This window comes from Roseomonas populi, from assembly GCF_024594815.1.
In the GTDB taxonomy this organism is placed as follows: Bacteria; Pseudomonadota; Alphaproteobacteria; order Acetobacterales; family Acetobacteraceae; genus Roseomonas; species Roseomonas populi.
The window spans coordinates 498,112-552,924 of record NZ_JANJOU010000001.1; the positions used below are offsets into that span (position 1 = coordinate 498,112).

At 72.4% G+C, this 54,813-nt stretch carries 53 protein-coding genes and 1 pseudogene (2 of these 54 cut by a window edge); 25 read left to right on the forward strand and 29 right to left on the reverse strand.

From position 1 onward, the window contains the following. The 7 genes from NRP21_RS02490 to NRP21_RS02520 all read right to left on the reverse strand — a co-directional run. A protein-coding gene (locus tag NRP21_RS02490) for a hypothetical protein (protein WP_257714573.1) crosses the window boundary here: on the reverse strand, window positions 1-14 show its 5' end (the start). Its footprint begins 1,171 nt before the window's first position; the window shows 14 of its 1,185 coding nt (coding positions 1-14); it begins with the start codon at window positions 12-14; its stop codon lies beyond the left edge, outside the window. Between the two features lie 43 nt (window positions 15-57). Further along, window positions 58-1,137 (reverse strand): NAD(P)/FAD-dependent oxidoreductase, encoded by a 1,080-nt coding sequence (locus tag NRP21_RS02495; RefSeq protein WP_257714574.1) that lies wholly within the window; start codon window positions 1,135-1,137, stop codon window positions 58-60. Next, a complete protein-coding gene (locus NRP21_RS02500; RefSeq protein WP_257714575.1) occupies window positions 1,134-1,829 on the reverse strand; it encodes a methyltransferase domain-containing protein in 696 nt (231 codons plus the stop codon). The genes NRP21_RS02495 and NRP21_RS02500 overlap by 4 nt, the downstream gene beginning before the upstream one ends. Then, window positions 1,829-2,881: a type III polyketide synthase gene (locus NRP21_RS02505; protein WP_257714576.1), complete on the reverse strand. Its 1,053-nt coding sequence runs from the start codon at window positions 2,879-2,881 to the stop codon at window positions 1,829-1,831. The genes NRP21_RS02500 and NRP21_RS02505 overlap by 1 nt, the downstream gene beginning before the upstream one ends. A 64-nt stretch (window positions 2,882-2,945) precedes the next feature. Further along, window positions 2,946-4,406 (reverse strand): replication initiation protein, encoded by a 1,461-nt coding sequence (locus tag NRP21_RS02510; RefSeq protein WP_257714577.1) that lies wholly within the window; start codon window positions 4,404-4,406, stop codon window positions 2,946-2,948. A 411-nt stretch (window positions 4,407-4,817) separates the two neighbouring features. Continuing rightward, complete coding sequence (locus NRP21_RS02515; protein WP_257714578.1) at window positions 4,818-5,186, reverse strand: HU family DNA-binding protein; 369 nt, start codon at window positions 5,184-5,186, stop codon at window positions 4,818-4,820. 127 nt (window positions 5,187-5,313) lie between these two features. Then, a complete protein-coding gene (locus NRP21_RS02520; protein WP_257714579.1) occupies window positions 5,314-7,350 on the reverse strand; it encodes an NAD(+) synthase in 2,037 nt (678 codons plus the stop codon). Window positions 7,351-7,548: 198 nt separating this feature from the next. Between NRP21_RS02520 and NRP21_RS02525 the strand changes: the two genes are divergently transcribed. The 4 genes from NRP21_RS02525 to NRP21_RS02540 are packed head-to-tail and all read left to right on the forward strand — an operon-like array spanning window position 7,549 to window position 11,008. Beyond that, complete coding sequence (locus NRP21_RS02525; protein WP_257714580.1) at window positions 7,549-9,063, forward strand: DHA2 family efflux MFS transporter permease subunit; 1,515 nt, start codon at window positions 7,549-7,551, stop codon at window positions 9,061-9,063. A 46-nt stretch (window positions 9,064-9,109) separates the two neighbouring features. After that, window positions 9,110-9,316, forward strand: a complete 207-nt coding sequence (locus tag NRP21_RS02530; protein WP_257714581.1) for a hypothetical protein — start codon at window positions 9,110-9,112, stop codon at window positions 9,314-9,316. A 48-nt stretch (window positions 9,317-9,364) separates the two neighbouring features. After that, window positions 9,365-10,495 (forward strand): glutamate 5-kinase, encoded by a 1,131-nt coding sequence (gene proB / locus NRP21_RS02535; RefSeq protein WP_257714582.1) that lies wholly within the window; start codon window positions 9,365-9,367, stop codon window positions 10,493-10,495. Window positions 10,496-10,555: 60 nt separating this feature from the next. Continuing rightward, window positions 10,556-11,008, forward strand: a complete 453-nt coding sequence (locus tag NRP21_RS02540; RefSeq protein ID WP_257714583.1) for a DUF4126 family protein — start codon at window positions 10,556-10,558, stop codon at window positions 11,006-11,008. Window positions 11,009-11,014: 6 nt separating this feature from the next. Here the strand turns inward: NRP21_RS02540 and NRP21_RS02545 are convergent, their stop codons facing one another. Then, the gene (locus NRP21_RS02545) at window positions 11,015-11,383 is read right to left on the reverse strand and encodes a VOC family protein (RefSeq protein WP_257714584.1); all 369 of its coding nucleotides are present in this window, start codon (window positions 11,381-11,383) and stop codon (window positions 11,015-11,017) included. Between the two features lie 151 nt (window positions 11,384-11,534). On the opposite strand from NRP21_RS02545, the gene NRP21_RS02550 reads away from it, so the two are divergent. The 7 genes and pseudogenes from NRP21_RS02550 (at window position 11,535) to NRP21_RS02580 (ending at window position 18,558) form a co-directional block, all read left to right on the forward strand. Then, window positions 11,535-12,809, forward strand: a complete 1,275-nt coding sequence (locus tag NRP21_RS02550; protein ID WP_257714585.1) for a glutamate-5-semialdehyde dehydrogenase — start codon at window positions 11,535-11,537, stop codon at window positions 12,807-12,809. 47 nt (window positions 12,810-12,856) lie between these two features. Next, window positions 12,857-13,729 carry a 2-keto-4-pentenoate hydratase gene (locus tag NRP21_RS02555; protein ID WP_257714586.1) on the forward strand — a complete coding sequence of 291 codons (873 nt, stop codon included), beginning with the start codon at window positions 12,857-12,859 and terminating at the stop codon, window positions 13,727-13,729. A 38-nt stretch (window positions 13,730-13,767) separates the two neighbouring features. Next, window positions 13,768-14,541, forward strand: coding sequence for a nicotinate-nucleotide adenylyltransferase (locus NRP21_RS02560; RefSeq protein WP_257714587.1), 774 nt, complete (start codon window positions 13,768-13,770; stop codon window positions 14,539-14,541). A gap of 971 nt (window positions 14,542-15,512) precedes the next feature. Continuing rightward, window positions 15,513-15,959: pseudogene (gene rsfS / locus NRP21_RS27985) on the forward strand (ribosome silencing factor); the annotation flags it as partial. 596 nt (window positions 15,960-16,555) lie between these two features. Continuing rightward, on the forward strand, window positions 16,556-16,999 hold the full coding sequence (locus NRP21_RS02570; protein WP_257714692.1) for a 23S rRNA (pseudouridine(1915)-N(3))-methyltransferase RlmH: 444 nt from the start codon (window positions 16,556-16,558) through the stop codon (window positions 16,997-16,999). A 62-nt stretch (window positions 17,000-17,061) separates the two neighbouring features. After that, entirely contained in the window at window positions 17,062-17,736 is a 675-nt protein-coding gene (locus NRP21_RS02575; RefSeq protein ID WP_257714588.1) for an NnrU family protein, read from the forward strand. Between the two features lie 63 nt (window positions 17,737-17,799). Further along, a complete protein-coding gene (locus NRP21_RS02580) occupies window positions 17,800-18,558 on the forward strand; it encodes a class I SAM-dependent methyltransferase (protein ID WP_257714589.1) in 759 nt (252 codons plus the stop codon). Here the strand turns inward: NRP21_RS02580 and NRP21_RS02585 are convergent. Continuing rightward, complete coding sequence (locus NRP21_RS02585; protein WP_257714590.1) at window positions 18,540-19,601, reverse strand: acyltransferase family protein; 1,062 nt, start codon at window positions 19,599-19,601, stop codon at window positions 18,540-18,542. The two genes, NRP21_RS02580 and NRP21_RS02585, sit on opposite strands and share 19 nt — an antisense overlap. Before the next feature lie 145 nt (window positions 19,602-19,746). Between NRP21_RS02585 and gpmI the strand changes: the two genes are divergently transcribed. The 5 genes from gpmI (at window position 19,747) to NRP21_RS02610 (ending at window position 25,878) form a co-directional block, all read left to right on the forward strand. Continuing rightward, window positions 19,747-21,279 carry a 2,3-bisphosphoglycerate-independent phosphoglycerate mutase gene (gene gpmI / locus NRP21_RS02590; protein ID WP_257714591.1) on the forward strand — a complete coding sequence of 511 codons (1,533 nt, stop codon included), beginning with the start codon at window positions 19,747-19,749 and terminating at the stop codon, window positions 21,277-21,279. Between the two features lie 7 nt (window positions 21,280-21,286). Then, window positions 21,287-22,621: a murein hydrolase activator EnvC family protein gene (locus tag NRP21_RS27860; RefSeq protein ID WP_308219862.1), complete on the forward strand. Its 1,335-nt coding sequence runs from the start codon at window positions 21,287-21,289 to the stop codon at window positions 22,619-22,621. A 92-nt stretch (window positions 22,622-22,713) separates the two neighbouring features. Then, window positions 22,714-24,171, forward strand: coding sequence for a S41 family peptidase (locus NRP21_RS02600; protein ID WP_257714592.1), 1,458 nt, complete (start codon window positions 22,714-22,716; stop codon window positions 24,169-24,171). A gap of 37 nt (window positions 24,172-24,208) precedes the next feature. Then, window positions 24,209-25,393 (forward strand): divergent polysaccharide deacetylase family protein, encoded by a 1,185-nt coding sequence (locus tag NRP21_RS02605; protein WP_257714593.1) that lies wholly within the window; start codon window positions 24,209-24,211, stop codon window positions 25,391-25,393. Beyond that, window positions 25,390-25,878 (forward strand): RNA pyrophosphohydrolase, encoded by a 489-nt coding sequence (locus NRP21_RS02610; protein ID WP_257714594.1) that lies wholly within the window; start codon window positions 25,390-25,392, stop codon window positions 25,876-25,878. The genes NRP21_RS02605 and NRP21_RS02610 overlap by 4 nt, the downstream gene beginning before the upstream one ends. Here the strand turns inward: NRP21_RS02610 and NRP21_RS02615 are convergent. Both NRP21_RS02615 and NRP21_RS02620 read right to left on the reverse strand, forming a co-directional pair. Continuing rightward, on the reverse strand, window positions 25,875-27,041 hold the full coding sequence (locus NRP21_RS02615; protein ID WP_257714595.1) for an endo-1,4-beta-xylanase: 1,167 nt from the start codon (window positions 27,039-27,041) through the stop codon (window positions 25,875-25,877). The genes NRP21_RS02610 and NRP21_RS02615 overlap by 4 nt on opposite strands. Further along, complete coding sequence (locus tag NRP21_RS02620) at window positions 27,038-27,895, reverse strand: ferritin-like domain-containing protein (protein ID WP_257714596.1); 858 nt, start codon at window positions 27,893-27,895, stop codon at window positions 27,038-27,040. Before NRP21_RS02620 ends, NRP21_RS02615 begins: the two co-directional genes overlap by 4 nt. Window positions 27,896-28,069: 174 nt before the next feature. On the opposite strand from NRP21_RS02620, the gene NRP21_RS02625 reads away from it, so the two are divergent. Continuing rightward, entirely contained in the window at window positions 28,070-28,996 is a 927-nt protein-coding gene (locus NRP21_RS02625) for an alpha/beta hydrolase (protein WP_257714597.1), read from the forward strand. Window positions 28,997-29,056: 60 nt separating this feature from the next. On the opposite strand, the gene atpC is transcribed toward NRP21_RS02625, so the two are convergent. From atpC to NRP21_RS02650, 5 genes are read right to left on the reverse strand one after another with little or no spacing between them, the layout of a single operon-like run. After that, window positions 29,057-29,467: an ATP synthase F1 subunit epsilon gene (gene atpC, locus NRP21_RS02630; RefSeq protein ID WP_257714598.1), complete on the reverse strand. Its 411-nt coding sequence runs from the start codon at window positions 29,465-29,467 to the stop codon at window positions 29,057-29,059. Window positions 29,468-29,470: 3 nt separating this feature from the next. Continuing rightward, entirely contained in the window at window positions 29,471-30,901 is a 1,431-nt protein-coding gene (gene atpD / locus NRP21_RS02635; RefSeq protein WP_257714599.1) for a F0F1 ATP synthase subunit beta, read from the reverse strand. 13 nt (window positions 30,902-30,914) lie between these two features. Then, on the reverse strand, window positions 30,915-31,799 hold the full coding sequence (locus NRP21_RS02640; RefSeq protein WP_257714600.1) for a F0F1 ATP synthase subunit gamma: 885 nt from the start codon (window positions 31,797-31,799) through the stop codon (window positions 30,915-30,917). A gap of 26 nt (window positions 31,800-31,825) precedes the next feature. After that, window positions 31,826-33,358, reverse strand: coding sequence for a F0F1 ATP synthase subunit alpha (atpA, locus tag NRP21_RS02645; RefSeq protein ID WP_257714601.1), 1,533 nt, complete (start codon window positions 33,356-33,358; stop codon window positions 31,826-31,828). Window positions 33,359-33,360: 2 nt separating this feature from the next. After that, window positions 33,361-33,972, reverse strand: a complete 612-nt coding sequence (locus NRP21_RS02650) for a F0F1 ATP synthase subunit delta (RefSeq protein WP_257714602.1) — start codon at window positions 33,970-33,972, stop codon at window positions 33,361-33,363. Between the two features lie 340 nt (window positions 33,973-34,312). Here NRP21_RS02650 and NRP21_RS02655 point away from each other — a divergent pair, with 340 nt between their 5' ends. Both NRP21_RS02655 and NRP21_RS02660 read left to right on the forward strand, forming a co-directional pair. Continuing rightward, window positions 34,313-34,555 carry a hypothetical protein gene (locus NRP21_RS02655; RefSeq protein ID WP_257714603.1) on the forward strand — a complete coding sequence of 81 codons (243 nt, stop codon included), beginning with the start codon at window positions 34,313-34,315 and terminating at the stop codon, window positions 34,553-34,555. Window positions 34,556-34,571: 16 nt separating this feature from the next. Then, window positions 34,572-34,871, forward strand: a complete 300-nt coding sequence (locus NRP21_RS02660) for a hypothetical protein (protein ID WP_257714604.1) — start codon at window positions 34,572-34,574, stop codon at window positions 34,869-34,871. Between the two features lie 12 nt (window positions 34,872-34,883). Here the strand turns inward: NRP21_RS02660 and NRP21_RS02665 are convergent, their stop codons facing one another. Continuing rightward, window positions 34,884-37,211, reverse strand: coding sequence for a primosomal protein N' (locus tag NRP21_RS02665; protein WP_257714605.1), 2,328 nt, complete (start codon window positions 37,209-37,211; stop codon window positions 34,884-34,886). Between the two features lie 39 nt (window positions 37,212-37,250). Here NRP21_RS02665 and fsa point away from each other — a divergent pair, with 39 nt between their 5' ends. Genes fsa through NRP21_RS02680 form a run of 3 tightly spaced genes read left to right on the forward strand, consistent with a single transcriptional unit; the run spans window position 37,251 to window position 39,036 of the window. Continuing rightward, window positions 37,251-37,907 carry a fructose-6-phosphate aldolase gene (gene fsa, locus NRP21_RS02670; protein WP_257714606.1) on the forward strand — a complete coding sequence of 219 codons (657 nt, stop codon included), beginning with the start codon at window positions 37,251-37,253 and terminating at the stop codon, window positions 37,905-37,907. After that, on the forward strand, window positions 37,907-38,146 hold the full coding sequence (locus NRP21_RS02675; RefSeq protein ID WP_257714607.1) for a hypothetical protein: 240 nt from the start codon (window positions 37,907-37,909) through the stop codon (window positions 38,144-38,146). The genes fsa and NRP21_RS02675 overlap by 1 nt, the downstream gene beginning before the upstream one ends. A 50-nt stretch (window positions 38,147-38,196) precedes the next feature. Continuing rightward, window positions 38,197-39,036, forward strand: a complete 840-nt coding sequence (locus NRP21_RS02680; protein WP_257714608.1) for a PhzF family phenazine biosynthesis protein — start codon at window positions 38,197-38,199, stop codon at window positions 39,034-39,036. A gap of 13 nt (window positions 39,037-39,049) precedes the next feature. Here the strand turns inward: NRP21_RS02680 and NRP21_RS02685 are convergent, their stop codons facing one another. From NRP21_RS02685 to NRP21_RS02700, 4 genes are read right to left on the reverse strand one after another with little or no spacing between them, the layout of a single operon-like run. Next, on the reverse strand, window positions 39,050-39,718 hold the full coding sequence (locus tag NRP21_RS02685) for an orotate phosphoribosyltransferase (RefSeq protein ID WP_257714609.1): 669 nt from the start codon (window positions 39,716-39,718) through the stop codon (window positions 39,050-39,052). Beyond that, window positions 39,715-40,986 carry a Zn-dependent hydrolase gene (locus tag NRP21_RS02690; protein WP_257714610.1) on the reverse strand — a complete coding sequence of 424 codons (1,272 nt, stop codon included), beginning with the start codon at window positions 40,984-40,986 and terminating at the stop codon, window positions 39,715-39,717. Before NRP21_RS02690 ends, NRP21_RS02685 begins: the two co-directional genes overlap by 4 nt. Further along, window positions 40,983-41,945 carry a dihydroorotate dehydrogenase gene (locus NRP21_RS02695; RefSeq protein ID WP_257714611.1) on the reverse strand — a complete coding sequence of 321 codons (963 nt, stop codon included), beginning with the start codon at window positions 41,943-41,945 and terminating at the stop codon, window positions 40,983-40,985. The genes NRP21_RS02690 and NRP21_RS02695 overlap by 4 nt, the downstream gene beginning before the upstream one ends. Beyond that, on the reverse strand, window positions 41,942-42,763 hold the full coding sequence (locus NRP21_RS02700; RefSeq protein WP_257714612.1) for a dihydroorotate dehydrogenase electron transfer subunit: 822 nt from the start codon (window positions 42,761-42,763) through the stop codon (window positions 41,942-41,944). The genes NRP21_RS02695 and NRP21_RS02700 overlap by 4 nt, the downstream gene beginning before the upstream one ends. An 84-nt stretch (window positions 42,764-42,847) precedes the next feature. Between NRP21_RS02700 and NRP21_RS02705 the strand changes: the two genes are divergently transcribed. From NRP21_RS02705 to NRP21_RS02715, 3 genes are read left to right on the forward strand one after another with little or no spacing between them, the layout of a single operon-like run. After that, window positions 42,848-43,777 carry a LysR family transcriptional regulator gene (locus NRP21_RS02705; RefSeq protein WP_257714613.1) on the forward strand — a complete coding sequence of 310 codons (930 nt, stop codon included), beginning with the start codon at window positions 42,848-42,850 and terminating at the stop codon, window positions 43,775-43,777. Between the two features lie 45 nt (window positions 43,778-43,822). After that, window positions 43,823-44,458 carry a hypothetical protein gene (locus tag NRP21_RS02710; protein ID WP_257714614.1) on the forward strand — a complete coding sequence of 212 codons (636 nt, stop codon included), beginning with the start codon at window positions 43,823-43,825 and terminating at the stop codon, window positions 44,456-44,458. Continuing rightward, window positions 44,458-45,351 carry a tyrosine recombinase XerC gene (locus tag NRP21_RS02715; protein WP_257714694.1) on the forward strand — a complete coding sequence of 298 codons (894 nt, stop codon included), beginning with the start codon at window positions 44,458-44,460 and terminating at the stop codon, window positions 45,349-45,351. The genes NRP21_RS02710 and NRP21_RS02715 overlap by 1 nt, the downstream gene beginning before the upstream one ends. A gap of 6 nt (window positions 45,352-45,357) precedes the next feature. Here NRP21_RS02715 and NRP21_RS02720 read toward each other — a convergent pair whose 3' ends face one another. The 8 genes from NRP21_RS02720 to NRP21_RS02755 form a co-directional block, all read right to left on the reverse strand. Beyond that, complete coding sequence (locus NRP21_RS02720; RefSeq protein WP_257714615.1) at window positions 45,358-45,873, reverse strand: GNAT family N-acetyltransferase; 516 nt, start codon at window positions 45,871-45,873, stop codon at window positions 45,358-45,360. A gap of 58 nt (window positions 45,874-45,931) precedes the next feature. Continuing rightward, complete coding sequence (gene rpoD, locus NRP21_RS02725) at window positions 45,932-47,869, reverse strand: RNA polymerase sigma factor RpoD (RefSeq protein ID WP_257714616.1); 1,938 nt, start codon at window positions 47,867-47,869, stop codon at window positions 45,932-45,934. Between the two features lie 71 nt (window positions 47,870-47,940). Continuing rightward, a complete protein-coding gene (dnaG, locus tag NRP21_RS02730; RefSeq protein WP_257714617.1) occupies window positions 47,941-49,821 on the reverse strand; it encodes a DNA primase in 1,881 nt (626 codons plus the stop codon). A 70-nt stretch (window positions 49,822-49,891) separates the two neighbouring features. Beyond that, window positions 49,892-51,073, reverse strand: a complete 1,182-nt coding sequence (locus NRP21_RS02735) for a CsgG/HfaB family protein (RefSeq protein ID WP_257714618.1) — start codon at window positions 51,071-51,073, stop codon at window positions 49,892-49,894. Window position 51,074: 1 nt separating this feature from the next. Beyond that, window positions 51,075-52,424 carry a DUF6844 domain-containing protein gene (locus NRP21_RS02740; protein ID WP_257714619.1) on the reverse strand — a complete coding sequence of 450 codons (1,350 nt, stop codon included), beginning with the start codon at window positions 52,422-52,424 and terminating at the stop codon, window positions 51,075-51,077. 11 nt (window positions 52,425-52,435) lie between these two features. Further along, window positions 52,436-53,059, reverse strand: a complete 624-nt coding sequence (gene lpoB / locus NRP21_RS02745; protein WP_257714620.1) for a penicillin-binding protein activator LpoB — start codon at window positions 53,057-53,059, stop codon at window positions 52,436-52,438. Window positions 53,060-53,070: 11 nt separating this feature from the next. After that, window positions 53,071-53,451, reverse strand: a complete 381-nt coding sequence (locus NRP21_RS02750; protein WP_257714621.1) for a putative periplasmic lipoprotein — start codon at window positions 53,449-53,451, stop codon at window positions 53,071-53,073. After that, window positions 53,448-54,813, reverse strand: partial view of a hypothetical protein gene (locus NRP21_RS02755; protein WP_257714622.1) — the 3' portion only. The gene runs 47 nt beyond the window's last position; the window shows 1,366 of its 1,413 coding nt (coding positions 48-1,413); its start codon lies beyond the right edge, outside the window; the stop codon is at window positions 53,448-53,450. The genes NRP21_RS02750 and NRP21_RS02755 overlap by 4 nt, the downstream gene beginning before the upstream one ends.

The following is a 54,813-nucleotide window of genomic DNA, read 5'->3' on the forward strand; positions in this document are numbered from 1 at the left end:
ACGTGGTCGGCCATTCTGGCCCTCCGCTGAAGCGCGGGGATGATGGCCGGGAAGGTGTTAAGCGGCGCTGAAGCCGGGAAGGCGCGTGCGGGCCGCCGCCAGGCGGGCCAGGGCGGGGGCGATCCTGGCGGCCAGGGCCAGGCTGCCCGGCGCCCGGTCCAGCCCCCGCGCGATCAGCCCGGCCCAGCGCATCGGGCGGTCCAGGCGGCGGTTCAATGCGGCATGGAACTCCCCAGCGGGCCGGCCAGAGAGGATGGCCCGCGCCACCTCCTCCCCGCCTGCCAGGGCCATGGCCACGCCGTCCCCAGCCAGGGAAGGCACCACGGCAAACTGGTCGCCCACCCGGTACAGGCCGGGTTCCGGCGCCGCACCGTCGCGGTGGCGGAAGCCGTATGGCACGCCCGCCACGGCCATCGGGCGCGGCAGCAGCGGCTCCGCGCCCCGTAGCAGCGCGCCGGCCCGATCTGAGCCGGCCGAAACCCGCGCCAGCAGCGACGGAGCATCCGCGGATTCCACCGCGTGCAGGGCGGCGCAGAGATTCGCCCCGCCCTCCGGCCGGGGCTGCAGCCCGGCATAGCCACCGTCGAAGGGCAGCAGCACCACTTCTGCCGGCATCGGCGCGGCCAGGCGGAGCGGCAGCTTCAGTCCCACTGATCCGCCGCGCTTCGCCCGCGCATGGCCGCGCAGCTCGTGCTTGCCGGTGGCGAGCACCAGCGCCGCGCCGTGCAGGGTCGTGCCGCCGGCCAGCCGGGCGCACCACTCCGCGCCCTCCCGCCCGGCAGCGAGCACCACGGCGCCGCGCAGCACGCGCGCCCCCGCCCCGGCGGCGAGGTCCAGCAGGGCCTCGTCCAGCACGGCGCGGGGCAGGCTCCAGGCGCCGAAAGGCAGTGCCCAGGCCGCCTCCCGCGCCCCGGATGCCAGGCGGGCCGCGCCGATCGGCACGGCGCCCAGGCACGGCAGGGATAGGCCGAGTCCCTCCAGCAACGCCGCCGCGTCGGGGCCCAGGAACTCGCCGCAGACCTTCTCCCGCGCCGCAGGCTCGCGCTCCACCAGGGTTACCTCCGCCCCGCCCTGCGCGAGGCGAAGCGCCGCCGCGGCCCCGGCAGGACCACCGCCCACCACAAGGACCTCCGTCACGCCGCCCCCGGGCCGGAGACGATCCAACGGAAGGGGAAAGCCCAGCGCAGCTCGGCCCGCACGCCCGCACGGTCAATCAACCCCTGCCAGTCCGCACGGGAGAAGCCGCGGGCGATGGAGACGGTGCTGTCATGCACCACCATCGGATCCATCCGCATCAGCCGCACGCCGGCCCAGACCGTGGCCCAGGGAACGGGATGGCGGTGCAGGTCGCTGACGAGCCAGCCCAGCCGCGCCCGCGCCTCCATCCAGCGCAGGAAGCGCACCAGCGCGGCATCGTCGAGGTGATGCGCGAAGAGGGAGCAGACCACGGCGTCGAACCGCTCCGATGGGTCCAGGGCGAAGAGGTCGGCGGTGATCCAGCGCATCTTCAGGCCGGGGTGCCGCGCCCGCGCATGGGCCTCCGCGTGCGGCGAGCGGTCCAGCGCCGCCAACTCCACCGCCACGCCCCGGCGGGCGCCCCATTCGGCCACCCGCGCCAGCATGTCCCCGCCGCCGGCGCCCACGTCCAGCACACTCAACTGGCGCGCCCCTTCGCGCCGCGCCAGCGCGTCCAGCCAGCGCAAGGTGGGGCGATAGGCCAGGCTCATGCGGTTGATGCGCTCCAGGTCCTTCAGCGCGCCGGAGAAGGCGGCGAAGTCCTGCGCCGAATCGTCCATGATCTCCGGCGCGTCGGAGCGGCTTCGCAGCATCACACCGTCTCGAAGCGCATCGTCTCGGCCGAAAGTCCGGGGCCGAAGGCCATGGCGATGCCGCGCCGCCCCCCCTCCCGCTCCTCCATCATCGCCCGCAGCACGAACATCACCGTGGGGGAGGACATGTTCCCGTGCCCTTCCAGCACGGCGCGAGAGGCGGCGAGCGCACCCTGCGGCGGGCGGCAGGCTTCCTCCACCGCGTCCAGCACGGAACGGCCGCCGGGATGGATAGCCCAGAGGTCGAACTCATCCGCCCCCGCCCCGTCCAGCAGCGCCGGAAGGCGCGGCGGCAGCGCGCGGGTGAGGCTCTTTGGCACCTCGCCGGAGAGCACCATGTCGAAGCCGTTGTCGCCCACGCGCCAGGCGATCTGCTCCTGCGCCTCCGGCATCAGGGCGCAGCGGAAGCCGTCCAGCCGCAATCCCTCGGGATCGGCGCTGACCAGCGCGGCGGAGCATCCGTCGCCGAAGAGGAGAAAGCAGAGGAGCTGCTCCACCTCCGGCCGCTCCTGCAGGTGCAGGGTGCAGAGCTCCAGGTTCACCACCAGCACCCGCGCGGCCGGGTCCGCGCGCACGGCATCATGCGCCGCCCGCAGCGCCACGATGGCGGCCTGGCAGCCCATGAAGCCGATATTCGTGCGGGCCACGCTCTCATCCAGCCCCAGCCGGGCGGCGATGGCGTGGTCCAGCCCAGGCGCGGCGAAACCGGTGCAGGAGGCGGTGATGAGATGGGTGATGCCCCGCACGGGCCCCAGCGCGTCCAGCGCGCGGAAGGCGAGTGCTGGTGCCTCTGCCTCCCACCGGGCCATGCGGGCGCGGGTGGAGGGGAAGCCGCCGGGGGCATAGAAGCCCTCCGCGTCCACCAGCCCGGGGCGGCCATCAGGCTCCAGCACACTCCAGCGGCGGACGATGCCGGCGCGGTCCGCCATGCGGGAGAAGAGGCGGCGTTCCCGCCCCTCGGGGATCAGCCCTTCCGCGAAGGCGCGGAAGGTGCCGTGCACCTCGTGGTCTGGGCAGGCCGTGCCGATGCGGTTCAGGAAGACGGGTGCCATCCCCCGGCAGATCGGGACGGCACCGCAAATTATCAGGGGTGCGGCGCGAACAAGGCCGCGCGCGTCAGCGCCAGGTTGGCCCCGGGGCCTTGCGGACGCGGCGGTTCACCTCCTCCGCGGAGACGATGCTGCCCTCCCAGAACTCATCGATCAGGTCGCGGTTCGCCATCACCCAGGCGGAAACCCGGTCGAAGTCGTTCTGGCCGAGGCCGCCGCTGACCTGCATCACAATGGGTTCAACCATCAGGATCGTCAGCCGGTCCGTGTCCATGCGCGTGCCGGGAGTGACGCCGACGAGGATGTTCTCATCCCCGTGCCCGCGCCGCAGCCAGACCACCTGCGGCAGGCCGGTGAGGTGCGAGCGCAGGCGGATCATGTCGTCCACGATCCCGTCCACGGGACCCTCCCCGCCTTCGTCACGGCGGTTACGGCGGTCGTCCCGGTTGCGGTCGTCCCGGATACGGTCTTCGCGGGGGCGATCATCCCGCGGCCGCTCATCGCGGGGACGATCCTCGCGCGGCCGGTCATCCCGCTGGCGCTCGTCGCGCTGCCTGTCCTCGCGGCGGCGCTCCTCCCTCGGGTGGATCTCCTCCGCCGCGGCGGGCGCCGGGCCGGTCGGGGCGGCGGGCGCCTCCGCAGGGGCAGGTACCGGCGCGGGGACGGAAGCCACGGGAGCCGGTGCGGGGACGGCCACGACAGGCGCCGGCGCGGGCTCGGGCGCGGCAGGAGCCGGCGCCGGGGCGGCCTCGGCGCCGGGCTGGGCACGGCGCACGCTCACCCCGTCATCGTCCACCGCCAGCTCGATCGACAGATCGGCCTCGAAGACGAGGCGGAGCGCGCCCTCGAAGGCCTCGCGGAAGGCTTCCGCCGTGGCGCCGGGCGCGCCGAAGCGGGCCTGCAGCTCCGGCCAGGGCGTCGTCACGGTCGCACCCTCGCCGGCGCGGGCCAGGGCCTCGCGCGTCCAGGCATGGGCGTCCATCGCCTCGGCGGAACCGGAAAGGGCGCGCTGGATGCCACGGTCCAGCGGCACGGCGTGAACTTCCAGGCTCGCTAGGAAGCGCGCGTTCAGGCGGATCTGCGCGGGCCAGCCACCGCCGCGCGGGCGGCTGCGGGCGTCCAGCACAGCCAGCTCCGGCCCGCTCTCGACGGAAACGGTGATGCGGGCGCCGAGCAGGCGGTCCAGCTGCTCTGCCAACGGGGCCGCGGCACCTTCGGAAAGGCCCATCCGGGCAGCAAGGGCTGCGGCATCGGCGCCCAGCGCCACGGTGGCGCTGCCGGCGCGCAGCGCGGAATCGCAGAGGAAGGCGAGCAGCAGGCGCAGGCCCGCCCCATCCGGCAGGGTCTCGCCCGCCGCGCCCGGCGCGATGCGGAGCGCGGCGTCCACGCCCTCACGCCGCCACGCCTCCGTGACCGGCTCCAACGGCAGGGCAAGGCGGCAGAAAGCCGCATGTTGCCAGAGGACGGATTCGGGCGCGGACGCGCGATCGGATTCCGCCGATACGGCTGGATCGGTACGGGACATCATGGACGGCAGATGTACTCGAGAGGAATGAGGACGGGGGCCGCGCGGCAACGCGCCAAAAGAGAGGCGGCCCGATGCAATGCCAGATAATGGCCGCGGGCCGCGGCGGCAAGCCCGGCCATGCCCTTGCAAGGGCCGCGTGGCCGTCTGAGCCCCTCTCTCCCGGGGAGAATCCTGACTTTACGCTGCGGCAGCACCGCTTCATGCGCGGCATCCCGCCGGCCCTGTCGCCATGGCGGCGCCGCGCGGGCGCGTCACCCCTGCCGGGGTGGCTGGACATCTGGGCTGGAACTCAAGCACCGGCCTTGCCGGGGGCACCCGCGTCCTGCGCGGGGCGGCGCCCCGGCTCCACGCGGGGCCGGACGCGCTGGCGTCCGGGCCAGGAAACCGGCCCGGACGTTCAGGAAGGTGCCGTCAGACGGCTTCCTTCAGCTCCTTGGCGGGGCGGAAGGCGATCTTCTTGGAGGCCGCGATCTGGATCTGCTCGCCCGTCGCGGGGTTGCGGCCCATGCGGGCGGGGCGGGACTTCACCTCGAGGATGCCAAGCCCGTTGATGCGGATCTTGGCGCCTTCCTTGAGGTGATCCGCCAGGGAGGCGACGAAGTCGTTGACCAGGGTCTCAGCCTGCTTCTTCGGCATCTCGTGGTTCTCCGCGAGGGAGGCCGCGAGCTGCTTCAGGCTCACCACCGCGGGGGCCGCGGGCTTCGCCGCCGCACCCTTCGCGGGGGCCTTCGCCGCCGGAGCCTTCGCCGCGGGCTTCTTGGGTGCCGCTGCCTTTGCCATGTGATCCGCCTAACTTCTGTTGCGCGTGGTGGGCGAAATCACCACGAAGCCGTTGGGCCAACAAGTGGGATGACGCTTAAACCCAATAGCGGCAGGCAAAATCGGCATTCCCGCCACAGTTCCGCGCCTACGACTCGGGCACGTTCCGCCGCAATTCGGCCAGCCAGGCCGCCGCGTTGCCGTCCGACGGAGCACGCCAGTCGCCGCGCGGGGAAAGGGAGCCGCCGGCCGCCACTTTCGGCCCATTTGGCAGGGCGGAACGCTTGAACTGGGCGAATCCGAAAAAGCGGCCGAGGAAGACCTCCAGCCAGCGGCGGATGGTCGGCAGGTCGTAGGCGCCGCGCCGCTCCTCCGGGAAGTGCGGCGGCCAAGCGCCGCGCGCGGCATCCCCCCAAGCCCGCAGCGCGAGGAACGCGACCTTCGACGGCCGAAAGCCGTAGCGCAGCGTGTAGAACAGGTTGAAGTCCTGCAGCGCGTAGGGGCCGATCTTCGACTCCGTGCTTTGGATGGCGCCGCCGGCATCGGCCGGCACCAGCTCCGGCGAGATCTCCGTGTTCAGTACGTCTTGCAGGATGGCGGAAACCTCGGCCTCGAAGATCCCCTCCTCCGCCACCCAGCGGATCAGGTGCTGGATCAGCGTCTTCGGCACGCCCGCATTGACGTTGTAGTGCGACATCTGGTCGCCCACGCCGTAGGTGCACCAGCCCAGCGCGAGCTCCGAGAGGTCGCCCGTGCCGAGGACGATGCCGTTCTCGTTGTTCGCGGCGCGGAACAGGTAGTCGGTGCGGAGCCCGGCCTGCACGTTCTCGAAGGTCACGTCGTACACGGGCTCGCCGCCCGCGAAGCGATGGCCGAGATCCTTCAGCATCTGCGTGGCGGAGGGGCGGATATCCAGCTCCCGCGCGTCGATCCCCAGCGCCGCCATCAGCCGGTGCGCGCTGCTCTTTGTGCCGGCACTGGTGCCGAAGCCCGGCATGGTGAAGCCGATGATGTCCGTGCGCGGGCGCTTCATCAGGTCCATCGCGCGTGCCGCGACGATCAGCGCCTGGGTGGAATCGAGCCCGCCGGAGACGCCGATGACGATCTTCGGGTTGCCGATGGCCGTCAGCCGCTGCACCAGGCCGGAGACCTGGATGGCATAGGCCTCGTAGCAGTCCTGGTTCAGCCGCGCGGGATCGGCGGGCACGAAGGGGAAGCGCTCCACCCGCCGCTGGAAGCCGATATCCTCCATCGGCGGATCGAGCCGGAACGTCGCCGTGCGGAAGGGGCGCGCGTGGATTCGGCGGTTGTCGTCGAAGGTGCCCTGCCGTGCCCGCTCCTGCCGGAGCATGTCCAGGTCCAGGTCGGCGAACACGGTCTGCCCCTCGGCGGGGAAGCGCTCGCTCTCGGCGAGTTTCGCGCCGTTCTCGAAGATCGAGACCTGCCCATCCCAGGCGAGGTCGGTGGTGGACTCCCCCGCCCCTGCCGCGGCGTAGATATAGGCGCCGATGCAGCGCGCGGATTGCGAGGCGCAGAGCAGCCTGCGCGTATCCGCCTTCCCCACTGTGATGTTGCTGGCTGAAAGGTTCGCCAGCACCACGGCCCCGGCCAGCGCGCCCGCGTTGCTCGGCGGGTCCGGCACCCAGAGGTCCTCGCAGATCTCGGTGTGGATCACGAGGCCGGGCAGGTCCTCGGCGGCGAAGATCTGGTCGGGGCCGAAAGGTGCCTCGTGGCCGCCGACGCGGATTGTCCCGCCCTCCGTCCCCGCGCCGGAGGCGAACCACCGCCGCTCGTAGAACTCGCGGTAGTTCGGCAGGTGGATCTTCGGCACCACGCCCAGCAGCCGTCCGCGATGGATCACCAGGGCGCAGTTGTAGATACGCCCCATGTACCGGAGCGGCGCGCCCACCATCAGCACGGGCAGCAGATCTGCCGATTCCGCGACCAGCCGAGCGGCGGCCTCCTCCACCGCGTCCAGCAGCACGTCCTGCAGGTGCAGGTCGTCGATGGCGTAGCCGGAAAGGCCGAGTTCCGGGAACACCGCCAGGGCCGCGCCGCGCGCGTGGCATTCCCGCGCGGCGGCCAGGATGGAGGTGGCGTTGGCGGCCGGATCGGCCAGACGGATTCGGGTTGTGCAGGCGGCGACCCGCGCGAAGCCGTGACGGTAGAGGGCGTGGAAGCTCATGGTGTCCGACTGAACGATCCCGGGCCGCCCGCGTTGGCGGCGTGGTGCAACTTCATCTGCCCGGCACGCGGGCGCAACCCGCGTTGCCGCGCCCGCCCCCTACGCCCCGCCTGAACGCGGGATGGTGATCCGCGCCCGGCTTCCGCGGCACGGCGATCCGTTCCATGCGATGCCGGGCCAGTACGGAACCGTCTGAGAATGCCCGATACGAGCGCGCCGGACGCCGCCACCGCCATCCCGCAGGCCCGTCCCCTCCCCCGCCGCACCGTCTTCGCGGGCGCGATGCTGGCCATGCTGCTGGCCGCGCTGGACCAGAACATTGTCAACACCGCCCTGCCGCGCATGGTGGCCGATCTCGGGGGGATGGCGCACCTCTCCTGGGTGGTCACGGCCTTCATGCTCTCCTCCACCGTCACCACCCCGCTCTACGGCAAGCTCTCCGACACCTATGGCCGCCGGACGCTTTTCCTGGTGGCGATCGGGCTGTTCCTGGCGGGCTCCTTCCTGTGCGGGGCAGCGGGGTCGATGACGCAGCTCATCCTCTACCGCGCGCTGCAGGGCCTCGGGGCGGGCGGGCTGCTAGTGCTGGCCCAGGCCTCGGTGGCCGACGTGATCCCGCCGCGGGAGAGGCCGCGCTACCAGGGGCTCTTCACCGGTGTCTTCGCCCTGGCCAGCGTGGCGGGGCCGCTGCTGGGGGGCTTCATCACCTCCGCCATCTCCTGGCGCTGGGTGTTCTACGTGAACCTGCCGCTGGGGGCGGTGGCGCTGCTGCTGATCGGGCTGGGGCTGCGCACCCCGCCCTCCGGAAAGCGGAAGCCGCTGGACCTGCCGGGGGTGCTGCTGATGGCGGGCTTCACGGCCATCCTTCTGCTCTACCTGGCCTGGGGTGGCACGGAGTTCCCCTGGGCCTCCCTTCCCAGCCTGGGGATGGCGGCGCTGGTGGTCCTCCTCTTCGCCGGCTTCCTCTGGCGGGAGAGCCGGGCGGAGGACCCGCTGGTCCGCCTCGGCCTGTTCCGCAATCCCGTCTTCTCCCGCGGCGTGGCGGTGGGGGGGATGATGGTCTTCGCCATGCTCGGCTCCACCGTTTTCCTGCCGCTCTACTTCCAGCTCGTCCTCGGCATGACCCCGGCGGGTGCGGGGGCGATGATGCTGCCGCAGGTGGCGGGGATGGTGCTCACCTCCATCCTCGGCGGCCGGGCGGCCGCGCGGATGGGCAAGAACAAGATCTTCCTCCTCTGGGGCATCGGGTTGGAAGCGGTGGCGCTCTGCGGCCTGGCCGCCTTCTCCTGGCTCGCCGCCCCGACCGCCGCCTTTCTCCTCGCCCTCGCAGCGCTCGGCCTTGGGATGGGGATGGGCATGCCGAACCTCACCACCGCCGTGCAGAATGCCGTGGCCTACAAGGAACTGGGTGCGGCGACGGGGGCAATGACCTTCCTGCGCTCCCTCGGCGGCGCGGTGGGGGTGGCGGCTTCCGGCGCCATCCTCGCCGCGCGGCTGGCGGGGCCGGTGGACGTGGAGGCGATCACCCGCGGGGGCGCCGCCGCCCTGTCGGCACTGACGCCGGAGCAGCACGCCGTGCTCTCCGAGGCCTACCGCACCGCCCTCGTCGGCTGCTTCACCCTCAGCGCCGCGGTGATGACGGCGGCCTTCTTCCTCGTCCTCGGTCTGCCCGAGCAGACGCTCCGTGCCTCCGTGGAGGAGCGCCCGGCCTGAACCCCCTCCCCCACCGGGCGTTCCTCTCCAAGAAGGAGACCTGGTCATGAGCGAGCGCGAGGAAAGCTTCGAGGAGCGGGTGCAGCGCCTGGAGCGCCGGCGCGTGGGCCCGGAGGACGGAGAGGTGCGCAAGCAGGGGGGCGAGGCCGAGGACCGGATGGAAACGGCCGAGGACGAGGCCGTGCAGCCCGGCGAGAGCACGCGCCCCGGACCGGCCCCGCAAGGTCCCGCATCCCCCTCGGGGCTGCCCTGAACCCTCCCCCTGTCGCGGGGGGCGCCCGCCCGTGGTAACGGCGCGGGCATGTCCACGCCGTCCCTTGCCCCCTCTCTCCGAACGGCCCGCCGCATCGTCGTGAAGATCGGGTCCGCCCTTGTGGTGGACCCGGCCACGGCGGCGCCGCGGGCGGAGTGGCTGGCCTCCGTCGCGGCCGACGTGGCACGGCTGCGGAAGCACGGGGCGGAGGTGGTTCTCGTCTCCTCCGGCTCCATCGCCCTGGCCCGGCACCAGCTGGGCCTGACCCGCCGCGCCCTGCGGCTGGAGGAGAAGCAGGCCGCCGCCGCCGTGGGCCAGATCCGCCTGGCCGGCGCCTGGGAGCACGCGCTCGGCGCCCATGGCATGACCGCCGCCCAGGTGCTGCTGACCCTGGAGGACAGCGAGGACCGCCGCCGCTACCTGAACGCGCGCGAGACGCTGAAGACCCTGCTGAACCTGGGCTGCGTGCCCGTGATCAACGAGAACGACACGGTCGCCACCGCCGAGATCCGCTTCGGCGACAACGACCGCCTGGCTGCCCGCGTGGCGGAGATGATCGAGGCGGATGCGCTGATCCTCCTCTCCGACATCGACGGCCTCTACACCGCCGATCCCCGCCGCGACCCCCATGCGCGCCACCTGCCCGTGGTGGAGCGGGTGACGGAGGAGATCATGGCCATGGGCGGGGATCCCCCGCCCGGCTACTCCTCCGGCGGGATGCGGACGAAGCTGATCGCGGCGCGGATCGCCACCGGCGCGGGCTGCGCCATGGCGATCGCGATCGGCAAGGAGAACAACCCCCTTTCCGCCATGCTGGACGGCGCCCGCTCCACCTGGTTCCTGCCGGCGCCGGAGGGGCGTTCCGCGCGCAAGAGCTGGATCGCGGGGTCGCTTGCCCCGCACGGGCGGCTGGTGGTGGATGACGGCGCCGCGAAGGCGCTGGCCGAGGGCAGCTCGCTCCTCCCCGCCGGGGTCCGGGACGTGCAGGGGGAGTTCGACCGCGGCGACGCCGTCTCCATCCGCGCCCTGGACGGGCGGGAGCTGGCCCGTGGCCTCTCCGCCTACGATGCCGAGAGCGCGCGCCGCATCGCCGGCCGCCGCAGCGCGGAGATCGAGGCCATTCTCGGCTGGCGCGGTCGGGATGTGATCATTCACCGGGACGACATGGTGCTCGTCTGAGCCAACCCGGGGCGGCCCGGGCCGTTGGGGCGGGAGGACGCCATCGCCCCGGAGACAGCCTTGATCCGTTCCCTGCTCATCGGCATCCCCGGCGGGATGCGGTCCATGACGCCGCTCGCCGCCGTCACCGTCGCGGCCCGGCGCGGCGCGCTGCCCCGCGGCAACGGCGCGCCGTCCATCCTCTCCCACCCCTGGGCGTCCTGGGCCACGGTCGCGCTCGCGATCGGGGAGCTGATCGGGGACAAGCTGCCCTCCGCGCCGGACCGGATCATCGCGCCGGGAATCGGGGCCCGGCTCGTCACCGGAGCGGTGGCGGGCATGGCGCTGGCACCGCGCGAGAAGCGCGGCACCGCCGCCCTGCTCGGCGCTGCGGGCGCGGTGGCCGCCTCCTACATCACCTTCGATGCCCGGATCCGCTCCATGCGGCGGCACGGGCAGGTCTCCACCGGGCTCGTCGAGGACGCGATCATGCTGGCCGCCACGCTCTGGATCGTGGGCGGTTCGCGCCGCTGAGGGCGCTCAGCCCATCTTGAAGGCGTTGAGCTTGTTGCCGTCCGGATCGCGGAAGTAGGCGGCGTAGAAGCCGGGCCAGCGCTCGCCCGGCGCGCCCTCGTCCGTGCCGCCGTTCTCCAGCGCGATCCGGTGCAGGCGGTCCACCTGCTCCCGGTCCTTCGCCTCCAGCGCCACCATCACGCCGTTGCCCACCGTGGCGGCCGCGCCGTCGAAAGGATGGGTCAGGCCGATTCCCGGGCCGCCGCCGGGCGAGCCCCAGGCGATGAACTGCTCGTTCTCCATCATCCGCCCGGCGCCGAAATCGGCCAGCAGGGCGTCGTAGAACCTCGCGCCCCTCTCGCGGTCATTGGTGCCGAGCGTCACGTAGCCGATCATCGCCGCCTCCCCGGATGGCGCGGCAGGCTCCCATGCCGGGGCCGCGGCAGGAAGCGCCGGCCCCACCCTTGCGCGGGACCGTGTTCTGCTCCGCGCGAAGGCAGGCCCGGCGGCGCTTCCCCTCGCCGCCGCGCGGGATTACCTGGGTATCATGAACGCGATCGTCGATCCCGCCGCCATCGCCCGCGCCGCGCTTGAGGAGGCCGCCAAGGCCGCCCGCGCCGCCGCCACGATCCTGGCGCGTGCCCCGCGACCGACGAAGGACGCGGCCCTGCTGGCCGCCGCCGCCGCGTTGCGCGCACGGCAGGACGAGATCCTGGCCGCGAACGAGGCCGACCTGGCCGGCGCGCCAGACCTCTCCCCCGCCTACAAGGACCGGCTCACCCTCAACCCCGCCCGGGTGGAGGCGATGGCGCGCGGGCTGGAGGAGGTGGCCGCCCTGCCCGACCCCGTGGGCCGCGTGCTGGCGGAGTGGACCCGCCCCAACGGCCTCGTCATCCGCCGCGTTGCCCAGCCCATCGGCGTGGTGGGCATGATCTACGAGAGCCGCCCCAATGTGGGCGCCGACGCCGCCGCCATCTGCCTGAAGGCCGGCAGCCCCGTGATCCTGCGCGGGGGCAAGGAGAGCCTGAACAGCGCCGCCGCCATCCACGCCTGCATCGTGGAAGGCCTGCGGGCCGCCGAGCTGCCGGAGGCCTGCGTGCAGGTGGCGCCGAACACGGACCGCGCCTTCGTCGGCGCCATGCTGGCGGCCGCCGGCCTGATCGACCTCATCATCCCCCGCGGCGGCAAGGGGCTGGTGACGCGGGTGATGGAGGAGGCGCGCGTGCCCGTCCTCGCCCATGCCGAGGGGTTGAACCACACCTATGTCCACGCGGCGGCCAATGCCGCCATGGCGCGTTCCGTGCTGGCGAACGCGAAGATGCGCCGCACCGGCGTCTGCGGCGCGACCGAGACGCTGCTGATCGACCGCGCCGTCGCTCCCTCGCTGCTGCCGCCGCTGGTGGAGGAGCTGCGTGCGCTGGGCTGCAGCTTCCGCGCGGACGGGGCCGCCCGCGCGATCGTGCCGGGGCTGGAGGCCGCGGGCGAGCAGGACTTCTTCACGGAGTGGCTGGACGCGGTACTCAATGTGGCCGTGGTGGACGGGGTGGAGGGCGCGCTGGAGCACATCCGCCTGCACGGCAGCGAGCACACCGACGCCATCATCACGGAGGACGCGGAGGCGGCGCAGGAATTCCTGAACGGCCTCTCCTCCGCGGTCGGGCTCTGGAACGCCTCCACCCAGTTCTGCGACGGCGGGGAGTTCGGCTTCGGCGCAGAGATTGGCATCGCCACCGGCCGGCTGCACGCGCGCGGCCCGGTCGGGTTGGAGCAGCTCTGCACCTGGCGCTACCATGTGATCGGGACCGGACAGGTTCGTCCCTGATCCGGCCAGCCACGGGAAGATCCCGGGCCCGGGAGGAGATCACACCCATGCGCCTGACCGCGCTGCTGGCCATCACGGCCCTTACCATCGGCACGGGCGCCGCGCGGGCAGCCTGCCCGTCCGATGCCGACGTGCAGCGCATGGCGGGCGACATCCTCGCCAACCGCCCGGCACAGGGCTACGGCCCAGGCCTGACGATGGAGGACACGGCCTGCGCGCGGGCGAAGATCGTCGCCATCATGGCGGAGCGGCTGGGCGCGCCGGTGGGCTACAAGGTGGGCCTCACCAACGCCGCCGCGCAGCAGCGCTTCGGCATCCCGCACCCCGTGCGCGGCACGATCTTCCAGGCGACCATCCGCGCCCATGGCACGCAGGGCAGCCCCGCCGAGGTCCCGGCCGCCTTCGGCGCCGTGCCGAACGTGGAGAGCGACCTCCTGGTGCGGGTGAAGGACGAAGGCATCAACGAGGCGGGGGCGGACCACGTCGCCATCCTCCGGCACCTCGACCAGGTGATCCCCTTCATCGAGATGCCGGACCTCGTCTTCGCGCCCGGGCAGATGAACGGGCCGGGGCTGGTCGCCATCAATGTCGGCGCCCGGCTGGGCGTGCTGGGCGATCCCATCCCCGTCCAGGCGACGCCGGACTTCGCGGCGCGGCTGGGGGGCATGACGGTGGTGCTGGCGAACGACCAGAAGGAGCTGTCCCGCGTTCCCGCCAGCGCGCTGCTGGGCCATCCGCTGAACGCGATCCCCTGGCTGGTCGAGGACCTGAAGGCCGAGGGGAAGCGGCTGCGCGCGGGGGACATCATCTCCCTCGGCGGCTTCTCCCCCGCCCTGGCGACGGAAGCGGGGCGCACCGTCACCGTCACCTATGAGGGGCTGGCGGAGCGCCCGGTGACCGTCTCGGTGCGAACGCCCTGAGACCGCGAATCGCCGGGCGCGGGGCCGCATAGGCGCCCATGCCGCCCCCCGTCCCGCCGGCCGGCCGCGAGAAAGCGCCGTCGCCCCGCCCCGCCCCCTCGCACCGCGAGCCCGGCCGCTATGGCGACGGGCGGCGCGTGCGGATCGGGCTGCTCGGCGGCTCCTTCAACCCCGCCCATCCCGGCCACCGGCACGTGGCGGAGATGGCGCTGCACGTCCTGCGCCTGGACGAGGTCTGGCTCCTCGTCTCCCCCGGCAACCCGTTGAAGCCGCGCGCGGGCATGGCGCCTTTCGAGGAACGGCTCGATTCGGCCCGCCGGATCGCCGATGGCCGCCGCGTGATCGCCGTGGACATCGAGGCGCGGCTTGGGCTGCGGGAAACGGAGCGCACCCTCTCCCGCCTGCGGCGCCTGTTCCCGCGCGCCGAATTCGTCTGGATCATGGGGGCGGACAACATGGTGCAGCTGCCGCGCTGGCGCCGCTGGCGGCGGCTGGCGCGCCGCACCCCCGTGGCGGTGCTGCCGCGCCCGGGCTACACCCGCCGCGCCATGCACGGCGCCGCCGCCGCCGCCCTGCGCCACCATCGCCGCCCCTGCGGCGCGCTGATGGCCGAGGCGGGGCGCGAACCCGGCGCCCCGGCACCACATCGCCCCCCTGCCAGGCACGCCCCCTGGTGCCTGGTGCCCGCGCGGGAGCATCCGGCGAGCGCGACGGCGATCCGGGCCTTGCGAGCCAACGCAACCACGGCCACTTCCGGCCCTTCTGAGGGAAGCGCCCCAGCGCCCCTTCCCGCGGCGGCCGGAGCGGATTGAACCCGGCGCAGTGCGGCGCCACGAAGCAGAGACGAAGAGAGGAGCGAGCTATGGCCCGCACCCCCAAAGAACCCACCGGCGGCACCACCCGCGGCCGGACCACGCGGGAGAAGGCCCCCGCGGCCGGCACGCGCAAGGCACCGGCAAGGCCGGCCGCCCGCCCCGCCAAGCCCGCGGCGGCGAAGCCTGCGGCGCGCGCGGCCAAGCCTGCCCCTGCCCGGGCGGCTGCCGCGAAGCCCGCCGCAAGCAGGGCGAAGGCCACGGCCGCCCCCGCGCGGGGCAAGGCGCCCGCCGCGAAGGCCCGCACCCCCGCCGCCGCGCCGGCGAGCCGCGCCCGGGCCACGGCCGCGCCCCCGAGCCGCGCGAAGGCTCCTGCCCCCAAGGCGGCCGCCTCCCGGACAACTGCCTCCAGGACGACCGCCGCCAAGGCGAACACCCGCGCCGCGAAGCCGGCCGCCAACCGCGCGAAGGCTCCGGCGCGCGCGGCCTCCGGTAGGGCGACCCCTGCCAAGGCGGCGCCTGCCCGGACCGCCCCGGCCAAGGCGGCACCCGCTCCTCGCGCCGCCGCGTCGAAGCCCGCTCCTCGCGCCGCCGCGTCGAAGGCGGCACCGGCTCGCACGGCTAAGGCCGCGCCGAAGGCTGCCGCACCTGCGCGTGGCAAGGCCGCGCCGAAAGCCGCCGCGAGCCCGGCGCCGCGCGCTGCCGCCAGGGCGGCAACCCCTGCTCGCGGGCGCGCCGCCACGTCCCGCGCCGCGCCGCGCCCGGCCGCCCGTGAGGAAGCCCCGAAGGCGCCGGCCCGTGCAGTCCAGGCCCGCCCTGCCGCGAAGACCCCAGCGGCCAAGGCCCCTGCTGCCCGCAAGTCACCCGCGAGAACCGCGGTCAGGACCGTGACCGAGGTCGCGGCGGCGTCCGCGAAGGCTCCTGCCCGTTCCCGGGCGGCGGAGGCCCTGCCGGACGACACCGCCGCCCGCATCGCGGAGCTGGAAGCGACCCCCGCCCCCACCTCCCGCAAGCGCGCCACCGTCGCCGGCCCGAAGAGGCGCGGCACCACCTTGCCCCGGCCCACCCCAAGCCCGGACCGGCTGGATGAGCTGGTGAAGGCGACCGTGGCCAGCCTGGAGGACGACAAGGCCGAGAACGTGGTGGTGCTGGACGTTGCCTCCCGCTCCGCCTTCGCGGACCGGATGGTGGTCGCCACCGGCCTGGCGGAGCGGCAGATCGAGGCCATGGCCCGCCACGTGGAGGAGGCCCTGGCGGAGCACGGCATCCGCCGCATCCGCACGGAGGCCTCGCCGGACTGGGTGCTGCTGGATGCCGGCGATCTGGTGATCCATCTCTTTAAGCCCGAGGCACGGCAGAACTACGCACTGGAGCGGATGTGGGGCCCGGATAGCCCGGCGGCCGAGGAAGCCACGATGCCGCCGCGCCCCTCCGGCGAGGCGGGCCAGGACATGGCCGCGAACGAGGATGGCGCCACGGGCGAGGGTGCCTCGGACGACGCGGACGACGACCTCCTCGACGACCTGGACGATGACGCGGACGCGGACGACGACCTCGCCGCCGACAACGATTCGGACGACGAGGATGAAGACGAGGACGAGGACGACGACCTCGATGACGAGGACCTCGACGACGACGGTGATGATGACTCTGATGAGGATGAGGACGACGACGTGACCGACGAGACCGAGGCGTCCGCGAACCCCGATCCGCGCAAGCCCATGGTGGACGGCGACTCCGATGACGCCCAGGCCGGCGACGCGCAGGACCGCCTCTACATCGGCGAGATCGGCGATGGCCGCCCCGGCGGCAGCGGCAACGGCGCCATCCTGCCCCCGGGCGAGGCGCTGGACGGCCCCGCCGGCTTCGCCTTCAACACGACCGGCGAGGACCTGCAGCCCAGCTTCCCGGACGAGGAGTCCGGTGGGGAATCGGGCGGCGCTGCCTCGCTGAGCGAGGGTGCCGACACCCGCAGGAAGGGCGGGGAGAGCTGAAGCCCCCACTTCTCCTCGCCATCGGCCGCGCCCGCGGCGGGCCGGAGGCGGCACTGTTCGAAGGGTACAACGCCCGTCTCCGCCCCGCCCTGCACCTGCGGGAGCTGGCGGAGGCGAAGGGCTCGCCGGCCGAGATGCGCCGGCGGGAGGGCGCTCTGCTCCTCGCGGCCCTTCCCGCCGAGGCGCTGGCGGTCGCGCTCGACCTCGGCGGCGAGATGCCGGACAGCGCGCGGCTGGCCACCCTGACGACAGGGTGGGCAGAGGCGGCCCGGCCGCTGGCCTTCATCATCGGCGGTGCGGAAGGGCTGGACGAGGCGGTGCTGGCCCGCGCCGACCACCGCCTCTCTTTGGGGCCGCTGACCTGGCCGCACATGCTGGTGCGCGGGCTGCTGGCCGAGGCGCTGTTCCGCGCCCAGTGCATCCGGACCAACCACCCCTACCACCGCGCCTGGCGGCCGGCCTGACGCTTCGAATCGTTCAGTCAACGAACATTGCGATCACGGGAAGGTGAGGATAGCGTCCTTCCATGGTCGCCCTCATCGTCGCCGCACTGATATGGATCGGGCTGCATGTCGGGATTGCCGGCACGCGGGCCCGGGCCGCCTGGGCGGCACGGCTGGGCGAGGGCGGGTTCCGTGCCACCTTTTCCGTCGCTTCCGCCCTGACCATCACCCTGCTCGTGCTGGCCTGGCGCAGCGCGCCCACATCCCCGCTCTGGGCCGTGCCGCGCCCGCTCGGATGGGTGCTGGTCGTGGCGATGCTGCTGGCCTTCATCCTCTTCGCCGGCAGCCTGCTCGCGCGGAATCCCACGGCCGTGGGCCAGGGCTCCGCGCTCTCGGCCGAGCCACGGGGAATGCTCCGGATCACCCGCCATCCCATGCTCTGGTCCTTCGCCATCTGGGCGGCTGTCCACATCATTGGGAACGGGGACGCCGCCTCGCTCGTCTTCTTCGGCGCCTTCCTGCTCACGGCCGCCCTCGGCATGCCCTCGCTGGACGCGAAGGTGGCGGCGCGGGACCCGGCGGGCTGGGCTGCCTTTTCCGCCAGCACCTCCGTCCTGCCTTTCGGCGCCTTGACCGCCGGGCGGAACCGGGTGGCCTGGCGGGAGATGGCCCTGCCGGTCCTGGTCGGGCTGCTGGCCTGGGCGGCGATGCTGCACCTGCACCCCCGGATCTTCGGGGTCTCCCCCCTTCCGTACTGATCCCTTGCATCGGGCGGCCGGGCGCGCGATCCCTGCGGCCCCATAGGCCAGGAAGGCGCCCGCATGACCCGGTCCGCGCAGGAGGGCTCCGGCATCGCCCCCCACCCCGTCCTTGCCCACCATTACGGCCGGGCGGAGGAGCGGGAGGGCTTCGTCCGCGCGCTCTTTGACGAGACGGCGCCGCATTACGACCGGATCGACCGGATCTTCTCCTTCGGCACCGGCCCGGGCTACCGCCGCCGCGCACTGCGCGATGCGGGGTTGCGGCCGGGGATGCGCGTGCTGGACGTGGCGGTGGGCACGGGCCTCGTCGCGCGGCAGGCGGTGGCCATCACCGGCGACCCGGCCCTCGTCACCGGCCTCGACCCGAGCGAGGGCATGCTGGCCGAGGCGCGGAAAGCCCTGCCCGGCGTCACCCTCGTCCAGGGGCGGGCGGAGCGGATCCCGCTGCCGGATGCCAGTGTCGATTTCCTCTCCATGGGCTACGCGCTGCGCCACGTGGCCGATCTCGGCGCCGCTTTCGCGGAGTACCGGCGCGTGCTGCGGCCCGGCGGCACGGTGCTGCTGCTTGAGATCGGGCGGCCGCACAGCCGCTTCGCCCGGCTGGTGGAGCGCTTCTACATGGGCGCCGTCATCCCCGCCCTGTGCCGCGTGGCCGCGCCCCGCCACCGCTCCGGCGAGCTGATGCGCTACTACTGGGAGACGATCGAGGCCTGCGTGCCGGCAGAGACGATCCTCGGCGCGCTCGGCGCCGCCGGCTTCCAGGGCGCCACCTGCGCGACGGAGCTCGAGGTGTTCCGGGCCTACACCGCCCGCGCCTGAGCCGCCGCCACCCGCGCGGCACGGCCCCGCATGGCACGCCGCAGCGGCAGCTCCACCAGCCAGTAGAGCACCAGCCCGGCCGCGATGCAGGCCACCACGGCCACGGCCAGGAACAAGGCCGTGCCTGCTGGCCCGCGCGGCATCGGCAGGCGGCGCCAGGCCTCCGTCAGTGCCGCGAGCAGGGTCACGTGGAAGAGGTAGAGGGCGTAGGAGGCGTCGCCGACCAGCAGGGGCGCGCGCCGCGCCGGCACCCGCCCGGCGGCTTCCAGGCCCAGCGCGCCCAGCACCACCAGCGCGGCGGGCGGGCCGAGGGCGAGGCCGCGCGAGAGGGGTTCCGACCACGCCCAGCCCAGGGGCAGCAGGGCGAAGCCCAGCACCACCAGCGCCGCCGAGGCCCCGGCGCCGGGCAGGCGCCCGGCCACGACCAGCCGCCCGAGGGCCAGGCCCATCCAGAATTCCAGCACCAGCGTGGCGCCGTAGAACTCCAGCGCGAAGCCCGGGCCGGGCAGGATCCGCGCGAGGGCCACGGGCAGGGCCAGCGCCGCCCCCATGGCCCAGAAGCGCGCCCGTTCCGGCATCAGCAGCGCAAGGCCGAAGACGAGGTAGAAGGCCATCTCGTAGTTCAGGGTCCAGCCGGGAATGAGGACCGGCAGCGGCAGGCCCATGGCGGGGTGCGGCCAGGGCAGGAAGAGGTAGGAGGCCAGGGTATGGCCGGGGTCGAAGCGCGCGGTCCGCAGCAGGCTCGGCGCGAGAAGGGAGACAGCCACCACCAGGGAGGTGAGGATCCAGTAGAGCGGCACGATCCGCACCACCCGCCGCCACAGGAAGGTCGCGGGCTCCACCGGCCGCACGGTGGTGGTCACCCACATGATCAGGCCGCTGATGACGAAGAAGATGTCCACGCCGCTGGCCAGCCAGTCCGTGCCGGCGAGCGGCAGGCCCAGCCGGTCCGTCTGCAGCCGGGCGTGGTAGATGACCACCATCAGGGCGGCCAGGGCCCGCAGGTACTGGATGGAGACGAGCTGGGGCATCCGGGCGGGCATGGCGGCCTCATGCCACGTTGCGGACCTGTGTTGGAGCCCGCGGGGAGGCCCGCGGGCGGGGCCGCTCTCCCGCCCGGGCCCTCTCTGGCCAAGCCCTGGCCCCGGCGCTATGGCAGACGCCGCCGCATCGCCCGAGGAATGCCCGATGGCCCGTCCGCAGCCCGTCATGCTCGTCATCCTGGATGGCTGGGGCTGGCGGGAGGAGCGGGCGGACAACGCCGTGCTCCAGGCGGACACGCCGAACTTCGACTCCCTCTGGGCCTCCTGCCCGCACGCCTTCCTGCGGACCTGCGGCCCCGATGTGGGCCTGCCGGAAGGGCAGATGGGCAATTCCGAGGTGGGGCACCTGAACATCGGCGCCGGCCGCGTGGTGATGCAGGACCTGCCCCGCATCGGCGCCGCCATCGCGGACGGTTCGCTGGCGAGGATGCCGCCCCTGGCCGCGCTGGGGCAGAAGCTTAAGGCCACGGGCGGCACGCTGCACCTCTGCGGCCTGCTCTCCCCCGGCGGCGTGCACGCGCACCAGGACCATGCGCTGGCGATCGCAAGGGTCATTGCGGCGCAGGGCATTCCCGTGGCCGTCCATGCCTGGACCGACGGGCGCGACATGGCGCCCCAGGCCGCCGAGACCACCCTGCCCGCCTTCCAGACCGCCTTGCCGGAGGGAGCGCGGATCGCGACCGTGACGGGCCGCTACTTCGCCATGGACCGCGACCACCGATGGGAGCGCGTCTCCCAGGCCTGGCGCGCCATGGTGCTGGCGGAGGGCGCGAGCGCCCCGACCGCGCTGGAGGCCGTGCGCGCCGCCCACGCGGCAGGAAAGACGGACGAGTTCGTCCCCGCCACGGTCCTGCCGGGCTACGCGGGAATGAGGGACGGGGACGCGATCCTCTGCTTCAACTTCCGCGCGGACCGGGTGCGCCAGATCCTTGCCGCCCTGCTGGACCCCACCTTCAGCGGCTTCGAGCGGCCGCGCGTGCCGAAGTTCTGCGCTGCCATCGGGATGACGGAGTACTCGGAGGCGCTGAACCCGTTCCTGGAGACGCTCTTCCCGCCGCAATCCATGGCGGACCTGCTGGGCCCCACCGTGGCCAAGGCCGGGCTGAAGCAGCTCCGCATGGCGGAAACGGAGAAGTACCCGCACGTCACCTACTTCCTGAACGGGGGGGAGGAGACGCCTTCCCCGGGCGAGGACCGGATCATGGTCGCCTCCCCCAAAGTGGCGACCTACGACCTGCAGCCCGAGATGTCGGAGCCGGAACTGGCGGAGAAGGCGGAGGCCGCCATCCGCTCCGGCACTTACGACATGATCATCCTGAACTTCGCGAATGCCGACATGGTCGGGCACACCGGCAGCTTGGCGGCCGCCATCAAGGCCTGCGAGGCGGCGGATGCCGGGCTGGGCCGGATCGCCGGGGCCATCCGTGACGCCGGCGGTGCCCTGCTGGTCACGGCGGACCACGGCAATGCGGAATTGATGCGGGACCCGGTCACGGGTGGCCCGCACACCGCCCACACGCTGAACCCCGTGCCCGTGCTGCTGATGGGCGGCCCGCTGGGCGCCGCGCTGCATGACGGGCGGCTGGCGGACCTGGCGCCCACTCTGCTGGCCCTGCTCGGCCTGCCCCAGCCGGAGGCGATGACCGGGCGCAGCCTTATCGGCACCCCGCCCGGGTGAGCATGACGTGACCTCGGGCGGCGGCCGCGCGCCCCACCCTTCGGTTCGGCGGGGCCTTCCCCTCCGCCTCGCCCTGCTGCTCGGGCTGATCCCCGCCCTCCTGCCGTCCCCGGTCTCCTCGCAGCCGAGCCGGCGGGCCCTGGAGGAGGTGGAGCGCGGCGCCCGCACGGCCCGGGACGAGGCCGCCGCCATTGCCCGCGACGCCCGGACCGCGGAGGCCGCCGAGCGGGCCCTGGCCGCGCGCCGGGCCGAGGCCGGCCGCCGGTCCGTAGCGGCCGAGGAAGCGGTCGCGGAGGCCGAGGCCCGGCTGGAGGAGGCCTCTGCCGCCCGCGACGCCGCCGAGGCCGACCTGACCCGCCGCGCCGAGGCGATGGCCCCGCTGATTCCCGCCATGCGCCGCCTGGGCCTGTGGCCGGCCGAGACGCTGCTGGTGATCCCCGCCCCGCCCGAGGAGGCGCTGCGCGGCGCCCTGGTGCTGCGCGGCGTGGCCCGCCGCCTGGCGCAGGAGGCCGCGGAGTACCGCGCCGCGAAGGAGGAGGCGGGCCGCCGGGCCGCGGCGCTGGACGCGGAGCGGGCCCGGCTGGTGGCCGCCCGCAACGCCGCGCGGGAGGCGGCGGAGGCAGTGGACGCCGCCCTATCCGAAGCCCGTTCCCGGCGGGAGAACGCGCGGGACGCGGAGGCCGCCGCAACCCGCCGCGCCGCCGAGGCCGCCGCCGGGGCGCGCGACCTGCGCGGGGCGGTGGAGCGGCTGGAGCGCGAGGCCCGCGCGCGGGAGGCGCGCGAGCGGGCCGAGGCGGAGCGGAGGGAGCGGGAGGCGGAGGCGAAGCAGCGCGAGGCGGCCGCACGCCGGCGGGAGGCCGAGACCCGCGCGCGGGAGAACGAGGCGCGGCAGGCAGCACGGGATGAGGACGACGCGCGGGAGAGCGCCGAGGCCGCGCGGGAGCGCCTGCGCGAGGCCGCGGCGCCGCCCCGCCCCAGTCGCGGGGCGCCCGTTGCGGGGTCGGTCCAGCGCGCCTTCGGCCAGGGGGGCGCCAATGGCCAGACCTGGGCCGCCCCGCCGGGGGCCCGGGTGGTCAGCCCCTGCGGCGGCCGGGTGGTCTTCTCCGGCCCGTTCCGATCCTACGGGCGGATGTTGATTGTGGATTGCGGCGGCGGATACCATTTCGTTCTAGCCGGCCTGGACCGGCTGGACGCGGAGCCCGGGCAGCGCGTTCTGGCCGGGGAGGCCGTGGGAACACTTGGTAACGCCGGGGTATCTGGCGGGGGCCGCGCGACGCTATACCTTGAGTTGCGCCGCGGCGGGCAACCCGTGGATCCTGCGGGCTGGACTTCGAGGGGCTGAATTGGGCTCCCTCCGGCTTAACCGCTGGGCAGGATGCCCCGCGGCAATATGAAAGCGCCGTGCCCCGCCACGGCGAGAGGGGTGTCTGACGGATGCGAGTTCCTGCTGAGCGTAGCCCGGCCGAGAGCAACGCGGCCGAGAACGGCGGAAAGACCCGCTTCCGCGCCCGCACCTTTGCCGCCGTGGCCGCCGCCTTCACGGCCGGCGCCATCGCCGGCCCCGTGGTGACCGCCTGGGCCCAGGAGGGATCGCGCGCCGAGACCTACCGGCTGCTGAACCTGTTCGGCGACGTGTTCGAGCGGGTGCGGGCCGAGTACGTGGAGCCCGTGAACGACCGCGAGGTGATCGAGAACGCGATCAACGGGATGTTGCAGGGGCTGGACCCGCACTCCTCCTACATGAACCTCCGCAACTTCCGCGACATGCAGGTGCAGACCCGCGGCGAGTTCGGCGGGCTGGGCATCGAGGTCTCGCAGGAGGCCGGCTACGTGAAGGTGATCTCCCCGATCGACGACACACCGGCCGCCCGCGCCGGGGTGAAGCCCGGGGACCTGATCACCCATATCAACGAGAAGACCACCCAGGGTCTGACCCTGCAGGAGGCGGTGGACCAGATGCGGGGCGAGCGGGGCAGCTCCATCCGCCTGACCATCCGGCGCGAGGGCACGGCCACCCCGGTGGAGCTGACCCTGACCCGCGACGTGATCCGCCCTCAGGTGGTGCGCGCGCGTCTGGAGCAGGGCGACATCGCCTATGTCCGCCTCACCTCCTTCAACGAGCAGACCGAGGTGGGCCTGCGCCGGGCGCTGCAGACCCTCCGCTCCCAGGCCGGGGGCAACCTGAAGGGCATGGTGCTGGACCTCCGGAACAACCCGGGCGGGCTGCTGGACCAGGCGATCCAGGTCTCGGACGACTTCCTGGACCAGGGTGAGATCGTCTCCACCCGCGCCCGCCGGGCTGAGGACGCGCAGCGCTGGAACGCGAAGTCCGGTGACATCACGAACGGCCTGCCCGTGGTGGTGCTGGTGAATGCCGGCTCGGCCTCGGCCAGCGAGATCGTGGCGGGCGCGCTGCAGGACCACCGCCGCGCGGTCGTCATGGGCGTGAAGAGCTTCGGCAAGGGCTCCGTGCAGACGGTGATGCCGCTGCCGGGGAATGGCGCCATCCGGCTGACCACGGCGCGCTACTACACGCCCTCCGGACGCTCCATCCAGGCCACGGGCATCCAGCCGGACATCGAGGTGCTGGCCCAGCGCGAGGACGCGCAGCAGAACCGCGAGCGCGACCGCGAGGCGGACCTGAACCGCGCCCTGCGGAACGACAGCAACCCGAGCCCGGGTACGGCCCAGGGCGCCAGCGCCCGCCCGCCCGCGCCGCTGCCGCCTCTGAACCTGCCGCAGGCGGCCGTTTCCGCCGTGCAGCGCATGCCGCCGGAGGGTGCACCCGCCTTCGACCCGACGAAGCCGGAGACGGACCACCAGCTTCAGCAGGCGATCGGGCTGCTGCACAGCATCGCGGCCAGCCCGCCGCAGCGCCGCGCCAGCCGCTGACCCTCCCTCTGGACTATCGGAGACGCCGAAGCCCGCGATGAAGGCCCTCGGCGTCTTCTGGTTGCTTCTCCTGGCCGCGCTCGGCATCGGGGCCTTCGCCCTGCACCGGGCGGGGCCGCCGGAGGGCGGAATTCCCGCCTCGCTGCGCCGCGGGGGCGTGATGCCGCCCGAGCGGGCCACCGACCAGGTGCCCGAACAGGCCCAAGTCGAGACAACCCCACAGGAACCGGCCCAGGGGCCCGCGACCGCCTCGCCCCCGAAGGAGGCAGCCGCTTCCCCGCCGGCCGAGGCGCCCCCCGAAGCGAGCACGCCCGCCCCACCGGCTGCCCCTGCGGAGGCGCCGCCCAGCGCGCCTGAGCCGCCGCCGCTGCCCGCCCCGGCCGCCCGGGCCGAGGCCCCGGCCGACCGCCCCATCCCTCCGCCTGATCCCGCCCTGCAGGAACCTTCCCCCCACGGCCCGCTGCCGCGCGCGGGCTCGGACGGGCGCACGCCGATCCGCGCCTATGGCCGGCCTTTCGACCGGGCGGAGGCGCGGCCGCGCATCGCGCTGGTGGTGGGCAATCTCGGCCTTTCGGCCGCGCTGTCGGACGAGGCGATCCGCCGCCTGCCGCCGGAAACGGGCCTCGCCTTTTCCCCTTACGCTTCGCGCCCGGCCCCGTTGCTGGAGCGCGCCCGGGCCCGCGGGATGGAGGTGCTGAGCGCCCTGCCGCTGGAGCCCGCCAACTACCCCGTGAACGATCCTGGCGATCGCGGCCTGCTGACCACCCTGCCCCTGGCGGAGAACGCGGACCGCCTCGCCTGGTCCCTTTCCCGCATTGCCGGGCAGGTCGGGGCGGTGGGCGCCCTCGGGCCCATGCGGGGGGAGCGTTTCGCGGCCCTGCCAGAACTCCTGGGCGGGCTGCAGGACGTGCTGCGCCAGCGCGGCCTGCTCTATGTCGATCCCCGCCCCGGCGCGCCCGCCCCTGCCCGCGCCTGGGGCCGCACCGTCGATCTCGTGGTGGACGAACCGGCCACGCGCGGCGAGATCGATCGCCGGCTGGCGGAGCTGGAGCGCATCGCGCGGGAGAAAGGTTCCGCCCTGGGGCTTGCGGGGGATGTCTCCCCCGTGCTGGTGGACCGCGTGGCCGCCTGGGCCGCCGGGTTGGCGGATCGGGGGCTGGTGATGGCTCCCGTCACCTCCCTGATCCGCCGCCCCGAGGACATTCCCCGGGAACCGAGATGACCCAACTTCCCTTGCGCCCGAATGTGGGCGCCTGCCTCTTCAACCGAGACGGCCTCGTCTTCATCGGCCGCCGCGCCGACCAGCCGGCTGGGGAAGCCACCTCCGGCGCCTGGCAGATGCCGCAAGGTGGGCTGGACGAGGGCGAGGATCCGGAGGTGGCGGTGCTGCGCGAGCTGTCCGAGGAGATCGGCACCCGCAACGCCCGCGTGATGGGCCGCATGCCGGAGTGGCTGGACTACGACCTGCCCGCCCATCTCGTCGGCAAGGCGCTGGGCGGCCGGTTTCGCGGCCAGACGCAGCTGTGGTTCGCCCTGCGCTTCCTGGGCGAGGACAGCGAGATCCGGCTGGACGCGGACAAGCACCAGGAGTTCGATGCCTGGCGCTGGGTGCCCCTGGCGGAGCTGCCCGCCATCGCCGTGCCCTTCCGCCGCCCGATCTACGAGCGGCTGGCCCAGGACTTCGGGCGCTACGCCGTTCCCGCCTAGGCCGCCGTCTGGAAGCTTCGGGCCATGGCCCGCCACATTTCCTTGCGGTTGTACTCCCAGTCCAGCGGCAGGGCGCGGTGCAGCTTGCCGTCCCGCCGGGCCACCGACGCCTCGATCACCGTCCAGGAGAAGCGGTCCACCAGGCCCCAGGTCAGGAAGGTCCTCACTCCTCCCTCGGCGGCTGCGGAGATGAAGGCAGAGACGCGCTCCGCCACCACCCGGTCCCGCGCCACGTAGTCGTCCGGCACGCTGTCGCCCTCCCGGATGTCCAGCTCCGTCACGAGCACGGAGAGCCCCTCCGCCCGGATGGCGCGGACGAAGTTGGCAAAGACGGCGGGGTTGAAGGCGTTCCGCATCTGCAGGTGCGCCTGGATGCCCACCGCGTCGAGCGGCACCTTCTTGCGGACGAGGTCGCGAACGAGGTTGAGAAGGCGCCGGCGCTTCTCCTCCGCCCAGGGCGTGTCCTCCTCCACCCCGTAGTCGTTCAGCACCAGGCGCAGCGTTGCGTCCTGCTCCCGCGCCATGCGGAGGGCGGTCTCAATGTAGCCCGGGCCCAGGGCGCGGAAGAACGGGGAGTTGCGAAGCTCTCCATCGGCCTGGGGCGTGTCGCTGCCCGGCGGGTCGGCGACGACCTCGTTCACCACGTCCCAGTCCCGGATGCGGAGCCGGGTGGTGCCGAGCACCTTGTTGATATGGGCAGCCATCACGGCGCGAGCACGCTGCTGGCTCTCGCCGATGGCGGCCAGGGCCCAGTCTGGGAAGGCCTCGTGCCAGATCAGGGCATGGCCGCGGATCGGGCGGCCACGGGCCTGGCCCCAGCTGATGATCGCGTCCAGCATGGAGAAGTCGAACTCCCCCTCTTTGGGCTGGAGGACCGACCACTTGCCCTCGAATTCCGGCACCAGCACCCCCGCCTCCCGCTCGTAGGCGGCGGCGTAGAGCGGGTCCGAGGCGAGCATGTTCGCCTGTACGGCGGCGCCGAAGGTGAAACCGCGGTCGCGCGCGATCTGCCACAGGCCGGGCGGCGGGTTCTTGTCCGGGCTGCCCTGCTGGTTGCTTCCCTGGGCGCGGGCGCAGCCGGCCACGGAGGCCAGCGCCATGCCCAGCGCAGTGCGGCGGGATGCCTCCCCCGCCGGGGGAGACGGGGGAAGCAGGTTCGTCATGCGGCGGCGCGGCCCGGCGCGTTCTCGTTCGCGGCGCGGGTCAGGGCCTGGCGGTACTTCTCCCGGCGCCACTGCAGCAGCTTCCACGCGCCTTTGGCCGCGAGATCCGACATGCGGCCGCGCGGCTCCAGCCCGATCGACTTGAAGACCATTCCCATTCCCCGCTCGATGTGGCGGAACCGGTAGAAGGACATGGCCCGGCCCATGTAGCCGGTGATGCAGCGGTCGTGGCTGTACGGGGTATCGGCGCTCTCGTTGCCGCAATGGTAGGCGAAGGCCAGCTCGTCGTCCTCGGACTCGCCGATGCGCCCGGCGGCGACCCGCAGCCGCTTGGGGAAGGAGAGCTTCTCCCGCGCCAGATAGCGCTTCATGTGGTCGTAGAAGAGCTTGAAGTGCCGGTACTCGTCCGCCGCGATCAGGCGGCAGACCTGCTTCAGCACCGGCTCCTCCGTGCTGTCACCCAGCGCCGTGTAGTAGGAGGAGGTGCCGGTTTCCACCATGCAGCGCGCGATCAGCTCGCCGGTGCGGGAGCCGCGGATCGAGGCATCGGCCTTCACGTCGATCTTGTAGCCGACACGGTAGCGGTCGAAGGCGTCGTCGAAGGACCAGCCGGGATCGGCCATCTCGCCCCAGCGGCCCAGCGCGTCGCCGTGCTGGACCTCCTCCACCGCCCAGTTGTCCGCGGCCTGGGAGAAGTCCGGATCGCCCACGAAGACGTTGTTCAGGTACACGGCGTAGTCCACGCCGTTCTTCTCCACCAGGGCGGCGGCCTTCACCAGGGGCACGATCTCGGGATCGACCTTCGAGGGATCGAACTTGTCCCAGGCGACCTGATCGAGCGTCCAGTGCTTCATCTATTCCGTCTTCCCACGGGGTGGCCGGAGAATGGGCCACGCTGAACCTGCATTTGCCGGCCCCGGGGTGATTCTTTCAAGTCCCAGCCTGTTGCAACGGGGAGTTGTGAACGGCCCGGACTTGTGGGCCAGGGGCGCGGCAGCCATCCTCGGCGCGCCGGAGGACCAACGCCCATGCCACGCGCCATCGCCCTGGCCGCCGCCCTTTTCGTCTCGTCCCCTCTCGCCGCACAGGCGCAGATTGAACGGCTGCCCGCGGAGATCGGCGCCCGGATCGCCGCCATGGGGCCGCGCTTCGACGCCGATGTCCTGCGCGAAACCGGTGCTCTCTTCGCCGCCCTTCCCGCGCCCTCGACGGACGGGCTGCGGGTTTCGGAGAACCAGTCCTACGGCCCCGATCCCCGGCACCGGCTGAGTGTCTACTCGCCGGCGCAGGAGGGTTCGTCCCGCCCGATCCTCGTCTTCGTGCATGGCGGCGGCTTCGTGCGAGGGGATATCGCGCCGAACGTGGCCGCCTATGCCGCGCGCAACGGGCTGGTGGGCATCGCGATGACCTACCGCCTCGCGCCGCAGAACCCCTGGCCCGCCGGGGCGCAGGATGTGGGCCGGGCCATTGCCTGGATTCGTGAGAACGCGGCCCGCCTTGGTGGTGATCCCGCCCGGATCATCCTCTTCGGGCACTCCGCCGGGGCCACCCACGCGGCGGGCTATGCCCTGGACCCCGCGCTTCATCCCGCTGGAGGGCCGGGTATCGCGGGCCTCATCCTCGGAAGCGGCTTCCTGAAGATGACGGAGGCGGACAAGGCGCCGAACAACCTGGCCTATTTCGGCACGGACCCGGCCACCTATGCCACCCGTTCCCCCATGACCCACCTCGCGCAGAGCCGGCTGCCGGTGCTGCTCTTCAACGCGCAGTACGACCCGGCCTTCCTCGGCGCGCCGACTCTGGAGATGGCGACCGGCATCTGCTGGCGGGACGGGCACTGCCCGCGCGTGGTCACGCTGCGCGGGCACAACCACGTCTCGGAACTCTACGCGGTCGGCACGGCGGATGACGAACTGGGCCAGGAGATCCTGCGCTTCGTGCGGGAAACCCGCTGAAACGACGAAGCGCCCGGAACCTCTCGGCCCCGGGCGCTTCGATGTTCCGTCAGGCCTGCCTTAGGCGGCCTGGGCGGCGTCCTGCATGGCGCGGGCGGCCTGGAGGCGGTCCGCGGCGCGGTCCCGGATCTCAGGCGCGTCCCCGGCTGCGGCGGCCAGGGCGGCCTCGGCCTCCGTCACGCGCTGCGCGGCGGCGGCGCGGGAGAGGCTGGCCAGCGGCGTGGCCTCGTCGGCCAGCACCGTCATGCGGGTGGGGGTGATCTCCGCGAAGCCGCCCATGATGAACAGGCTCTCGGTCTCACGCCCGCCCTCCGTCACCCGGATCACCCCGCCCCGGAGGGCGACGATCATCGGGGAATGGCCGGGCAGCACGCCCATCTCGCCCTCATAGGCCGGGATCACCGCCATCTCGACGGGGCGCGAGAGGAGCAGGCGCTCCGGGCTCACCAGCTCGAGGTCGAAGGTGGCCATGGATCAGGCGTTCGCCTTGAGGGTCTCGGCCTTCTTCACGGCCTCCTCGATGGTGCCGACCATGTAGAAGGCGGCCTCCGGGAGGTGGTCGTACTCGCCGGCCACGATGCCCGCGAAGGAGCGGATCGTGTCCTCGAGCTTGCAGAAGACGCCCGGCGTGCCGGTGAAGACCTCGGCGACGTGGAAGGGCTGGGAGAGGAAGCGCTGGATCTTGCGCGCGCGCGCCACGATCAGCTTGTCCTCCTCGGACAGCTCATCCATGCCCAGGATGGCGATGATGTCCTGCAGGGACTTGTAGGTCTGCAGGACGCGCTGCACCTCGCGGGCCACGCGGTAGTGCTCCTCGCCCACCACGCGCGGGTCGAGCGCGCGGGAGGTGGAGTCCAGCGGGTCCACGGCCGGGAAGATGCCCAGCTCGGCGATGGAGCGGTTCAGCACCGTCGTCGCGTCAAGGTGCGCGAAGGAGGTGGCAGGCGCCGGGTCGGTCAGGTCGTCGGCGGGCACGTAGATGGCCTGCACCGAGGTGATCGAGCCCTTCTTCGTGGAGGTGATGCGCTCCTGCAGCGCGCCCATGTCGGTGGCCAGCGTCGGCTGGTAGCCCACCGCGGAGGGGATGCGGCCGAGAAGCGCGGACACCTCGGCGCCCGCCTGGGTGAAGCGGAAGATGTTGTCGATGAAGAAGAGCACATCCTGGCCCTGCTCATCGCGGAAGTACTCCGCCATAGAGAGGCCCGACAGGGCAACGCGGGCGCGGGCGCCCGGCGGCTCGTTCATCTGGCCATAGACCAGCGCCACCTTGGAACCCTCGGTGCCGCCGTTCTCGCCGAGCTTGATGACGCCGGCGTCGATCATCTCGTGGTAGAGGTCGTTGCCCTCGCGGGTGCGCTCGCCGACGCCGGCGAAGACGGACACGCCGCCATGGCCCTTGGCGATGTTGTTGATCAGCTCCTGGATCGTCACCGTCTTGCCGACGCCGGCGCCGCCGAAGAGGCCGATCTTGCCGCCCTTCAGGTAGGGGGCGAGGAGGTCCACCACCTTGATGCCCGTCACCAGGATCTCGGCCGCCGTCGCCTGCTCGTCGAAGGCGGGGGCGTCGCGGTGGATGGTGTAGGACTTGTCGTGCGGGACCGGGCCGCGCTCGTCGATCGGCTCGCCGATGACGTTCACGATGCGGCCCAGCGTGCCCTCACCCACAGGCACGGCGATGCCCTTGCCGGTGTCCACCACCTCGGTGCCGCGGACCAGGCCATCGGTCGTGTCCATGGCGATGCAGCGCACGGTGCGCTCGCCCAGCTCCTGGGCGACTTCCAGCACCAGGGTGCGGTCGCCCACTGTGGTGGTGAGCGCGTTCATGATGAAGGGCAGCTCGGAGGGGAACTGCACGTCCACGACGGCGCCGAGGACCTGGGTGACCTTGCCGACGTTGTTCTTCATGGTTCGGGGCTCCTCAGACCGCTTCCGCACCGGAGATGATCTCGATCAGCTCCTTGGTGATGTTGGCCTGTCGCGTGCGGTTGTAGTTCAGGGTCAGCTTGTTGATCATTTCGCCGGCGTTGCGGGTGGCGTTGTCCATGGCCGTCATCTGGCTTCCATAGAAACCGGCTTGGCTCTCCAGCAGCGCGCGATAGATCTGGATCGCGAGATTCTTGGGCAGCAGGGCGGAGAGGAGCTCCTCCTCGCCCGGCTCGTACTCGTAGAGCGCGCCCGCCTCGGCGGAGGCGGCGGTGTCATTGGCCGGCAGGGCGGCGGGAATGAGCTGCTGCTCGCTCGCCACCTGGGCAATCACGCTCTGGAAGCGGTTGTAGATCAGCGTGCAGACATCGAACTCGCCCGCCTCCAGCATCGCGGTGATGCGGGTGGCGATCTCGTCGGCCTGCTCGAAGCCGATGCGCTTGATGTTGACGTAGCTGATCTCGCCGATGATGCGGTTGGCGAACTCGCGCCGCAGGTAGGCCGCGCCCTTGCGGCCCACCGTCAGCACCTTCACCGTCTTGCCCTCGGCCTCCAGGGCACGGATGCGGGCGCGCGCGAAGCGGCCGGCATTCGTGTTGAAGGGGCCGGAGAGGCCGCGCTCGGCCGTGACCACCACCAGAAGGTGCGTCTGGTCACGCCCGGTGCCCACCAGCATGCGCGGCGCGTCGGGGCTGCCCGCCACCGCCGTGCCGAGGGAGGCGAGCATGCGCTCCATCCGCTGGGCATAGGGCCGCGCCGCCTCGGCCTGGGCCTGGGCGCGGCGCAGCTTGGCCGCGGCGACCATCTTCATCGCCGAGGTGATCTTGCGCGTGGACTTCACGCTGTTGATGCGACCGCGCAGGTCCTTCAGGCTCGCCATGAGGGCTGTTCCCTATGCCCCCTGGATCAGGCGAAGGACTTGGCGAAGCTGTCCATGAACGCGGCCAGCGCCTTGTCGTTATCGCCGGTGATCTGGCCCTCCTTGCGGATGGACTCCAGGATCTCCGGCTTGGACGCCTTGATCTGGCTCAGCAGCTGGCGCTCGAACTCGCCCACCTTGTTCGTCGGCACCTTGTCCAGGTAGCCGCGGACGCCGGCGAAGATCGCCACCACCTGCTCCTCCACCGGCACCGGCGCGTACTGCGGCTGCTTCAGCAGCTCCGTCAGGCGCGCGCCGCGGGCCAGCAGCGCCTGGGTGGAGGCGTCGAGGTCGGAGGCGAACTGGGCGAAGGCCGCCATCTCGCGGTACTGGGCCAGCTCCAGCTTGATCTTGCCCGCGACCTGCTTCATCGCCTTGATCTGCGCGGCCGAGCCCACGCGGGACACCGAGAGGCCGACGTTCACGGCCGGGCGGATGCCGCGGAAGAACAGCTCGGTCTCAAGGAAGATCTGGCCGTCCGTGATGGAGATCACGTTGGTCGGGATGTAGGCGGACACGTCGCCCGCCTGCGTCTCGATCACCGGCAGCGCCGTGAGGGAGCCGAGACCGGCGGCCTCGCCCATCTTCGCCGCGCGCTCCAGCAGGCGGGAGTGCAGGTAGAACACGTCGCCCGGGTAGGCCTCACGGCCCGGCGGACGGCGCAGCAGCAGCGACATCTGGCGGTAGGCCACGGCCTGCTTGGAGAGGTCATCATAGAAGATGACCGCGTGCATGCCGTTGTCGCGGAAGAACTCGCCCATGGTGCAGCCCGTGTAGGGCGCCAGGAACTGCATCGGGGCCGGGTCGGAGGCCGTGGCGGCGACGACGATGGAGTACTCCATCGCGCCGCGCTCCTCGAGCGTGCGGACCAGCTGCGCGACGGTGGAGCGCTTCTGCCCGATCGCGACGTAGATGCAGTAGAGCTTCTTGCTCTCGTCCGTGCCGGCGTTGATCGTCTTCTGGTTCAGGATCGTGTCGATGATGACAGCGGTCTTGCCGGTCTGACGGTCGCCGATGACCAACTCGCGCTGGCCGCGGCCGATCGGGATCAGGCTGTCGATCGCCTTGATGCCCGTCTGCATCGGCTCGTGCACGGACTTGCGGGGGATGATGCCCGGCGCCTTCACCTCGACGCGGGAACGCGTGACGTCCGTCAGCGGGCCCTTGCCGTCGATGGGGTTGCCCAGGCCATCGACCACGCGGCCCAGCAGGCCGCGGCCCGTGGGCACGTCCACGATGGTGCCGGTGCGAGCGACGGTGTCGCCCTCGCGGATGGCGCGGTCGTCGCCGAAGATCACGATGCCGACGTTGTCGGTCTCGAGGTTCAGCGCCATGCCGCGCACGCCGGCGGAGGGGAACTCCACCATCTCGCCGGCCATGACGTTCTGCAGGCCGTAGCAGCGGGCAATGCCGTCGCCCACGGTCAGCACGGTACCCACCTCGGCCACGTCGGCCTCGGTGTCGAAGCCAGCGATCTGCTGCTTCAGGATGTCGGAAATCTCGGCGGGACGAATGTCCATGGTCAGGCGGCCCCCTTCATGGCGTAGCTCAGGCGCTGCAGCCTGGACTTGATGGAAGTGTCGTAGAGGCGGGACCCGATCTTCACGATCAGTCCGCCCAGGATGGAAGGATCCACCGTCTCGGAGAGACGGACGTTCGAGTACCCGGCCTCGGTGAGGCGGGCGGCGATCTGGGTGCGCTGGGTGTTGCTCAGCGGATGCGCGGTGGTCACCTCGGCCGTCTGCTGCCCGCGCTGGTCGGCCAGCAGGTTGCCGAAGGCCAGCAGCACGCCCGGCAACTCGGCGAGGCGGCGGTTGGCGATCAGCACGCCCACCAGGTTCTTCACCGCGCCGCCGACGCCCGCGCGGTCCAGCACGGCGAAGGCGCCGGCGCGCTGGGCCTTCGAGTCGAGGCGAGGGTCGGCCAGGAAGGCGCGGAAGGATTCGTCGCCCTGCACCAGGGCGAAGAGCTTCTCAACCTCCGCGGCGGTGAAGTCGACGGACCTGTCGTCCTTGGACAGTTCCAGCAGGGCCAGGGCGTAGCGCCCGGCCGCGCCCCCCGTGACACGGCTGCCCTGGACGTTGATGCCTTGGGCGGCGGCGGTCTTGTCGTTGGAGACGGCTTCGGAGGCCACTGGCGATCCCGTTCGAGGGGTGTGAGGACCTTCCGGCCCGTTCCGCGGCCCGCCCCGGGGCGGAACCTCCGGGCGAACCTTCCTGGGCCTTCGGGTGACGCCCGGAGAATCAATCCAGGCGTCGGCGCGGGCCCCTTAACACGATGCAATGCAGGACGTCCATCGGTCTGCAACGGTTCGCAGGGCCCTGACGATGGCGTTTTCGCAGTGATAGCAGGCCCCCCGCGTCTCCCGTGTAACGGCTCGTGTAACCTCTGATGGAACCCTCCCCCGGTCTGCGGCGCTTCATCTGGGACCGGGCCAGCCCGGCCCCACCACCAGCCCTCCGGGGGAGGACAAGATGGACAGCGACAAGACCGACCAGAAGCGCGACCACGAGACGGGCGCCTGGGTGTCGGACCTCAAGCCCGGCGCCACCACGGGCGCGAAGGTGGACAAGGCGGTGGAGGACACCTTCCCCGCCTCCGACCCCGCGGTGAAGAGCGGCACCACCGGCTTCATCGCCCCGGACGGCGAGGACACGGCCGCCTCCACCGAGAAGGGCGAGGGCGGTCCCGGCTCGCCTTCCGGCGGCAAGCCCTGAGGCGGGAGGGCCGGCCATGAGCGGCGATCGGCCCGACCCGTCCCACGGGACTCCTCCCGGAACGCCCTACGAGGGCCCCGAGGAGGAGAAGGCCCTGCGCGAGACCGGCGGCTGGCGGCACGGCCTCCAGCCCGGGATCGGGCGGGGCGATGAACTGGACAAGGCCGCGGCCGAGGGCGCGCCGGAGGCGGATCCCGCCACGCGCTCGCCGATTCCCGCCTTCGTGGACCAGCCCGACGCCACCGAGGCCTTCGTCGAGGGCGAGGGCGTGGCCCAGGCACGGAACGCGGCGGAGGATCTGCCCCGGCAGGGGTAGGAACTTCCCTTCCTAGAGGAAGCTCACGGGGTCCACGTCCACCTGGACGCGCACCGCGTTCGGCACCTCCACCCGGGAAAGCCATTCCCGCAGCAGTGGCTGCACCGCCACCTCCCGCCGCGCTTTCAGCAGCAGGCGGCGGCGGTGCCGGCCGCGCAGCATCGCCAGCGGCGCCGGCGCGGGGCCCAGCACCTCCACGCCGGTTCCGCCCGGGGCAGCGAGGCCGAGATCGCGCGCCACACGGTCCGCCGCGCGCTCATCCTCCGAGCTCACGATCAGCGCCGCGAGGCGGCCGAAGGGCGGCCAGCTACCGGGGCGGCGCGCCTCGGCCTCCTCAGCCATGAAGGCCGGCAGGTCGCCGGAGACGAGGGCCTGCATCACCGGGTGCTCCGGGTTCCAGGACTGCAGAATCACCCGCCCCGGGCTCTCCGCACGCCCGGCGCGGCCGGACACCTGGTGCAGGAGCTGAACGGTCCGCTCCGCCGCCCGCAGGTCGCCACCCGCCAAGCCGAGATCGGCGTCCACCACCCCCACCAGGGTGAGGTGGGCGAAGTGCCAGCCTTTGGCGACGATCTGGGTGCCGATCAGCAGGTCCACCTCCCGGTCCTGGATCTGCCGCGCCGCCTCCGCGGCGGCGGCAGGGCCGGGAATGGTGTCGCTGGCCATCACTAGGCGCCGGGCATCGGGGAAGAGGACGGCGGCCTCCTCCTGCACCCGCTCCACCCCCGGGCCGATCGCGGTCAGACTGCCCTCCGCGCCACATTCCGGGCAGTGCGGGGGGATGGGCTCGGCGTGGCCGCAATGGTGGCACTGCAGGCGGCGCTGGGCGCGGTGCTCCACCAGCCAGGCCGTGCAGTTGGGGCAGCGGATGCGGTGGCCGCAGGCGCGGCACAGCGTCATCGGCGCGTAGCCCCGGCGGTTGAGGAAGAGCATCGCCTGCTCCCCCCGCGCCAGGGTCTCCGTGATGGCCTCGATCAGCGGCGGGGCGATGAAGCGGCCGCGCTCCGGCGGGGTCTTGCGGAGGTCCATCACCGTGACCTCCGGCAGGCCGGCGCTGCCGTGGCGGGTGGGCAGGTTCAGGGCGGTGTAGCGGCCCTGCTCCGCGTTGGTCAGCGTCTCCAGGCTCGGCGTCGCGGAGACGAGGACGCAGGTGGCCTCGGCCATGCGGGCGCGTACCACGGCCATGTCGCGGGCGTGGTAGATCACCCCGTCCTCCTGCTTGAAGGCCGTCTCGTGCTCCTCGTCCACGATGATGAGGCCGAGGTCCGGATAGGGCAGGAACAGCGCGGAGCGGGCGCCCACCAGCACCCCCACCTCACCATCCGCCACGGCCCGCCAGGTGGCGCGGCGTTGGCGGCCGGAGAGCTCGGAGTGCCATAGCGCGGGGGCGCAGCCGAAGCGCGCCTTGAAGCGGTCCAGCCACTGGGTGGAGAGGGCGATTTCCGGCAGCATAACGAGCGTCTGCCGCCCCTGGCGCAGGCATTCCGCCACCGCGTCCAGATAGACCTCGGTCTTGCCCGAGCCGGTGACGCCCTGGAGGAGGGTGACGCCGAAGGCGCGCTTCGCAACCGATTCGCGCAAGGTCGCGGCGGCCTCGGCCTGCTCCTCGCCCAGGATGGGGCCGGGATGGTCGGGGTCGGGCCGCGCGAAGGCGGGCGGGCGCGGCAGCAGGGCGGGCTCGATCAGGCCGTTATCGGCCATGCCGCGCAGCACGGCGGTGGAGACTCCCGCCTCGTCCGCGATGTCGGCGCCGGCGCGAGGCTCGCCCGGCTCCATCACGTCCAGCACGCGGCGGCGCTGGGGGGTCATGCGGTAGCCCGGCGCGCCGCCCTGGGCCGCCTCCCCGGCCGCGGAAAGCTTCCACCCGGCCTGCTGACCCGGCGGCTCCAGCGCGGAGGGCACGGACATGGCCATGCGCAGCACCGCGCCGGGCGGGGAGAGGGTATAGGCCGAAACCCATTCCACGAAGCGGCGCAGCGCCGGCTTCATGGGAGGCGCGGGCAGGACGCCCAGGATGTCCCGCAGCTTGCCTTCCGGCAGGTTCGGGTCCGGCTCGCCGTCCCAGACGACGCCCAGCATCTCCCGCCCGCCGAGGGGCACGGCGACGAAGCTGCCGATCTCCGGCAGGGCGGCGCCGTTGGGGACACGGTAGTCGTAGGCCCCTCCCCCCGGCGTATCGAGCGGGAGGGGCAGCAGGACGCGGATGCGGCGGACCGGCGGCCCCTTCGGCGCGGCGTGGCGCTTGCCCTTCGCGGTGGCGGCCGGGGCGGAAACGAGGCCATCCCCGAAGAGGCCACCATCGAAGCTTGGCTGGTTCGCGTTGGCCTCGGCGTCTTCCATCGCTATTTGTCCGCCCGCAGGCCCTTCAGGACCCCTATCATGAAATTCTTCGTGGACACCGCCGAGGTCTCCGAGATCCGTGCCCTCGCCGAGAGCGGACTGCTCGACGGCGTCACCACCAACCCCTCCCTGATCGCCAAGGCGGGTCGCCCCATGGCCGAGGTGATCAAGGAGATCTGCGACATCACCCCCGGCCCGGTCTCCGCCGAGGTCACGGCCACCGATTACGACGGCATGATGCGGGAGGGCGAGCACCTCGGCCGCATCGCGCCGAACGTCGTGATCAAGCTGCCGCTGACGGAAGCGGGGCTGCGCGCATGCAAACATATGGTGAACAACGGGGTGATGGTCAACGTCACTCTCTGCTTCTCCGCCGCCCAGGCGCTGCTCGCTGCTAAGGCTGGGGCCACCTACATCTCCCCCTTCGTCGGGCGGCTGGACGACATCGGCCAGAACGGGATGGAGCTGATCGCCGACGTCGTGCAGATCTACGAGAACTACGACGCGATCCGGACCGAGGTGCTGGTCGCCTCCATCCGCCACCCCATCCACCTGATCCAGGCGGCGAAGCTGGGCGCCCATGTGGCCACCCTACCGACGGCCGTCATCAAGTCCCTCTACAAGCACCCGCTGACGGATAAGGGGCTGGAGAGCTTCCTGGCGGACTGGAAGAAGACCGGCCAGTCCATCCTCTGATGCACGCCAGGGCACTCTGGTCGCTCGGTATCCTCCTCGTCGCAGTGGGCGTCGCAGCCCATGCGGTGGGGTGGGAAGAGCTGCTCTGGTTTCCGCGCTGGGTCCTCGACTCCCTGTTCTGGGTGCCGATGGCCCTGATGGACGCGGTCGCCTCCGCCCCCCTCGCCTTCGCGGTGATCGCGCTGGGGGTGGTGCTGATGGTGGTTTCGCGGATCATCGGCCGCAGCCGGGAACGCTGACGCTGGGGGCCGGCCTCGGCGCGGCTGGAAACAGGAAGGGCACGGGGACCATGGAACCGCGGGTGGAACGGCTCGCCGCCTTCTCGGATGGGGAGGTCGGCGGGAACCCTGCCGGGGTCGTTGTCGGCCCTGCCCTGCCCGGCGCGGATGCCATGCAGGCGATCGCGGCGGAGGTGGGCTATTCCGAGACCGCTTTCGCCGCACCTGACGGGGACGGCTGGCGCGTCCGCTACTTCGCCCCGGCGATGGAGGTGCCCTTCTGCGGCCATGCGACGATCGCCTTGGGGGCGGCGCTCGCGATACGGAGGGGCGACGGGGTCTTCCCGCTGGTCCTCAACGAGGGCCGGATCACGGTGGAGGGCCGCCGCACCGGCACGGGCCTGGCCGCCGCCCTGCAATCCCCGCCGACGCGCAGCCGGCCGGCCGGGCCGGATCTCGCGGCGGAGGCGCTGACGCTGTTCGGCTACCGCCCCGGGGACCTCGACCTCCGCCTTCCTCCCTCCATCGCGGAGGCGGGCGCTCGCCATCTGGTCCTGGCCCTGCGGGACCGGGCCGCGCTGGCGGCCATGCGCTACGACCAGGAGGCGGGCCGGGCGATGATGGCGGCGAACGGGCTTGTGACGATCAGCCTCGTCCATGCCGAGACGCCCCGGCTCTTCCACGCCCGCAACCCCTTCGCCGCCGGCGGGGTCTATGAGGATCCTGCGACCGGTGCCGCGGCGGCGGCCCTGGGGGGCCTGCTGCGCGATCTCGGCTGGCCCCATGGCGGCGGGATCGAGATCCGGCAGGGCGAAGACATGGGCGCGCCGTCGCGCCTGCGCGCGGCGATCACGGGCGAGCCCGGTGCCAGCATCCGCGTCTCGGGCGAGGTCAGGGTCATCCCCGGCTGAGCCGGGGTCAGCGTCAGAGCGCCGGCCGCGCCAGCGTCGCCCGCCCGCCATGCGCGGCCGACCATCCCACCGGGTCCGCCAGGAAGGCGCCCAGCACCGCCCGGTCCGCCTCCGGCAGGGCGGCCGCGCCTTCCACGGCCAGCACGTCCCGCCAGCTCGCCAGCGCCACCAGTTCCAGCCCGAGATGCGCCATCCGCTCGGCGCCGCCGGGAAAGGTGCCGTGGTGGAAGAGGCAGAGGGCGTGCGTCACCTCCGCCCCGGCCGAACGCAGCCCCCGCGTGAAGGCGGTCTTGCTGCTGCCATCCGTCATCAGGTCGTCCACCAGCAGCACGCGCATCCCCTCGACCGTCCCGCCCTCAACCTGGGCATTGCGGCCGATGCCCAGGGGGCGCTTGCGAACATAGCGCAGCGGCAGGTCCAGCGCCTCGGCCAGCCAGGCGGCCCAGGGAATGCCCGCCGTTTCCGCGCCCGCCAGGGCCTCGGGCGCTTCCGGCAGGGCGGAGCGGATGGCCTCGGCGGCCATGGATACGGCCGCGCGGCGCAGGGCGGGATCGCCGATCAGCAGGCGCACATCGACATAGGCGGGGCTGGCCCAGCCGGCGGCGAGGATGAAGGGCTGCTCGTGGCTCACCCGCACCGCGCAGCCTTCCAGCAGCAGCCGCGCCATCCGGTCCCCGCTCACGCCGCGATCTCGCGCAGGGTGCGGGCCAGCAGCTCGGCGCCGACGAGGAAGTCGTCCAGTTCCATCGCCTCGTGCGGGTTGTGGGACCCGTTCTGGTTGCGGATGAAGATCATGGCGCTCGGCACTCCCGCCCCGGCGAAGACGGCGGCGTCGTGCCCGGCGCCGCTGGGCACCGGCTCGTCCGGCTGGCCCATGGCACGCAGGCCGGCCCGAAGCCGCCCGATCAACCCCTCATCCATCCGGGCGGGCGCCGTGTCCAGGCGGCGGTCGAAGCGGAACTCCACGCCGCGCTCCTCCGCGATCCCCGCGCATTCCGAGAGGAAGAGGTCGTAGAAGGCCTCCAGCACCTCCGTGCTCTGGCTCCGCGCCTCAAGGGAAAAGCGCAGGCGGCCGGGGATGCGGGCCAGGGCGTGCTCGGCGGGATCGGTGCCGATGATGCCGGTGGTCACCACCAGGTCCCGCCCACGCTCCAGCAGGGTGCGCCAGTGGCGGTCCAGCCGGGTGATGAGCTCGGCCGTGGCGAAGACGGCGTCGTGGCGCAGCCAGCGCGGGATGGCGCCGGAATGCCCGGCCTCCCCGATGCACTCGATGGCACGGTGGCGGATGTTGCCGCGGATGCCCGTGACGACCGCCACAGGCAGGTTCCGGGCGATCAGCACCGGTCCCTGCTCGATATGGATCTCCAGCCAGCAGGCGAGGGAGGCGGGGTCCAGCAGCGCCTCGCCCCGCGCTACGCGGTCGGCCTCCACGCCCGCATCCCGCATGGATTCGAGCAGCGGGCGGCCGGTCACGACGTGCGGCGTCGCCAGGTCCTCCGGCGAGAGGCGGCCGAAGAGGGCGGAAGAGCCCATATAGGCCCGGCCGAACCAGGCGCTCTCCTCCCCGCGCAGGGCCATCAGGCGGATCGGGCGGGTGGGCCGGAAGCCCTCGGCCTTGAAGCGCGCCAGGGCCATGAGCCCAGCCACCACGCCCGCCGCGCCGTCGAAATTGCCGCCCTGGGGCACTGAATCGAGGTGTGAGCCGCAGGCAGCGGCCGGAAGTGACGGATCGCGGCCCGGCAGGGTGACGACGAGGTTCGCGCCCGCGTCCCGCGCCGTCTCCAGGCCGAGCGCGCGCGCCTCCTCCTCCACGATGTCCAGCGCGAGGGATTCGCCCGCGCCGTAGCTCTCGCGGGTGATGCCCACGCCGTCGAAGGAGGTTTCGCGCAGCCTGTCGAACAGGCGCTCGGCCAGGGCGCGGTCCAGCGCCGGTTCCAGCGCCGCGCTCAAGATACCGGCTCCGTCCATTCCAGCTCCGCCTCGTCCGTTTCCTCGCGGTTGATGGCGCCCGTCAGCTCCGCCACGCGGGCGATGCCGCGCGCGGCGCAGAAGCGGTCCAGCCCGTCGATCACCGCTTCCATCGCGCCGGGCTGGATGAAGGTGGCGGTGCCCACCTGCACCGCCGCGGCGCCGGCCACCATGTACTCCGCCGCGTCCTCGGCGGTGGAGATTCCGCCGCAGCCGATCACGGGAATGCGGACGCTGCGCGCGGCCTGGTAGACCTGCCGCAGCACGATGGGCTTGATGGCGGGGCCGGAGAGACCGCCCATCACGTTGCCCAGGCGCGGGCGGAAGGTGTTCAGGTCCACCGACATGGCCAGGATGGTGTTCGCCACCACCAGCGCATCCGCCCCGGCCGCCTCCGCGGCGCGGGAGACCTCGGGGATGTCGCCGGTGTTCGGCGTCAGCTTCGCCCAGACCGGCAGCTTCGTCGCCGCGCGGATGCGGCGCATCACCGCCTCGGTGGAATCGGCGCGCATCGCGAAGGCGCGGCCGTCCTCCTCGATGTTCGGGCAGGAGATGTTGGCCTCGATCGCCGCGACGCCGGGCACCGAGACCTCGGCGGCGAGACTGGCGAAGCCCTCGGCCGTCGGCGCGGAGATGCTGACCACCAGCGGCGGCGCGAAACGGCGCATCTCCGGCAGCGTGTGCTCCAGGAAATAGGGCACGCCCTTGGAGGGGATGCCGATGGCGTTCAGCATCCCGCCCGAAACCTCCGCCACGCGGGGCAGCGGGTTTCCCGCGCGCAGCTCGCGCGTGATCGTCTTCGTCACCAGCGCGCCGAGCCTGTCCAGGTTGGCGGCCAGGGCCAGTCCCTCCGCGAAGGTGCCGGAGGCCGGCATCACGGGATTGGCGAGGGTCAGCCCGCCGATGCTGACGGAAAGATCGGTCATGCTTCCCTGGATCATGCCACCGCCTCCAGCATGTCGAAGACCGGGCCGTCCCAGCAGACGCGCTTGTGGACGGTCTCGCCCCCCACCTCGAAATCGCGCACGCAGCAGAAGCACATGCCCAGGCCGCAGGCCATCTGCTGCTCCATCGCCACCTGGCCGGGGATGCCGAACTCACGCGCCAGGCGCTGCTGCACGCGCAGCAGTCGGGCGGAGCCGCAGGTGAGGAAGGCATTGGCCCGACCCTCCGCCACCAGCCCGCGCAGCAGGCGCTCCACATGGGCGGGGCCGCTGGTCCCTTCCTGGTCCGTCACGGCGATCACCTCCGCGCCCTGGTCACGGAACAGGGCGTCGGAGACGACCAGCTCCGGCCGCCGTGCGCTGAGCACGGCCGTCACGCCGATCCCTGCCGCCCGCGCTGCGCGGGCCAGCGGCGCAAGGGTGGCCAGCCCCGCCCCGCGCCCGACCACAACGATGTTCCGCCAACCGCAGTCCAGCGTGAAGCCGCGCCCCAGCGGCCCCATGATGTCCAGCTCGTCACCCGGAGCGAGGGTGGAGAGCCCGCGCGTGCCCGCGCCCGTGACCTTGTAGAGGAACTCCACCGTGCCCGCCGCCGGATCGGCGCCGTAGAGGCTCATCGGCCGGCGCAGGAAGGGTGCCTCCCCCGGCGGGGCGGGGCAGAGGAGCTGGAAGAACTGCCCGGGCCTTGCCGCCGTGGCGCGCGGCCCGGCGTGCAGGATCAGGTGCCGGTACTCGGCGTTGAGCGCGGCGTGGACGATCACCTCCGCCGGTTCGGCGGAAACGGGGCGCATCACGGGCGCGGCGGTGTTGGGCATGGCGGCCTCTCGAACCAAGGAGGCATGTGACACCCGGAAGGCCCGCTCGCAAAAGCAGAGAATTTCGGGCAGGCTGATGCCGACATGGCATCACCCGCCGGCTTCCGCATCCACGCCCCCGCCCTGCCCTACTTCGACGCCGTCCGCCGTGCCGGCTCGATCCGGGAAGCGGCGCGGCGGCTGAACATCGCCTCCTCCGCCGTGAACCGGCAGGTGCTGAAGCTGGAGGAGGAACTAGGCGCCAAGCTGTTCGAGCGCCTGCCCGGCGGACTGCGCCTGACCGCGGCGGGAGAGGTGCTGGCCGGGCACGTCGCTACCGTCCTGCGCGACGCGGAGCGGGCGCGGGGGGAGCTGGACGGGCTGCGAGGCCTCCGCACTGGTCATGTGGAGCTGGCGACGCTGGAGGGGTTGTGCCACCGGATCGTGCCGGAGGCCCTGGCCGCACTGGCGGAGCGCCACCCGCGCGTGACGGTCAGCACCGCTATCCAGGGCAGCGCCGCCATCCCGGATGCCGTGCTGGCGGGCGACGCCCATCTGGGCCTTGCGTTCGAGGTGCGCCGACGGCCCGGGCTGCGGCAGCTGGCGGCCGTGACCCTGGAACTCGGCGCCGTGGTGCCGCCCGACCACCCGCTGGGGGGCCGCCCCACGATCGGGCTGGGCGACTGCGCGGGATCGCCCCTGATCCTGCCCCGCGGCAACTTCGCCAATCGCGGGCAGATCGACGAGTTGCTCGTCGGCAGCGGCGGCGTGCGGCACGAGGCCGGTTCCGTGGAGCTGATGAAGGGCATGGTCCTGCGCGGCCTGGGCATAGCCTTCATGACCCGCGTGGGCCTGGAGACGGAACTGGAGGCGGGGCGGCTGGTGCATGTCCCCCTGCGCCAGGGGCGGGAGGCCGTGCGGAGCACCCTCGGCCTCTACGCGCGGACGGGAACGGCCATGCCCGCGGCCGCCGGCGCCTTCGCCTCCCACCTGGCGGATGCCATGGCCCGGCTGCACGGGCCGCGTTCCCCCTAGCGGCACGATTCGCGTGCCGCCGCACACCCTGGCAATCTGGGGCCGATGACCCGCCCCGCCCCTCAGCCCGACCGGCCCGCCGATCAGGAGGCGGCGCGCGTTGCCTCCTACCTCGCCGCGCATCCCGGCTTCCTGGCGGAGCGGCCGGCCCTTTACCGCGCCCTGCATCCCCCGGTCCGCGTCCATGGCGAGACCCTGGCCGACCATATGGAGGCGCTGCTGAGCGCCGCCCGGGCCGAGACCGGGGCGGTGGCCGATGCGGCCCGCGCCGGGCAGGACCTGACCCTCCGCGCCGCCACGGCCGTGACAGCCCTGATCGGCGCGCCGGATCCGCTGGCCGTGGTTTCCGCCGAATGGCCCGCGCTGCTCGGGCTGGAAAGTGCCGCCCTGGCCGCCGAAGGCCCGCCCTCCCCCGCCCTGCGCGACCTGCAGCCCGGTGCCATCGCCGAGCTGATGGCCGGGCGCGAGGTGCTGCTGCGCGACGCCCCCGCCGACGCCGCCCTGCACGGGGAGGCCCAGGCCCTGATCGCCCGCGACGCCCTGGCCCGCCTTCCCGGACCCCGGCCCCGGCTGCTGGTACTGGGCGCGCGTGAGGCAGGGCGGCTGCCGTTGCGCGGCGCGACCGCCCCGCTGCGCCTGCTGGCCCATGCCTTGGCCCGCGCCCTGGATGGCGCGCCGTGATCGCACCGCTGGCCGCGCGGCAGGCCTTCCTGGACTGGCTGGTGGGAGAGCGCCGCGCCAGCCCGGAAACGGTGGAGGCCTATGGCCGCGACATCGCCGACCTGCTGGCCTTCCTCACCTCTCACCAGGGCGGGGAGCCGGACCTCGCCGCGCTGGGGCTGGCCGACCTGCGCGCCTTCCTGGCCCATCGCGCCTCGCAGGGGGTCGGCAACTCGTCCCGCGCGCGGCAGCTCTCGGCAATCAAGACCTTCCTGCGCTTCCTAGTCCGCCGGCACGGGATGGCGCCGCTGCCGCTCGGCGGGCTGACCGGGCCGCGCCGCAAGCCACCCGTGCCGCGCGCCCTGACGGAATCCCAGGCCCGCACCGCCGTCACGGACAGCTTCGAGGACAGCCCCGCGCTGGCCGCGCGGAATCAAGCGCTCTTTACCCTTCTCTACGGCTGCGGCCTCCGCATCTCGGAGGCCCTGGCGCTGAACCTGCGGGATGCCCCGCGTGCCGGCCAGGGCCTGCGGGTGATGGGCAAGGGGAGCAAGGAACGGGTGGTGCCCGTGCTGCCGGCGGTGGAGGCGGCCATCGCGGAGTGGCTGCGCCACCGCGGCCCGGCCGGGCCGGGCGACCCGCTCTTCACCGGCGCGAAGGGCGGGCGGCTGGCGGCGACCGTGGCGCAGCGCGCCCTGCAGGACCTGCGCCGCGCGACAGGCCTGCCGGAGCACGCGACGCCCCACGCGCTGCGCCACTCCTTCGCCACCCACCTGCTGGGCGGCGGCGCGGACCTGCGCGCGATTCAGGAGCTGCTGGGCCATGCCAGCCTGTCCACCACCCAGCGCTACACGGCGGTGGACCAAGCGGGGCTGCTGGAAACTTGGCGGCGAGCGCACCCGCGCGCCGATTGAAAGGCCCTACCCCGCCCGCAGCGGCGCGGGCAGGCGCAGGCCGAGGTTGGTCGGCACCGGCCACTCCTCCCGCACCCGCCGCACCACGCGGAAGCCGGCCGCGATGTAGTTCGGCAGCGCGCGCGGGTGGTCGGCCGTGCAGGTGTTCACCGTGAGCAGGTTGCAGGAATTGGCCCAGGCGGTGTCGATGGCGTGGCGCAGGAAGGCCCGGCCCATGTGCTGCCCGATGGCATGCGGCATGAGCCCGAAATAGGAGAGGTTGGTGGTGCCGTCCCAGCGCCGCTCCAGCTCGTAGAACCCCGCCGGCTCGCCGCCGCGGTACAGGGCGTAGATGGAGACGGCAGGGTCGCGCAGGATGGAGGCGATCTTCGCGTCCGGCACGGTGCGGCGCAGCCACCAGCAGTAGTCGCGCCCCACCGTGTCGTACAGGTAGCGGTAGAAGCCCACGGTGCAGCCTGGCACGGGCACCACGGCGGCATCGGGCGGCAGCGCCGCCGGCGTGTCGGCCGGCGGGTGCTCCATGCGCAGGAACGTGACCTCAACCTGGACCGGAGTGGTCAAAACCGGAGCCGCCGACACCTCAGTTGTCCAGGAAGGACCGGAGCTTGCGGGACCGCGTCGGGTGCTTCAGCTTTCGCAGCGCCTTCGCCTCGATCTGGCGGATGCGCTCCCGCGTCACGTTGAACTGCTGCCCGACCTCTTCCAGCGTGTGGTCCGTGTTCATGCCGATGCCGAAGCGCATCCGCAGCACGCGCTCCTCGCGCGGCGTCAGGCTGGACAGCACGCGGGTGGTGGCCTCGCGCAGGTTGGACTGGATGGCGGCGTCCAGCGGGATGATGGCCGCCTTGTCCTCGATGAAGTCGCCGAGGTGGCTGTCCTCCTCGTCGCCGATCGGCGTCTCGAGGGAGATCGGCTCCTTCGCGATCTTCAGGACCTTGCGGACCTTCTCCAGCGGCATGCCAAGCTTCTCGGCCAGCTCCTCCGGCTGCGGCTCGCGCCCGATCTCGTGCAGCATCTGGCGGCTGGTGCGGACCAGCTTGTTGATCGTCTCGATCATGTGCACGGGGATGCGGATGGTGCGCGCCTGATCCGCGATGGAGCGCGTGATGGCCTGCCGGATCCACCAGGTGGCGTAGGTGCTGAACTTGTAGCCGCGCCGGTACTCGAACTTGTCCACCGCCTTCATCAGGCCGATGTTGCCTTCCTGGATCAGGTCCAGGAACTGCAGGCCGCGGTTCGTGTACTTCTTGGCGATGGAGATCACGAGGCGGAGGTTGGCCTCGATCATCTCCTTCTTCGCCTGGGTCATGTCGCGCTCGCCGCGCGAGACGGTCTGGTAGACGCGCTTGTACTCGGCCACCGGCAGGCCAGTCTGGGCAGCCACCTTGCCGATCTCGGCGCGGATGTTCTCCGCGTCCTCGCGCGAGTTCGCGACGAAGGCCTGCCAGGCCTTGCCCTTCAGCTTGCCCAGGCGGTCGAACCAGGTCGGGTCCATCTCGGCGCCGGCCCACTGCTCCAGGAACTCGGCGCGCTTGACCTTATGGCTCTCGGCCAAGCGCAGCACCTGGCCCTCGAAGCCCACCATGCGGCGGTAGAGGCCCTTGATCTGGTCGACCAGCTCCTCGATCCGATTGTTGTGCAGGTGCACCTTCTGTACCAGCGCCACCAGCTCTTGGCGCTGCTTCTCGTAGGACTTCTCGGACTTGCCCGCGAGCTCGCCGCCCGAGGTGTAGGTATCCATCCGCTTGGAGGACATCTTCTCGAGCTTGGAGTAGGCGACCTCGATCGCCTCGAAGGCGGCCAGCGCCTCCGGCTTCAGCTTCTCCTCGAGCGCGGAGAGGGACAGGCCGACGCCCTCGCCCTCCTCGCCCTCCTCGAACTCCTCGGCCTCCGGCGGCGGGCCGTCCGGCATGTCGGCGTTGTTCGTGGCCTCGAGGTCGATCACGTCGCGCAGCAGCAGCTTGCCGGCGATCACGGCCTCGTGCCAGCCGATGATGGCGCGGAAGGTCAGCGGGCTCTCACAGAGCCCGCCGATCATCATGTCGCGCCCGGCCTCGATGCGCTTGGCGATGGCGATCTCGCCCTCGCGGGAGAGCAGCTCCACGCTGCCCATCTCGCGCAGGTACATCCGGACGGGGTCGTCGGTGCGGCCGAGGGACTCCTCGTCCACATTGCCGCCACCCTCCTCGTCGTCCTCGGACTTCTCCTTGCCTTCCTCTTCCTCGCCCTCGGCCTTGGCGGGCGCCTTCTTCTCGGCGTCCTCGTCGGCGCTCTCTTCGGCCTCAACAAGGTTAATGCCCATCTCGGAGAAGAGGGCCATGGTGTCCTCGATCTGCTCCGAGGAGACCTGGCCCTGGGGCAGGGCGGCGTTGAACTCGTCGTAGGTGATGTACCCACGCTCCTTGCCCTTCGCCATGAGCTTCTTGACGGAGGCCAGGAGGCTGTCGAGCAGTGCGCCCTCCACCGCCTCGTCGCGGTGCTCAGCCGTTTCCGTGCCGTTCGCCACCTTCGTCGCCATGCCACTCTCCCGCCACGGATCACGAAACCGGCGGACGATTCTCACCGCCGCCGGAACGAAGCTTCCCTACCCTATGCGCTGGCGCCCTCAGCGCCATCCTCCAGCCCCGTCTCACCGCTGCGATAGGCGCGCAGGGTCCGGGAAAGGCTGACGACACGAGCCTGGGCGGCGGGGTTCCCCGCTTCCAGCTCCCGTCTTGCCTCTTCCAGGTCCTCGACCAGTGCGCCCTCGCCTCGCAGGAAGCCGAAGAAATGCCACCAGCCAGCGAGGGCTTCCCCGGGCTGGGCATCGGGGCCGGCCTCTCGCGGAAGGCCGGTCGCGCGAATCACCCAGTTCCGGGCCTCATCGAGGCCAGTCCTGTGCAAGTGGGCAACCAGATCGGCCGAGTCAAGCGAGGCAGGGCTGCCGTCTGACGCTTCCGTGAGGGCAAGCCCGGCATGCCACGCCAGCAAGGCCGCCTGCAGCGCGGCGGGCGGGCCGTGCGGCAGGTCCAGCAGAGCAAAGGCCTCCTCCACCTCGTTCAGCAGCCAGGGATTGGCGAGGGTGATGGCCAGCAGGCAGCGGGCCTGCTCCTTCCGGGTCGCCTCCAGTTCCGGGGCCGGGCGGGGCGGCAGGCGCGGCGGCGGGCGGAAGCCCGGGCGGGCACTGCGGTTGAAGGTGCCGGCGGGCGGGCGGGCCTCGCGCGGGCGGCGGGTGTTCTGGAAGAACCGGTCCAGCAGGGCGCCGCGGTACTCGGCGGCCAGGGCCTTGTCCGGGATCTGCCCAGCGGCGGCGACCAGGTCGTTCCGGAACGCCGCCCTCCCCTCCGGCGTGCCCAGGGGCCGGCCATCGGCCATAAGGTCGTAGAGGGCCACTGACAGGGGCTTCTTCGCCTCCAGCACCGCCTTGAAGGCGGCCGGGCCCTTGGCGCGGATCAGCTCATCCGGGTCCTTGCCGCCCTCCACGGTCGCGAAATGCAGGGTCCGCTCCGTCCCCAGCAGGGGCAGGATCATCTCGGCGGAGCGGGTGGCGGCGCGAAGACCGGCCGCGTCCGCGTCCAGGCAGAGGATCGGCTCCGGCGTGACCTTCCAGATCTCCTCCATCTGCTCCGGGGTCAGCGCCGTGCCGAGCGGGGCCACCGCGCCCTCGAACCCCGCCTGATGCAGGGCGATGACGTCCATGTAGCCCTCGGCCACAATGAGGTCCGCCTTGCCGCGGAACACCGCCTCCCGCGCCAGGTCCAGGCCGTAGAGGGTGCGGCGCTTGGAGAAGACATCCGTCTCCGGCCCGTTCAGGTACTTCGGCTGGCCATCCCCGAGAATGCGGCCGCCGAAGGAGACGATGCGGCCGCGGCGGTCCCGGATGGGGAACATCACCCGGTTGTAGAAGAAGTCGTTATAGGCGCCGTCCCGCCCCTCGGCCGGCTTCACCAGCCCGGCTTCGGCGAGCTGCCGGGGCTCAATTCCCAGCGGCTTCAGGGCGGCGGCCAGGGCGCCGCGCCCGGCGCCGGACCAGCCGAGGCCGAAGCGCTCGATCGTCTCGTCCGTCAGGCCGCGGCGGCGGAGGTAGTCCAGCCCTTCCCGGCCCTCCGGAGCGCGGAGCTGGCGTTGCATATGCTCGGCGGCGGCGGCCAGGACGTCGTGGAGGGTGCGGGCCTTGGCCTCCCGCGCTGCCTGGCGGGGTGATTCCTTCGGAACCTCCAGCCCGGCCTCGTGCGCCAGGCGCTCCACTGCCTCGCGGAAGGCCAGGCCCTCGGTCCCCATGGTGAAGCCGATGGCGTCGCCGTGCTGGCCGCAGCCGAAGCAGTGGAAGTGATCGTCATAGACGTAGAAGGAGGGGGTCTTCTCGTTGTGGAAGGGGCAGCAACCCTTCCACTGGCGCCCGTTGCGGGTGAGCTTGACCTTCCGCCCGATCAGCGGCGGCAGGGGGGTGCGGGCGCGCAGTTCGTCGAGAAAATTGGGCGGAAGGGGCATCCTGATCCTGGTGTAGGCCCTGGCGGACCATTTGTCCCGAGCGTGATCCCCTCCCCGCCTGCCACGGCCGCTAGTCGAACATGGAGCGCTGGTCCGCGGTCCGCCGGGCCGGGCCGGATCGCTGTGCCGGCGGCGGCGCGGGCGGCGCCGGGCGCAGTACGACCTGGGCATTTTGCGGCGGCAGGCTGCCGCTCACCAGCCGGGCATAGGAGACGCGGGTGTCCACGCGGTGAACCTGGACCACTCCGATCTCGCGCTCCACCTCCCCCAGGCTCTCCCCGGTATAGGGGTCCTTCAGTTCCTCCCCGAGCATCATGGCGCGGAAGCGCTGGCCGTTCACCACCGTCACGCCGCCCTGGTTCAGGATGATCTCCTGCGGGTCGTCTGCGCGGATTACGCGCATCGGATAGATGGTCTGTGTGATCTCGCGGCCGATCCGGGTCGCCATCTCCTCCAGCACCGCGCCCAGGTTGCCGGAGTTGCTGACGGCGATGCTGGCCGCCCAGCGCACCTGGCGCGTCGCCGCCTCCAGCACCTGGAAGTCGAGGACACCGCGGGCGGAGGTGCGGACGATCGTCTCGCCGGTGATGGCGATATTCTGCTCCGTCCGGCTGGCGCCCACCCGCATCCGGCCGATCACGATGTAATCCGCGCCCAGCACCTGCCCGATGCGGACCCGCTCCGCCAGCGGAGAGTCCGTGCTGAGGAGCGCCATCTCCCGGTCGTAGGCCTCGTTCGCGTCCCGGTCGAGCACGGCGAAGCGGCGGGACTGGGTCAGGTGCTGGACCAGGCGCTCGCGCAGCTGACGGCCGAAATCCGTCTCGCGCCGCCGCTCGTCCCTGAATTCCGAGACGACGAGCCGCCGGCGGGTGTCACCCGTCGGGCTTGTCGGCTGGAAGCGCTCCACCTCCACCTGCAGGCGTGCGAGGTAGAGGCCGTCCGGCTGCCGCTCGGTGGAGAGGATGCGGTAGGAGCGCACGATCCCGCCGGTCTGCCGCCGGATCGCCGCGCTGATCTCCGCGGAGAGCTCCGTCCGGCTGCCGGAATCGTCGCTCATCTGGATGCCGATCTGGCGGGAGACGGCGTCGGACCGCACCGCGGTGCCCGTCACCTGCTCCACGGCGCTGATCAGGGCGCGCGCCACCGCATCCTCGCGGGTGACGGCGGTGCCTTCCGCGTCGATGGAGACGGGCTGCGCCACCGCTCCTCCGGCGGCAAGGAGGAGCAGGAGCGTGAGGATGATCCGGTGCATATCAGAAGTCCCGGCTGTTCATCAGCTCACGCCCGGTCCGCATCCCGGGCTGGCCCTGAGGGTTGGCAGGGCGCGCCGGCGCAGCCGCGGCGGGGCGCTGGTCGCGGTAGGCCCGAATGTCGCGTTCCGCGGCAGCGGACCAGGTACGGACGCAGCCGATGATCTGCTGCCCGGACACCGGATGGCGGTTCGACCAGTTGGTCAGGGTAGTAAGACCCGTCAGGCTGTTTATCTGCGCGCGCCGCTGCATCACCCGCTCCAGCGCGTCCCGCACGGACGTGGTGCTGGCGCTCTCCTCCACATAGCCTTCGGCATGGCGCAGGGCGGCCTGCTCCATCTCCTTGCTGGTCTCGGACGTCTCCGTGTACTGGCCGCTGCCAGCCAGGAACTCCGCGATCTGCCGATCCGCCGAGGCGCGCGCCTGGGTGCCGGCAGCGTCCAGCTCCATCCCGATCCGGTTGCGGTCATTGCCCCTGTAGGCAATGCCCCACTGCGCGAAGGATACGATGACGGGAAGGCCAGCCTGGTCATAGACGAGGCGCACGCCGAAATCGTCCACCAGCGCCGCACGGTCGGCGACCATGGCGCGGATGTCGCGCGCACGCTCCATGTCCGGCTCAAACTCGCCGCGCCGCGTCAGGATCTGCTGGATCACGGCCTTGGTGCGCTGGGAACCGGCGATGACGACGCCGATGGTGAAGTTCCCGGCGCCGTCATGGCTCTCGAAGGTCTGGACGGGCATGAAGCCCACCAGCTCGCCGAAAGACCGGATCGTGCTGCGGCGCCGGATGGACTGGGCCATCTGGATGTGGCGCTGGGGCTCCGGCGTGCGCTCGAAGTCGGCGGGGTTGATGCCCAGTTCCCGCAACTCGTTGTCCAGCTTGCCCTTCGCCAGCCCAATCAGCCGGCGCGCGAGGTCCGGCAGCACGCCGGCACGCTCAAGGTCGGAGGGCTGAAAAGGCGGCGGCTCCTGCTGGCCGGCGCGGAACAGGCGCGCCACCGTATCGGCCTGAACCGCGGTGCTCTGCGACTGGACGACCTTCTGCTGGGCATCCATCACAGCCTGGTCATAGGCCAGGGCTCGCAGCTTGACCCATTCCGGGTGATCCGCGGGCTGGCCGACCTCGGCCATGCCAAACTCCACGATCGTGCCCGGCCGGTCACGTAACCCGCTCCGCTCGATCCACTCCTGAATCGTGTCCTTCAGCTTCGCCTGCGCCTCGTACTGGGCCTGGACGGAGGAAGCGACCGAAGGATCGGTACCGGCCGGCTGCGCGCGCAGCCCGGTTGCAGCGCAGGACAGGCCCGCGCCACCCAGGGCGAGCGCGGCGCGGCGGGAGAGGCGCGTCATCCCCCGCGCCCTCACCAGCTCACGGTCCGGCCGCTGCCGACCCGGCTGATGACCTCCTGCCCCTCCCACAGGGCAATGCCCGTGCGGATGTTGGTCAGGGTGAGCTGGAAGTTGTAGTCCACGCGCTGGGCACCGCCGTCCACGCGGGCGGTGCGCTGGATGATGCGGCCGGTCAGGCTGATGTCCGGCGCCAGCATCTGCCCGCGCCCAGCGACGGTGCGCTGGTTGAACTCGCCGGACTGGCGGAGCTGGCGCGCCTGCATCGCCAGGGGGTCAGACGGCCCTTCCAGCCCGACGGCCGTCGTCACCACCACGCGGCCGGAGTTGCTCAGCTCGCGCCGAACGGTCTGCAGCAGCTCGTTCATGTTGATGCGGAGCGTGGTGTCGTTGGTGAAGAGCGAGATCGCCATCACGCGCGGCTGCCCGTCCGGGCGCGGCTGCAGGCGGTCGCTCTCCAGCATGGAGCGGACGAGGGCTTGGGCCGCCTGCTCGAAGTCGCGGTTGTCAAGCGACATGCCGACAGGCGAGCGGTCGTTGCGTGGGTCGATGCGCTGGGTCGCCATCTCGGGCGTGGCGCAGGCGGAGAGCGAGGCGGCGATCGCGAGGGCGAGGATCGCCTTGGCGGAATGGATCATCGGAATCATCCCTAGGGGGCTTCCAGGTCGATGGTCATGCGGAAGTCGCGGGTGCGGCTGGTGGGTGCGTCGGCATCGACGGTGGTGACGGTGAAGCGCGCCGCGGAGCGGAACTGCGGGCGGGCGGCCACGGTGCTGATCGGCCGCCCCGTCGCGTCCAGCCAGTCGGTCTGGACACGGAGCGGGATATCCGCCGGGCCGGGATTGCGGATGTTCACCACCACCCGCAGGCGCCCGTCTGGCAGGGTGGTCACGCCCGGCCCAGAGAAGGCCAGGCCCTGCAGCAGGACGGGCGAGACGATCAGCCGCGGATCGGTCGGCGGCGCCGGCGGGGGCGGCTCGGGCGCGCAGGACGCCAGAGCCAGCCCCGCCAGGAGGACGGATCGCCTCACAGCTTCAGCACCTGCACCGTAAGCGGGCTGCCCGGCGTCTGCGCCTTGACGAGGACGATCGAGGAGCGGCCGGTCGGGACCGTCGCCGTGGCCTGCACCCCGCCCGCGCGCAGCAGGATCTCGCCGTTCGCCGGCACCGGGATGCGGGCGGCCTGCAGCTCGCGCGGCAGAATCTGCCAGGAGCGGGTGTCGGAGCTGGTGACGTTCGCCGCCACCGTAGCCGCCACCTGCAGCAGCGCCGCCATGCCGCCATTCATGCGGGTGGTCGCGGCGTTGACTGCGCTGACGCCGGCGGCCTTGGCCAGCGCCTCGAACACCGCGCCGGCGAGGAGGCTGTTGTACCGGGTACGGAACTCGCTCGCCATCACGCCTTCCATGCTCGCCACCAGCACGGTGCTGGCGCGGGCATTGCCGCCCGTGACCTCCATCGAGGGATAGGCGGCAGGCTGGAAGACCATGCGGGGCATGGAGACCGTGACCGGGCTCACCGTCATGCCGCCGCCACGGGCGACGACGGGCATGGGGACGGTAAAGTTCATCTGCTCGAAGGTCGGGCTCTGCCCGTTCTCGAACAGCACCCAGACCTGCGGCGCGGGGCGGCGGCCGGCGGCGGCCTGCCGCGCGCTCGCCATGTCCTCCGTCACCACGCGGGGATTGCCGGCGATGCCCGCCACCCGCTCGAACGCCGTGCGCGCCTGCTCGGCATCTCCGGGCTCGCCGGAGTTGAGGAGGTAGATGGCGCGCAGATAGGTGCCGGCCGGGTTCACGAAGGGCTGGTAGTGCCGCCAGCGCTCCAGCGCCTTCAGCTGCTCCTGCACTTCCGGCGAGGACTGGGCATTCTGGAGGGCCTGGCGCTTGCTGCCATCCTCACGGATCTGCCGCTCGCTGTCCGCGCCCGCGGCGGAAATCTCGTTCTGGAAGCGCGTGGTGGTGCGGCTCTGCCGCTCCTCCATCCGGTTCAGCTCGACCCGGGCATTCTGCAGGTCGCCGCGCCCCAGATTGGCCGCGGCCTTGTAGGCGTTGACCATGACGGCGTCGTAGCTGCCGAAGCGGTAGGTGGAGCCCCAATTGAAGTCCGCCACGTCCGAGGCCCGCATCAGGCTCTCGGCATCGTCCAGCGCCTGGACGGAAGCAGGGTGGTTGGCGGCGTAGAGCGCGGCGGCGCCGGTGTTCAGGGACCAGAGCAGCTCCGGCTTGCCCTCGCGGTCGCGGGCCATCCCGCCCGCGATCTGGGCGGCGGATTCATAGCTCCCCGCCCCGACGGCACCACGGAAGCTCTGGGCGCCCTCCCGGTTCTCCATGGGAGCACAGGCGGAGAGCAGGCCCAGGCCGATTGCGCCGCACAGGGCCGGCATCCGGCGG

Excerpts from the sequence above, each read along its gene's own strand:
- NRP21_RS02500 (WP_257714575.1), bottom strand. The coding sequence starts at position 1,829 with ATGCTGCGAAGCCGCTCCGACGCGCCGGAGATCATGGACGATTCGGCG.
- NRP21_RS02505 (WP_257714576.1), bottom strand. The coding sequence starts at position 2,881 with ATGGCACCCGTCTTCCTGAACCGCATCGGCACGGCCTGCCCAGACCAC.
- NRP21_RS02510 (WP_257714577.1), bottom strand. The coding sequence starts at position 4,406 with ATGATGTCCCGTACCGATCCAGCCGTATCGGCGGAATCCGATCGCGCG.
- NRP21_RS02515 (WP_257714578.1), bottom strand. The coding sequence starts at position 5,186 with ATGGCAAAGGCAGCGGCACCCAAGAAGCCCGCGGCGAAGGCTCCGGCG.
- NRP21_RS02520 (WP_257714579.1), bottom strand. The coding sequence starts at position 7,350 with ATGAGCTTCCACGCCCTCTACCGTCACGGCTTCGCGCGGGTCGCCGCC.
- NRP21_RS02525 (WP_257714580.1), top strand. The coding sequence starts at position 7,549 with ATGCCCGATACGAGCGCGCCGGACGCCGCCACCGCCATCCCGCAGGCC.
- NRP21_RS02530 (WP_257714581.1), top strand. The coding sequence starts at position 9,110 with ATGAGCGAGCGCGAGGAAAGCTTCGAGGAGCGGGTGCAGCGCCTGGAG.
- proB (WP_257714582.1), top strand. The coding sequence starts at position 9,365 with ATGTCCACGCCGTCCCTTGCCCCCTCTCTCCGAACGGCCCGCCGCATC.
- NRP21_RS02545 (WP_257714584.1), bottom strand. The coding sequence starts at position 11,383 with ATGATCGGCTACGTGACGCTCGGCACCAATGACCGCGAGAGGGGCGCG.
- NRP21_RS02550 (WP_257714585.1), top strand. The coding sequence starts at position 11,535 with ATGAACGCGATCGTCGATCCCGCCGCCATCGCCCGCGCCGCGCTTGAG.
- NRP21_RS02555 (WP_257714586.1), top strand. The coding sequence starts at position 12,857 with ATGCGCCTGACCGCGCTGCTGGCCATCACGGCCCTTACCATCGGCACG.
- NRP21_RS02560 (WP_257714587.1), top strand. The coding sequence starts at position 13,768 with ATGCCGCCCCCCGTCCCGCCGGCCGGCCGCGAGAAAGCGCCGTCGCCC.
- NRP21_RS02575 (WP_257714588.1), top strand. The coding sequence starts at position 17,062 with ATGGTCGCCCTCATCGTCGCCGCACTGATATGGATCGGGCTGCATGTC.
- NRP21_RS02580 (WP_257714589.1), top strand. The coding sequence starts at position 17,800 with ATGACCCGGTCCGCGCAGGAGGGCTCCGGCATCGCCCCCCACCCCGTC.
- NRP21_RS02585 (WP_257714590.1), bottom strand. The coding sequence starts at position 19,601 with ATGCCCGCCCGGATGCCCCAGCTCGTCTCCATCCAGTACCTGCGGGCC.
- gpmI (WP_257714591.1), top strand. The coding sequence starts at position 19,747 with ATGGCCCGTCCGCAGCCCGTCATGCTCGTCATCCTGGATGGCTGGGGC.
- NRP21_RS02600 (WP_257714592.1), top strand. The coding sequence starts at position 22,714 with ATGCGAGTTCCTGCTGAGCGTAGCCCGGCCGAGAGCAACGCGGCCGAG.
- NRP21_RS02605 (WP_257714593.1), top strand. The coding sequence starts at position 24,209 with ATGAAGGCCCTCGGCGTCTTCTGGTTGCTTCTCCTGGCCGCGCTCGGC.
- NRP21_RS02610 (WP_257714594.1), top strand. The coding sequence starts at position 25,390 with ATGACCCAACTTCCCTTGCGCCCGAATGTGGGCGCCTGCCTCTTCAAC.
- NRP21_RS02615 (WP_257714595.1), bottom strand. The coding sequence starts at position 27,041 with ATGACGAACCTGCTTCCCCCGTCTCCCCCGGCGGGGGAGGCATCCCGC.
- NRP21_RS02620 (WP_257714596.1), bottom strand. The coding sequence starts at position 27,895 with ATGAAGCACTGGACGCTCGATCAGGTCGCCTGGGACAAGTTCGATCCC.
- NRP21_RS02625 (WP_257714597.1), top strand. The coding sequence starts at position 28,070 with ATGCCACGCGCCATCGCCCTGGCCGCCGCCCTTTTCGTCTCGTCCCCT.
- atpC (WP_257714598.1), bottom strand. The coding sequence starts at position 29,467 with ATGGCCACCTTCGACCTCGAGCTGGTGAGCCCGGAGCGCCTGCTCCTC.
- atpD (WP_257714599.1), bottom strand. The coding sequence starts at position 30,901 with ATGAAGAACAACGTCGGCAAGGTCACCCAGGTCCTCGGCGCCGTCGTG.
- NRP21_RS02640 (WP_257714600.1), bottom strand. The coding sequence starts at position 31,799 with ATGGCGAGCCTGAAGGACCTGCGCGGTCGCATCAACAGCGTGAAGTCC.
- atpA (WP_257714601.1), bottom strand. The coding sequence starts at position 33,358 with ATGGACATTCGTCCCGCCGAGATTTCCGACATCCTGAAGCAGCAGATC.
- NRP21_RS02655 (WP_257714603.1), top strand. The coding sequence starts at position 34,313 with ATGGACAGCGACAAGACCGACCAGAAGCGCGACCACGAGACGGGCGCC.
- NRP21_RS02660 (WP_257714604.1), top strand. The coding sequence starts at position 34,572 with ATGAGCGGCGATCGGCCCGACCCGTCCCACGGGACTCCTCCCGGAACG.
- NRP21_RS02665 (WP_257714605.1), bottom strand. The coding sequence starts at position 37,211 with ATGGAAGACGCCGAGGCCAACGCGAACCAGCCAAGCTTCGATGGTGGC.
- fsa (WP_257714606.1), top strand. The coding sequence starts at position 37,251 with ATGAAATTCTTCGTGGACACCGCCGAGGTCTCCGAGATCCGTGCCCTC.
- NRP21_RS02675 (WP_257714607.1), top strand. The coding sequence starts at position 37,907 with ATGCACGCCAGGGCACTCTGGTCGCTCGGTATCCTCCTCGTCGCAGTG.
- NRP21_RS02680 (WP_257714608.1), top strand. The coding sequence starts at position 38,197 with ATGGAACCGCGGGTGGAACGGCTCGCCGCCTTCTCGGATGGGGAGGTC.
- NRP21_RS02695 (WP_257714611.1), bottom strand. The coding sequence starts at position 41,945 with ATGATCCAGGGAAGCATGACCGATCTTTCCGTCAGCATCGGCGGGCTG.
- NRP21_RS02700 (WP_257714612.1), bottom strand. The coding sequence starts at position 42,763 with ATGCCCAACACCGCCGCGCCCGTGATGCGCCCCGTTTCCGCCGAACCG.
- NRP21_RS02705 (WP_257714613.1), top strand. The coding sequence starts at position 42,848 with ATGGCATCACCCGCCGGCTTCCGCATCCACGCCCCCGCCCTGCCCTAC.
- NRP21_RS02710 (WP_257714614.1), top strand. The coding sequence starts at position 43,823 with ATGACCCGCCCCGCCCCTCAGCCCGACCGGCCCGCCGATCAGGAGGCG.
- NRP21_RS02720 (WP_257714615.1), bottom strand. The coding sequence starts at position 45,873 with ATGGAGCACCCGCCGGCCGACACGCCGGCGGCGCTGCCGCCCGATGCC.
- rpoD (WP_257714616.1), bottom strand. The coding sequence starts at position 47,869 with ATGGCGACGAAGGTGGCGAACGGCACGGAAACGGCTGAGCACCGCGAC.
- dnaG (WP_257714617.1), bottom strand. The coding sequence starts at position 49,821 with ATGCCCCTTCCGCCCAATTTTCTCGACGAACTGCGCGCCCGCACCCCC.
- NRP21_RS02735 (WP_257714618.1), bottom strand. The coding sequence starts at position 51,073 with ATGCACCGGATCATCCTCACGCTCCTGCTCCTCCTTGCCGCCGGAGGA.
- NRP21_RS02740 (WP_257714619.1), bottom strand. The coding sequence starts at position 52,424 with ATGACGCGCCTCTCCCGCCGCGCCGCGCTCGCCCTGGGTGGCGCGGGC.
- lpoB (WP_257714620.1), bottom strand. The coding sequence starts at position 53,059 with ATGATCCATTCCGCCAAGGCGATCCTCGCCCTCGCGATCGCCGCCTCG.